Source organism: Providencia sp. PROV130, assembly GCF_028482225.1.
Taxonomy (GTDB): Bacteria; Pseudomonadota; Gammaproteobacteria; order Enterobacterales; family Enterobacteriaceae; genus Providencia; species Providencia rettgeri.
Map to the genome: position 1 here is coordinate 1 of NZ_JAMPQC010000036.1, position 57,671 is coordinate 57,671.

Consider the following 57,671-nt stretch of genomic DNA (forward strand, 5'->3'; position numbering starts at 1 on the left):
GCTCTTTCTGAATAAGAAAGAACCACTTAGTAAAAAAGGGCGTCTAATAGACGTCCTTTTTATACATTGCAAAATTCAGACGTTGCAAAATTAAGAACCTATCTCATCAATCATTTCGATAATTATTGGTGAGATAGGCTCTGAAACAACGAATTGATAACTGTGCGGACTCCTTTGCGCAGTTATATGAGATTTATTAAGGTTTTGCTCAGAAGATATGGTATATTTTACCGCTGCCACAAAAAGAATGTCATTTTCTTATTTGTGTAGTCAAAAAATTTACTGAGCATGCTGAAATTCCTGCAAAATGGAATAGCACTTGTGAAATGGGTAGCACTTGTAAAGTGATAGTACTGACGTACAAGTAGTACTTGCGAAATAAAATGTTACTGCAATTTGTTATATTTGCAGAACGAATAACGCTAATTACCTCCATTAACAAGGCTAATTACTTTTAGATCGCAGGTAATGTTATTGATATCCCTATTCAATTTTGCAGGCTTAGTTTGTAGTAATTGAGGGATATGTTGGCATATTCTATTGGTTTGGCTTGATTGTTTTACCTTTGTAAACAAGCAGGCTATGTACATACTTCATGGTAACAGGTTGAATTATGAGTGCGAATAGCGAAGCTCAAGGAAGTGGACGCAGTGCAGACATCTTCAAGTGGGTCATTGTCTGTGCCTTATTAATAATTGCTATTGTTGGTAATTATTACTTCCGTCAATATAATCTCGCGCTGCGTGCATTTGCAGTTGTGGCTGTTGTCGCTATTGCAGGTGCTGTCGCTTTATGGACTACAAAAGGTAAAGCAACACTGGCGTTTGCACGCGAAGCTCGCGTCGAGATGAGAAAAGTCATTTGGCCTACTCGCCAGGAAACATTACAAACTACTTTAATTGTTGCTGCAGTAACGGCTGTAATGTCTTTAATACTGTGGGGACTAGATGGTATCCTGGTGCGTTTAGTTTCATTTATTACAAGCCTGAGGTTATTCTAAATGTCCGATTCACCTAAAAAGCGCTGGTATGTCATTCAGGCATTCTCTGGTTTTGAAGGTCGCGTAGCACAATCTTTACGTGAACATATCAAATTACATGCTATGGAAGATTCTTTTGGCGAAGTTATGGTTCCAACAGAAGAAGTTGTTGAAATCCGTAGCGGTCAGCGCCGTAAGAGTGAACGTAAATTCTTCCCAGGCTATGTCTTGGTCCAAATGGTCATGAACGATGACTCTTGGCACTTAGTGCGTAGTGTACCGCGTGTAATGGGGTTCATTGGCGGAACGTCAGATCGTCCAGCGCCAATTAGCGATAAAGAAGTTGACGCTATCATGAACCGCTTACAACAAGTTGGTGATAAACCACGTCCGAAAACACTGTTTGAACCAGGTGAAATGGTTCGTGTTAGCGAAGGTCCATTTGCTGACTTTAACGGTGTTGTTGAAGAAATTGATTATGAAAAGAGCCGCTTAAAAGTCTCTGTTTCTATCTTCGGTCGTGCAACTCCAGTCGAATTGGATTTTGGTCAGGTAGAAAAAGCCTAATCTAAGCGACAAAACTGACTTGCAAAAGGCGTGAAATTTGACTACAATTTCGCGCCTTTTGTTTTTATGTTCGGCGTAAATTAATGTGCGGGACATGTTTAATGTAACGGGGAGCCTTGCAAACTGTAAGGCGCTATCACCCATCTAGAGGAAATATCATGGCTAAGAAAGTTCAAGCCTACGTTAAGCTGCAAGTTGCAGCTGGTATGGCGAACCCAAGTCCACCAGTTGGTCCAGCTCTGGGTCAACAAGGTGTTAACATCATGGAATTCTGTAAAGCGTTCAACGCAAAAACAGACAGCCTGGAAAAAGGTTTACCAATTCCTGTTGTTATTACTGTTTATGCAGACCGTTCTTTCACTTTCGTTACCAAAACTCCACCTGCAGCAGTTCTGCTGAAAAAAGCAGCTGGCGTTAAGTCTGGTTCAGGCAAGCCTAACAAAGAGAAAGTTGGTAAAGTGACCTCTGCTCAGATTCGCGAAATCGCTGAAACTAAAGCTGCGGACATGACTGGTGCTGATGTTGACGCAATGATGCGTTCAATTGAAGGTACTGCTCGTTCCATGGGCCTGGTAGTGGAGGACTAAGACAATGGCTAAACTGACTAAGCGCATGCGCAATATCCGTGAAAAAGTTGATGCAACTAAACAGTATGATATCAACGAAGCCGTTGCACTGCTGAAAGAATTAGCAACTGCTAAATTCGTAGAAAGCGTTGACGTAGCTATCAACCTGGGCATCGATGCTCGTAAATCTGACCAAAACGTTCGCGGTGCAACTGTACTGCCACACGGTACTGGCCGTTCAGTTCGCGTTGCTGTGTTCGCACAAGGCGCAAACGCTGAAGCTGCTAAAGCTGCAGGTGCTGAACTGGTAGGTATGGAAGATCTGGCTGATAAAATCAAAGCAGGTGAAATGGACTTTGACGTTGTTATTGCTTCTCCAGATGCAATGCGCGTTGTTGGCCAATTAGGTCAAGTTCTTGGCCCACGTGGTCTGATGCCAAACCCGAAAGTTGGCACTGTAACTCCAAACGTTGCTGAAGCAGTTAACAATGCTAAAGCAGGTCAGGTTCGTTACCGTAATGACAAAAACGGAATCATCCACACCACTATCGGTAAAGTTGATTTCGACACTAACAATCTGAAAGAAAACTTAGAAGCACTGCTGATCGCGCTGAAAAAAGCAAAACCAGCTTCTGCTAAAGGTGTTTTCATCAAGAAAGTTAGCCTGTCTACCACTATGGGTGCAGGTGTTGCTGTTGACCAATCTGGTCTGTCAGCGACAGTTTAATTGCTATAGCCCTGGCTAATTGGTAATTAGGCTTTACCTTTGCGTCAAATTTGTATAAAATTTGACGCCTTGAGTTTGTTGGGTATAGCGATATGCTCAACAAACCACAAATTTCGGTATGGAGTCTGGCCTTTCCAGACCCCGTCCAAGACCGCAGGTGTGGTTATATTAGCTACTTAATTTACCTGCGTAGACGGTGACAGAGATACCTAGAATTTTATTCTGGATTCTATTCTGCTCACCGTGTTTTAGCGCTCAAGTACATGTTGTACCTGAGTGATGTGAGTCCCGGGGTTTTCCCGGTTAATCCAGGAGCAAGAAGCTAATGGCACTAAATCTTCAAGACAAACAAGCGATTGTTGCTGAAGTCAGCGAAGTAGCCAAAGGCGCGCTTTCTGCAGTTGTTGCCGATTCACGCGGCGTAACTGTAGCAAAAATGACTGAACTGCGTAAAGCAGGTCGCGAAGCTGGCGTTTATATCCGTGTTGTTCGTAACACACTGATCCGCCGTGCTGTTGAAGGTACTTCTTATGACGTACTGAAAGACGTGTTTGTCGGTCCAACCTTAATTGCTTTCTCTAACGAACACCCGGGCGCTGGCGCTCGTCTGTTCAAAGAGTTCGCGAAAGCGAATCCAGCATTTGAGATTAAAGCTGCGGCCTTTGAAGGTGAGTTAATCCAAGCGAAAGATATCGATCGTCTGGCAACTCTCCCAACTTACGATGAAGCAATCGCACGCCTGATGGCAACCATGAAAGAAGCCGCTGCCGGCAAATTGGTTCGTACTCTGGCTGCTCTGCGCGATCAGAAAGAAGCTGCATAAGCCCTTTCCTTCGTTGCTTTTTAACGTATAAACTATTTCTGAATTTTAGGAACACTTGTTATGTCTATCACTAAAGACCAAATCCTTGATGCAGTTGCAGAAATGTCTGTAATGGACGTTGTTGAACTGATTACTATGATGGAAGAAAAATTCGGCGTTTCTGCTGCTGCAGCTGTTGCTGTTGCTGCGGGTCCTGCTGAAGCTGCTGAAGAAAAAACTGAATTCGACGTTGTTCTGTCTGCTATCGGCGGTAACAAAGTTGCAGTTATCAAAGCAGTTCGTGGCGCAACCGGTCTTGGCCTGAAAGAAGCTAAAGACATGGTAGAGTCAGCTCCAGCGACTATCAAAGAAGCTGCAAGCAAAGACGAAGCTGAAACTCTGAAGAAAGCTCTTGAAGAAGCAGGCGCTTCTGTTGAACTTAAATAAGTTCAATTTCAAGAACGCAGCCTGATCTAATTAGGCTGACGGCTGGTGATTTTTTAATCACCAGCCTTTTTGCGCTGTAAAGCGTGATGGGTGTTAACAGCTTTTCACGCAGTTTTAATGTTAACAACAACCCTCCAATACTTCTTTCTATTGACGACTTAATATACTGTATTGTTAGCTACGACCCACTCGGGTAGCTCGGTAGCCATGGCAACACAATGAAATGATTTAAGAGTAATAGCAATGAGTATTAAGGAAAGTATTCATTTTCCGTTTCTTATAAAAAACGCGTTGCGGTTCAGTCTCTTACACTAAGAGCTAACTACTTGGGTCACTGAACAACGAGCTGAGGAAACCAATGGTTTACTCCTATACCGAGAAAAAACGTATTCGTAAGGATTTTGGTAAACGTCCACAAGTTTTGGACATACCTTATCTCCTTTCTATCCAACTTGACTCGTTCCAGAAGTTTATCGAGCAAGATCCAGATGGCCAGAATGGGCTGGAAGCAGCTTTCCGTTCTGTGTTTCCAATTCAGAGCTACAGCGGTAATGCTGAATTACAATATGTCAGCTATCGTTTAGGCGAGCCTGTTTTTGATGTTAAAGAATGTCAAATCCGCGGTGTAACTTACTCTGCGCCTTTACGTGTGAAATTACGCCTCATCGTTTATGAGCGTGAAGCACCGGAAGGAACTGTTAAAGACATCAAAGAACAAGAAGTCTACATGGGTGAAATTCCACTCATGACTGAAAACGGAACTTTCGTTATCAACGGTACTGAGCGTGTTATCGTTTCTCAGTTACACCGTAGTCCAGGTGTATTCTTCGATAGCGATAAAGGTAAAACACACTCTTCAGGTAAAGTGCTCTATAACGCACGTATTATCCCTTACCGTGGTTCATGGCTTGATTTCGAATTTGACCCGAAAGATAACCTGTTTGTGCGTATTGACCGTCGCCGTAAATTACCTGCGACCATTATTCTGCGTGCAATGGATTACAATACCGAAGAAATTTTAAACCTGTTCTTCGAAAAAACAGTATTCCAAATCCGTGATAATAAACTGATGATGACGCTGGTTCCTGAGCGTCTACGTGGTGAAACTGCTTCTTTTGATATCGAAGCGAACGGTAAAGTCTATGTAGAGAAAGGCCGCCGTATCACTGCACGTCACATTCGTCAGTTAGAAAAAGAAGAAGTCAATAGCATCGAAGTTCCTGTTGAATATATCGCAGGTAAAGTTGTTGCTAGAGATTACATTGATGAAAGTACTGGTGAGCTGATTTGTGCAGCAAACATGGAACTTTCTTTAGACATGTTGGCACGTCTGAGCCAGTCTGGTCATAAAACAATTGAAACATTGTTTACCAATGACTTAGATCACGGTGCTTACATTTCTGAAACCGTTCGTGTCGACCCAACTAACGACCGTCTGAGTGCATTAGTAGAAATCTACCGCATGATGCGTCCTGGTGAACCACCGACCCGCGAAGCAGCTGAAAACCTGTTCGAGAACTTGTTCTTCTCTGAAGACCGTTACGACTTGTCTGCTGTAGGTCGTATGAAGTTCAACCGTTCACTGAACCGTGAAGAAATTGAAGGTTCAGGTATCTTGAGTGAAGAAGACATCATCGAGGTGATGCGTAAACTCATCGATATCCGTAACGGTAAAGGCGAAGTGGATGATATCGACCACTTAGGTAACCGTCGTATTCGTTCCGTTGGTGAAATGGCTGAGAACCAATTCCGTGTCGGTCTGGTTCGTGTTGAGCGTGCAGTGAAAGAGCGTCTTTCTCTGGGCGACCTCGATGCATTAATGCCACAAGATATGATCAACGCGAAACCAATTTCAGCCGCAGTTAAAGAGTTCTTTGGTTCCAGCCAGTTGTCACAATTTATGGACCAGAACAACCCGCTGTCTGAAATTACGCACAAACGTCGTATCTCTGCGTTAGGCCCAGGTGGTCTGACTCGTGAGCGTGCGGGCTTCGAAGTACGTGACGTTCACCCAACTCACTACGGTCGTGTCTGTCCAATCGAAACACCTGAAGGTCCAAACATCGGTCTGATCAACTCATTATCTGTTTATGCACAGACCAATGAGTACGGTTTCTTAGAAACTCCATACCGTTTAGTACGTGATGGCTTAGTCACAGACGAAATCCATTATCTGTCTGCAATTGAAGAAGGTAACTTCATCATTGCTCAGGCGAACACCGTTTTAGGTGATGATGGTAGCTTTGTTGAAGAACTGATTACGTGCCGTAACAAAGGTGAGTCAAGCTTATTCAGCCGTGAACAGGTTGAATATATGGACGTTTCGACTCAACAGGTTGTTTCTGTTGGTGCGTCCCTGATCCCATTCCTTGAACACGATGACGCCAACCGTGCATTGATGGGTGCGAACATGCAACGTCAAGCGGTTCCTACTCTGCGTGCTGACAAACCATTAGTTGGTACGGGTATGGAACGTGCAGTAGCGGTTGACTCTGGTGTTACTGCTGTTGCAAGACGTGGTGGTTCGGTTCAGTACGTTGATGCTTCTCGTATCGTTATCAAAGTTAACGAAGATGAGATGTATCCAGGCGAAGCTGGAATCGATATTTATAACCTGACTAAATATACCCGTTCTAACCAGAACACCTGTATTAGCCAGATGCCTTGTGTATCTTTAGGTGAGCCAGTTGAACGTGGTGACGTGTTAGCGGATGGTCCTTCAACAGACCTCGGTGAATTAGCACTTGGTCAAAACATGCGCGTGGCATTCATGCCATGGAATGGTTATAACTTCGAAGACTCCATCTTAGTTTCTGAGCGTGTTGTTCAAGAAGACCGTTTCACAACTATTCACATTCAAGAGCTCTCTTGTGTGTCTCGTGACACTAAATTAGGGCCTGAAGAAATCACTGCAGATATTCCAAACGTCGGTGAAGCTGCACTTTCTAAACTGGATGAATCCGGTATCGTTTATATCGGTGCGGAAGTGAAAGGCGGTGACATTCTGGTTGGTAAAGTGACACCTAAAGGTGAAACTCAGCTGACGCCAGAAGAGAAACTGTTACGTGCTATCTTCGGTGAAAAAGCATCAGACGTTAAAGACTCTTCTTTACGTGTTCCTAATGGTGTATCTGGTACGGTTATTGACGTACAAGTATTTACCCGTGACGGCGTAGAGAAAGACAAACGTGCATTAGAGATCGAAGAAACTCAGTTACGTGATGCGAAGAAAGACTTAACAGAAGAGCTACGTATTTTCGAAGCAGGTCTGTTTGCTCGTATCCGTTCTGTACTGGTTAACGGCGGAATTGAAGCTGAAAAACTGGACAAACTGCCTCGCGACCGTTGGTTAGAGTTATCTTTAGCTGACGAAGAGAAGCAAAACCAGTTAGAGCAATTAGCTGAACAGTATGACGAACTGAAATCTGAGTTCGAGAAAAAACTCGATGCAAAACGTCGTAAAATTACTCAAGGTGATGACTTAGCACCGGGTGTACTGAAAATTGTTAAGGTTTATCTGGCTGTTAAACGTCAGATCCAACCGGGTGATAAAATGGCGGGTCGCCATGGTAACAAAGGTGTTATCTCAAAAATCAACCCAGTTGAAGACATGCCTTACGATGAAAACGGTAACCCAGTTGATATCGTTCTGAACCCGCTGGGCGTACCATCACGTATGAACATCGGTCAGATTTTGGAAACCCACTTAGGGATGGCAGCGAAAGGTATTGGTGAGAAAATCAATGCTATGCTTAAACAGCAAGAAGAAGTTGCCAAACTGCGTGAGTTTATCCAAAAAGCATACGATTTAGGTGATGATCCACGCCAGAAAGTTGACTTGAACACTTTCTCTGACGAAGAAGTTATGCGTTTGGCTGAGAACCTGAAAAAAGGTATGCCAATTGCAACACCAGTGTTTGATGGTGCGAAAGAGAAAGAAATCAAAGAACTGCTGAAATTGGGTGGTCTGCCAACTTCAGGTCAGATTACATTATTCGATGGTCGTACTGGCGAGCGTTTTGAGCGTCAAGTTACTGTTGGCTACATGTATATGCTGAAACTGAACCACTTGGTTGACGATAAGATGCACGCCCGTTCAACAGGTTCTTATAGCTTGGTTACTCAGCAACCGCTGGGTGGTAAAGCGCAGTTCGGTGGTCAGCGTTTCGGGGAGATGGAAGTGTGGGCACTGGAAGCATACGGTGCAGCCTATACTCTTCAAGAAATGCTTACAGTTAAATCGGATGACGTTAACGGCCGTACGAAGATGTATAAAAACATCGTCGATGGCAGCCATCAGATGGAACCTGGTATGCCGGAATCTTTCAACGTATTACTGAAAGAAATCCGCTCACTGGGTATCAACATCGAGCTGGAAGACGAGTAATTCGTTTTATGCCGGAAAGCTTGCTTTCCGGCACATGTAAGCACTGGGATTTGGGGAGAGTGTCTTTGAACACTCACCTGACAGGTCTAACTCCGACAGGAGCATTTTGTGAAAGACTTAATAAAGTTTCTGAAAGCGCAAACCAAGACCGAAGAGTTTGATGCTATCAAGATTGCTCTGGCATCACCTGATATGATCCGTTCATGGTCATTCGGTGAAGTTAAAAAGCCAGAAACCATTAACTACCGTACGTTCAAACCTGAGCGTGACGGTCTTTTCTGTGCGCGTATTTTCGGGCCAGTAAAAGACTACGAATGTCTGTGCGGTAAGTACAAACGTTTAAAACACCGTGGTGTGATTTGTGAGAAGTGTGGCGTTGAAGTTACACAGACCAAAGTCCGTCGTGAGCGCATGGGCCACATTGAACTTGCCTCTCCGACTGCACACATTTGGTTCTTAAAATCACTGCCATCCCGTATCGGTTTGCTGCTTGATATGCCACTGCGTGATATCGAACGCGTTCTGTACTTTGAATCATATGTAGTTGTTGAAGGCGGTATGACTAGCCTTGAGCGTGCACAGATTCTGACAGAAGAGCAATACTTAGATGCGCTGGAAGAGTTCGGTGACGAATTTGATGCGAAAATGGGTGCGGAAGCAATCCAAGGCCTGCTGAAAAACCTCGATCTTGAGAACGAGTGTGAAACGCTGCGCGAAGAGTTAAACGAAACTAACTCTGAAACTAAGCGTAAGAAGCTGACCAAGCGTATCAAACTGCTGGAAGCATTCATTCAATCTGGTAACAAACCAGAGTGGATGATCTTAAACGTATTACCTGTGTTACCACCGGATCTGCGTCCATTAGTTCCACTCGATGGTGGTCGTTTCGCAACATCAGATCTAAACGATCTGTATCGTCGCGTAATCAACCGTAATAACCGTCTGAAACGCCTTCTGGATCTGGCAGCGCCAGACATCATCGTACGTAACGAAAAACGTATGCTGCAAGAAGCGGTTGACGCCCTGTTAGATAACGGTCGTCGTGGTCGCGCAATCACAGGTTCTAACAAACGTCCTCTGAAATCTTTGGCAGATATGATCAAAGGTAAACAAGGTCGTTTCCGTCAGAACTTACTTGGTAAGCGTGTTGACTACTCAGGTCGTTCTGTTATCACGGTAGGTCCATACCTGCGTCTGCATCAGTGCGGTCTGCCTAAGAAAATGGCTCTTGAGTTATTCAAACCATTTATCTATGGCAAATTAGAATTACGTGGTCTGGCAACAACCATTAAAGCTGCGAAGAAAATGGTTGAGCGCGAAGAAGCGGTTGTTTGGGATATCTTGGATGAAGTTATCCGTGAACATCCAGTTATGCTGAACCGTGCACCAACACTTCACCGTCTGGGTATCCAAGCTTTCGAACCTATTCTTATCGAAGGTAAAGCTATCCAATTGCACCCACTCGTTTGTGCGGCATATAACGCCGACTTCGATGGAGACCAAATGGCGGTACACGTTCCTCTGACTCTGGAAGCTCAGTTAGAAGCACGTGCGTTGATGATGTCAACCAACAACATCCTGTCACCTGCAAGTGGTGAGCCTATCATCGTTCCTTCACAGGACGTTGTATTGGGTCTTTACTACATGACACGTGACTGCGTAAACGCGAAAGGCGAGGGCATGGTATTAGCCGGTCCTAAAGAAGCTGAGCGTGTTTACCGTTCAGGTCATGCGTCGCTGCATGCCCGCGTTAAAGTCCGTATCACTGAAGAAGTAAAAGATTCGGAAGGTAACATCACAATCAACACGGGCTTAGTTGACACCACTGTTGGTCGTGCAATTTTATGGATGATCGTACCGAAAGGTCTGCCTTATGAATTGGTTAACCAAGCGTTAGGTAAAAAAGCGATCTCTAAAATGCTGAACACCTGTTACCGTGTTCTGGGCCTGAAGCCTACTGTTATTTTTGCTGACCAAATCATGTATACCGGTTTTGCCTATGCGGCACGTTCTGGTGCATCAGTTGGTATCGATGATATGGTTATTCCAGAGAAAAAAGCTGGAATTATCGCCGAAGCAGAAGCTGAAGTTGCAGAAATTCAGGAACAGTTCCAGTCTGGTCTGGTTACAGCAGGCGAACGTTACAACAAAGTTATCGATATCTGGGCAGCGGCAAACGAACGTGTTGCTAAAGCGATGATGGAAAACTTGTCGACTGAAGCGGTTATTAACCGTGATGGCGTCGAAGAACAACAAGTTTCTTTCAACAGTATCTTTATGATGGCCGATTCCGGTGCTCGTGGTTCTGCAGCTCAGATTCGTCAGCTAGCCGGTATGCGTGGTCTGATGGCTAAGCCAGATGGCTCAATCATCGAAACACCAATCACGGCAAACTTCCGTGAAGGTCTGAACGTTCTCCAGTACTTTATTTCTACGCACGGTGCGCGTAAAGGTCTTGCCGATACCGCATTGAAAACAGCGAACTCCGGTTATCTGACACGTCGTTTAGTTGACGTTGCACAGGACTTGGTGGTAACTGAAGACGACTGTGGAACTCACGAAGGTATCCTGATGACTCCGGTTATCGAGGGTGGCGACGTTAAAGAACCACTGCGTGAGCGTGTACTGGGTCGTGTGACTGCAGAAGATATCCTGATCCCAGGTACTGCGGACATTCTAGTTCCACGTAATACATTACTGCACGAAAAACTGTGTGACCTGTTAGAAGCTAATTCAGTCGACAGCGTTAAAGTTCGTTCAGTTGTAAGTTGTGAAACTGACTTCGGTGTGTGTGCTCACTGTTATGGTCGTGACCTTGCTCGTGGTCATATCATCAACAAAGGTGAAGCTATCGGGGTTATCGCGGCACAGTCAATCGGTGAGCCGGGTACACAGTTAACGATGCGTACGTTCCACATCGGGGGTGCGGCATCTCGTGCGGCGGCAGAATCTAGTATTCAAGTCCGTAACACAGGTACTCTGAAGCTGGTTAACGCGAAATTCGTTACTAACACAGAAGGCAAACTGGTTATTACTTCACGTAATACAGAATTGCGTCTGATTGACGAATTCGGTCGTACGAAAGAAAGCTACAAAGTCCCTTACGGTGCGCACTTAACCAAAGGTGATGGCGAGGCTGTAACGGGCGGTGAAACTGTTGCGAACTGGGATCCACATACCATGCCAGTCGTCAGTGAAGTTTCTGGTTTCATCAGCTTCTCTGACATGCTTGATGGTCAAACAATGACGCGTCAGACTGATGAGTTAACTGGTCTGTCCTCAATCGTTGTTCTGGATACTGCGGAACGTACCAGTGGTGGTAAAGACCTGCGTCCTGCTCTACGTGTTATTGACGCAAATGGTAACGATGTTCTGATCCCTAACACAGACATGCCAACTCAGTACTTCTTACCGGGTAAAGCAATTGTTCAGTTAGACGATGGCGTTGCTATCAATGCGGGTGATACCTTAGCGCGTATTCCACAAGAATCTGTGGGTACGAAAGATATCACGGGTGGTCTACCACGCGTAGCTGACTTGTTTGAAGCTCGTCGTCCGAAAGAGCCTGCGATCTTGGCTGAAATCAGCGGTATTATCTCGTTTGGTAAAGAAACCAAAGGGAAACGTCGTCTGGTTATCACGCCATTAGATGGTAGCGATCCGTACGAAGAGATGATCCCTAAATGGCGTCAGCTCAACGTGTTCGAAGGTGAGATCGTTGAACGCGGTGACGTGGTTTCAGATGGTCCAGAATCTCCACATGATATTCTGCGTCTGCGTGGTGTCCATGCTGTTACGCGTTATATCACTAACGAGGTTCAGGAAGTTTACCGCTTACAAGGCGTTAAGATTAACGATAAACACATTGAAGTTATCGTTCGTCAGATGCTGCGTAAAGTCACTATCGCGGATGCAGGAAGTTCTGAATTCCTCGAAGGTGAACAAGTCGAGTACTCACGTGTTAAAGTTTCTAACCGTAAACTGGAACAAGAAGGCAAAATTCCAGCGAACTTTGCTCGCGACCTGTTGGGTATTACGAAGGCATCTCTGGCAACAGAATCCTTTATCTCAGCAGCATCGTTCCAAGAAACGACACGCGTACTGACTGAAGCAGCAGTTGCAGGTAAACGTGATGAACTGCGCGGTCTGAAAGAAAACGTAATTGTTGGACGTCTGATCCCAGCAGGTACTGGTTTTGCGTATCACCAAGACCGTATCCGTCGCCGTCATCTGAACGATGTTGTGGATGCACCACAAGTCAGTGCAGACGAAGCAACAGCGAACTTAGCTGAGCTGTTAAATGCAGGTTTTAGCAGCGACAACCAGAACTAGTTTCTGATTTCACTGCAAAATTCCTGACAGAAGCCAGTACCGAAAGGTACTGGCTTTTTTATATCTAATAAAATGATAAATTGATTTCTATGAAATAAATATATGGCTAAAAATAAAATAAATATATTTATATATTAATTATTGTTTAAATTAATTTTTATTTTTCTAATTTGAGTTTATCAATAAACCCTTTTGTTTCTTAAGCTTATCTGAATATGTAATACGTATTTCTATTTTTAAAATATATCGGTCAGTGAAAAAACGTAATAATAATTTGCCGGATTAAAAAGTAAACGGTAATAAAAAATAATAATATAAAAATCACTTTCAAATTATTTAATAGGAATAAATAAAAGGAATATACGATGGACAAAAAAAAGACAAATGAACAGGTTGATACAAATCAAGCCAATCTTTCGGCTTATCATGGGTTATTATCAAATTCATTAGGGGTAATGAATACATCTCAGATAGTCACTGGAAACGGGCAAATTGCGTTAGATTTAGTTGTTGTTATCGATACCAGTGGTTCAATGGCTGATGAAGCAGGGGATTTAAGTAAACAGATTGATGCGACGATTGAAGCGGCATCAGCGAAGTGTCCATCCCATCTTAGAGCGACATTTTTAGGTATAGAAGGGAATTGGGCAAACACAAGGTTTGACCAATCTGCCAGTGAATATTTAATTAAGATAGGTACGAACGAAAGGGATCTACAAGCTAGATTGCCGTTTAAAGAACCCGACGGGCGAGATCACGCTGGAAATAAAGAGGATTTATGTCGCGCGGTTATTGATATTAGTAAACACTTTGATTGGCGTGATGATGCCCGTAGAGCTATTTTTGTATTGGGTGATGAAGGAATGGAAGGTGGTGGGGGAATTCTCACTCGTGCTGCGATTGCTAAAAATAATGAAGCCATATCGGTGGCTCAAGAAAGAGGAATTAAAGTATATACCTACCAAGGTACACCAGATGATAGCCCAACCAATCTAGATCGTTTCCCAACTCTTGCTGATAGAGATAACGTGACGAGAGAGTACGAACGGCTAGCCAAAGAAACCGACGGGCGTGCGTATATTTACACCACAGGGATTGCAAATTTCTCCTTGGTTTTACAGGAAATATTGTGTGACAGCTTAACACCACCAGTAAAACCCGATAAAGGCTTATTAAATTGTGATGCGGTGTGTGACAACTTGCCATTAATTATTAATACAGTAAATACATTGTCCGATATCATCAATAAAACAATCAACTCTTGTTGCCCAATAGACTCAGATACGAAACATGATGATTCGTGCCAGTGTCAGCATTAATGTTATAAAAAATAAAAGCGGGAAAATATTCCCGCTTTGTAATTATTATTGATAAGTTTCGTAGTTAATAAAAAATACCAATAATTGCACAGTGCGCGACAAACCCGACCATCAATGGTACAGCGGTTCGTTTCACGACATCAAAAGGTTGCAGTTTTGCCCCACTCGATACGGCAATAATAACCCCCGCGACTGGTGACATACCTCGACCCATGTGTGAAGCTTGTTGCATTGGTAGGATCATGGCAATTGGGTTAACGCCCATGCTATGCGCAATTTGTGGAATTAACTCAACGAATGCAAGGAATGGTGCATTACCTGAACCCATAATAATGGCTGCAGCAAGGGTCACTAATGCAAATACAATCGCCATGGCAAATGGTGGCAAGCCGACGGACTCAGCGCCTAAAATCAGTTGGTCAATTGCTCCACTGACTTTAATACCATGAGCGAACACACCAGCAGCAACCAATAAGCCAACTACATTACTGAATGCATGACCCATACCATTTAAAAATGTTTGGAAGCCATTACAAACCGTTTTGAAATTACGTACGCGAAGTGTTTCAATCACCATACAAATTGCCATCGCAATCAGCACGATAGTCACAACATCTAAGTGAATACCGGAAAAGAACAGATTGGATGTTCCTACTGCCATAATAATGGGTAACATAGGAAGAAGTGCATAATATCCAGGAACGGATTTAGTCGTTTCTTCTTTTTCATGGGACTGAACAGCTTTACCAATTTCAGGCACGAAGCCTTGCTTACGGTCACAATGACGTTGCCAGAAAATATGGGTAATACCGACTACCAATACAGTGGCTAACGCGGCAGGGCCTTGATAGTAAAGTACATATTCAACAACAGACATATCGACAGCTTTTGCGCCACGGATAGCATCAATTGCCGTTGGAGTATAGGCCACACCAAGGGATGTAGCGATAACCCCAGCCGCAGAAGCAGGTGATAATCCCAAACCTATCATAATGGGGAACATGGTACCCATTAACAATACCGCTAAGCCCGTTGCTGATGGAATGGCTAATTGCAATATACTCGCCAACAAGAAAGAGAAAAATAGTAGTACATAAGGTGAACGCATATTTTTCAGTGGCTTGGTTGCAACACGTACTACCGCTTCATTGGCACCGATATGGTCCATATAGTGCGCAAAGCCCATCAATGCCATGATCATTAAACCGAGATCTGCTGCACGGCTACTGAATAAATCTCGCATGACTTCAAATGGATCGAGCCAAGTGATACCGGTGGTGGCGACATTTTTAGGGAGAATAGGCCCCCAGCCAAGGGCTAGGGTGAATATCATCAATACTAAGCCAGCAATTAATAATACTGGCTCAGCTTTGTATCCCTTCAAAATAAACCGCGCAACCAAAACAACGATAATCAGAACCGTTAGAATTGGGATCATGCTTTAGCTCCTGGTTTGAAGCGTTCTGCGGTGATTTGTACCACTTGTTTTAATACATCGCTGGCGGCATGTAGGGACTTAACAGGTAGATATTCATAGATTGAATGGAAGTTATGTGCACCTGTGAAGATGTTAGGGCAAGGTAACCCATTTTGTGATAATGCGGCTCCATCATAGCCACCACGCATAGGAATGACTTTTGGTGTAATACCACAAGCTTGGTAGGCGTCAACAGCAATATCAATAGGGTAACGGTTATCACCTTGTAGGCTGTTGTAAACGTTAGAATAGCGATCTGATAGCTTGCAAACAACACTTTCGCTACCCCAGAGACTTTCACAGCTTTCTGCTAATTGTTTTAAGAAAGCCATACGTTTGCGATAGCCATCTTCGGTAAAATCGCGAACGTCCATTTTTAACACGGTACGAGCGCTATTACCTGACATTTGTTTTACCCAATAATAGCCTTCGCGACCATCTGTATATTCAGGGGCTTCACCGCCCGGTAACATGGCAATAAATTTTTGCGCCATTAATAATGAATTAACGAGTTTGCCTTTTGCAGACATTGGATGAGCTGATTTACCCGTAAAGATGATTTCGGCATCACCCGCATTCCAGTTTTCATACACAAGTTCACCAATACCGCAGCAGTCTAAGGTGTAAGCAAAATCTGCTCCAAACTCTTTAACATCAAAGACTTTTGCGCCACGGAGGCCTTGTTCTTCGTCCGGAACAAAACCAATTTTAATGGTTCCGTGCTTGATTTCTGGGTTTTGCTTAAAGTATTGCAGCATATCCATGATAGAGGCAATTGCCGCTTTATCGTCAGCACCTAATAGGCTGGTTCCATCAGTGACAATAATGTCATCACCAATGTAATTCACCAATTCAGGGAATTCACTCTTGCGTAGATAAATATTAAGCTCTTTATTCATGCATAAATCTTCACCGGTGTATGGCAAGATTTGCGCTTTAGTATCATTAGTTTGTTCTGCACTAGTGTCTAAGTGGCCAAAGAAAGCGACGGTTGGGACATCATAATCAAGGTTGGAAGGTAACGTTGCAGTGACAATGGCAGTGTCACGCAGTTTAATATCTTCAACGCCCAGAGCTTCTAGCTCCTGAACCAGTTGTTTCGCAAGGACACGTTGCCCTTCTGAGGATGGCATAATCCCTGCCGCGCCCTTTTCCCTATCAGTGGTGGTGTTAATTTTGGTGTAAGAAATAAACCGCTCAACAATATTCATTCTGTTAATTCCCCAGCATCTTATAGAATGCGTTTTACATTAGTTATATCTGTGACTGTAATTTCATTTCACAGTATTATTCTTGTATCACAACTAAAGATATTCTGAATATCAGACCTGTTGAATTTTTCTAAGAAATGCTAGTGAGAATATAAAATTGATAATTAATAGTGGCATTATTCGTATAATGAATTAAAATGAGCGGCTTTATTCCTACCTTATTTTTCCTAATTTTACATTGTTAAATTATTGATATTGATACGTGATAATATTCTTTCACAATGTATATTTTATTTAACACCTAGTATTAAACTTGCTCTATCTTAAATTTAATTAATATATATTTTTGTTGGGTAATTAAAAGATAATTTATTCTAAAAATAAAAACAATTTTAATTTAACAACATTAATAGAAAAATAGATGGAATGAATGCTTAAAATCATATTTTGACATTTTATTTCTTTATCTTTCATTTAGATAATTGAATAAATTTTATAATGCCCCTTATATTGGTTGATTTTTATAGGGTAGTGATAAAAATTTTTTTTGTATCGTTTCACATTGCCTCTATCTACCCTTCTTTGAAAGCAAATGAAGATTTACTATCGACTGTTTAACTACCCCTTGCTATGTAATTTCAAAGCAAAATTCCACTTTTGTGTTCAGTATCTCTAAATTATTTATTTTGATTAAAAATCATTTGATTATATTTATTTTTTCTAAATTGTCATCATCTTTTTACAGCGAGGTAATCGACTTGTTTTCGATAAATTGCTTACTTTTTGTGATCTCTACTTGAATTTTGGAATTTTCGATCACTTACTTTTTGATCTTATGTAAAAGTATAAATAATATGTATTAACCAAAAACGAAAGAAAACGTAAACAAAAAGAGGATGAAGCAATGACTGTTTCGCGCAGAACCTTTATAAAAGGATTAGCAGCCAGCGGTGCAGCAATGTCGGTTTCTAGTCCCATTTTAGCCAGTGATGGAAAACCTTCAAATATTAAGCCTTATCGGCCCGATAACTCCCCTAACTTATTGATAGTATTCCCCGATGAGATGCGTACCCATGCGTTACAATTTATGGGAGAAGACCCGTCAATTACCCCTAATTTAAATAAGTTTGCCAAACAATCAAAAGTCATGACACAAATGGCATCCAATTACCCACTATGTTCTCCATTTCGTGGCATGTTTATGACTGGGCAATATCCTGTACGTAACGGTATTACAGGCAACGCACACGATTATGGTGGGAAGGTAGGGATTGATTTATCACCTTACGCTAATTGTTGGTCTGATGTTTTGAAATCATTGGATTACAGCACGGGTTATATTGGTAAATGGCATTTAGATGCGCCATATGCACCTTTCATTGAAAGCTATAACAATCCGATGGAAGGGCGTTATTGGAATGAATGGGCTGCACCAAACCGCCGCCATGGCTTTGATTTTTGGTACTCCTATGGCACATATGATTTGCATATGAAACCGATGTATTGGGCCAATAATACACCACGAGAAAAACCTATTTATATCGACCAATGGGGACCAGAGCACGAAGCGGATATGGCCATAAAATTCTTACAGAATAAAAATGGGCAATACCGTGATAATACTAAGCCATTTGCACTGGTTGTTTCAATGAACCCTCCGCATTCACCGTATGACCAAGTCCCACAAAAATATCTTGAGGTCTATAAAGGGAAAACCTCGCAAGAGTTAAATACTCGGCCAAACGTTAAATGGGATGTGGAATACCAAGAAGGTTATGGACCTCAATATTTTAAAGAATATCTGGCGATGGTAAACGGCGTCGATGAACAATTTGGTCGTATCGTTGATGAACTTGAAAAACAGGGACTTGCTGATAATACATTGGTCGTTTTCTTCTCTGATCATGGTAGTTGTCTTGGTGCAAATGGGCAGCCGACAAAAAATAACCCTTATGATGAATCAATGCGTGTTCCGATGATGTTTCGGTTACCGGGTAAAATTAAACCGGGGCAAGATGATGCATTAATGTCAGCACCGGATATCTACCCAACGATTCTCGGTTTATTAGGGTTAGAGCAATGGATTCCCGGCTCAGTTGAAGGGAGTAACTTAGCTGAACGTGTAATCACTGGTGAGGGCGATGTTGCCAATTCTCAACTTTACTTATTTATTCCGTATGGTGAACCTTCGTTTGGTAAACGCGGAGTGAGAACGAAAACGCATACGCTGGTTATTGATCGCCAAGATGGACAGCCACTGAAATATACGCTTTATGATAATGTGAATGACCCTTATCAAATGAAAAATGTGGCAGATGAAAACAAGCCAATTATTGATAAATTAATTAAAGATGAGCTCATACCGTGGTTAGAAAAAACCGGTGACTCTTGGAGACCAACAGAGTTTATTACGGCAACAACAAATAAATTAAATAAGAAAGTTTCAGCGTGTGAAGTTAAATAAATTATTTTTTGCCGCCTAATTAATTAGGCGGTAATAACTAAAAATAATGAAATTATTATTCTCTAATAAAACAGGGAATCACTATCCTCGTGCTTAAATAGCACACAGCTTTGGAATAAAGATAATGAAAAGATTAATTATTGCTAGTGCAGTGTTATTTGCAATTTCATCACAATCTGCTCTCGCAAATAACTATAAAACAACAATTGAATACCGTCATCAATATTTAGATGCATCAGGGAAAAGTGGAGATAGAATTAAAGCTTTCTTGGATACAGGAAAAAATATTGGATTTGAACTTGATGCACGTTATGGGAATAAAGATGGTGCCTATGATGCAATGAAAATTGATGGTTCAGAATTTTCAGCTTTTTATTATACAAAGTTGAACCCAAATTTAGTGGGACTTGTCGGTGCTTCTCTTGATTTTGATAAATTAGGTTTAGTTTATGTGCCTTATGTCCGTTTAAATTATACATTCGATAATGGTATTCGTTTGCAAGGCCGTTATAAATGGAAAGTATGGGATTATGGTCAAGCTGGGGAAAACGGCAGTAATTACCATTCTAAAATCCAGGAGTTTGATAGCTGGATAGGTTACAAATGGGGTAACTTAGATTTGCAATATCAATTAGATTTAATGTGGGAAATGGCTGACAACGCTCAACCTCTTTATAATGATAAGAAATTCGATTATCAACACAACGTTCGCCTTCGTTATGACATTAAAGCGGATGATGGTGCTTTATGGCGCCCATTTGTTGAAGTGGGTAATGTGAAAGAAAATAGGTTTTCAAGTGACCGCCAAACACGTTTCCGTGTAGGTATTCAATATACTTGGTAATATCGTTTTCTATTAAATACACCCACGAATTATCGTGGGTGAGGTTGTTGACAAAGCGGGATAAAAGCGTGGTTTTTCCCGCTTTGTGTTATCAGACGAAAATCAATAAATTGATTTTCCTAGTTTATTTTCAAAACCTATTAGACTTGCCGCCAAACACAATATGTTTGTCGGCAGTCTGACCCACGAATTATCGTGGGTTTTTTTATTGCCTATTTTTAAAGAGAAGGGAGGAAGAAACACGGAAAAAAAGCAAGAAAAATGGCCAATAAATTGGCCAAAAGAAAGTAATGAAATGACAACTTGAGCAATGGTAAATCGGGTTGTAATGAATTAAATGTTGAGTTGAATAACTTCACTTGCTGCTAATAAATAGGCTCCTGCCCCATAATCCATATTATGTTCATACTTGACATCTCGCGGATTGAACGCCGGAAGCTGCACCCAACCTAACATGCCGTTAGGGTGAATACAGTTTTGTAGTGCACGCCATGATTTTTCGAGTAAAGGCAGATAACGCGTTTCTTCCAGTAAACCTTGGTTTAACCCCCATGCTAAGCCATAGCAAAATAATGCGGTGGCGCTACTTTCGGGTGCGGGGAAGTTTTGCGGGTCAAGTAAACTGGTACGCCAGAAGCCATCTTCTTGCTGGTATTGAATGACAGTTTCCATTAGCTCCGTAAATAAATTTACATATTGCTGGCGGGCAGGGAAATCATTAGGTAAAGATTGTAAGATACGAGGGATAGATGCAATGACCCAACCAATGCCTCGACTCCAAAATACTTTCTCACCATTTTTTTCACGCAATTCACCACCTTTACCATCAGGAATATAACGATAATCGCGATAAATTAAGCCAGTTTCAGGATCACGCAAATGTTCTATCGCATCCCAATAAGCGGTATGCATGTAATCGAAATAACGAGCGTCATTCGTTTTAGTTGATAATGCGGCAAAAGCCGGGGGGGCCATGAAAAGTGCATCACACCACCACCAGTCCTCTCGACCTGGTTTTGGCTCTGCTAACATAAGGTTGAATGCGTTAATAGTGGGCTCAAGAACTTCTGGATGATCAAATTGTGAACTCACAGCTAAATAGGCTTGGGTGCAGACGTGGTCATCGGCAAAGCGTGGGTTAGGCCCTGTGCGAAATCCAGTATGTAATGTGTAATCCAATACACCAGCAAGATATTCGTTATCTTGTGTTGCCTGCCATGCAGCCGCAACACAAGACCACAGAACACCACGTTCCCAGTCCGTATCTTTGATAAAACGGGTTTTGCCACTACGACGAAGTACACTGCGTACTTGGTTTTTTGATTGATAACGATAAACCCGTTTCATATCATCTAAAACCGTATTACGTTGTAATGGTTTTGGTAATGATGATTGTTCCATTATTTTCTCCAGATGGATTAGCGAGCTAACCAGCCACCATCAACGGCAATGGTATAACCATTAATATAGTCGCTTGCTTTGGAGGCTAAAAAGATGGCTGGTCCTGCTAAATCCTCAGGTGTTCCCCAGCGACCCGCAGGAATGCGCTCTAAGATAGCCGCATTGCGGTCTGCATCAGCGCGTAGTGCTGCTGTGTTGTCTGTTGCCATGTAACCTGGGGCGATTGCATTCACATTAATGTTGTATTGGGAAAGCTCAGTAGCAAGAGCACGAGTGAGCCCCATGACAGCGGACTTACTTGCTGTGTAAGATGGAACCCGAATACCACCTTGGAATGAGAGCATTGATGCAATATTAATAATTTTCCCGCCATTACCTTGCTTCACAAATTGGCGTGCAACGCGTTGAGATAAAAAGAATAAGGTTTTTTGATTAATATTAATCACATCGTCCCAATCTTTTTCACTAAACTCTAATAAGTCTTCACGGCGAATAATGCCCGCATTATTGACAAGGATATCAACATGGCCCATGGCGGATACTGCATCATCAACCAAAGTTTGTAACCCATCTTGTTCCATTAAATTCATGATAATATAGTGAAATTTACGGCCTAAAGCTTCAACTTGAGCACGTGTTTCAGGGGCATCTTGAATACCAACCCCAACAATATCCGCGCCAGCTTGGGCTAAACCAATTGCCATCCCTTGACCTAAACCGGTATTACATCCAGTGACAATCGCAACTTTTCCTGTTAAATCAAATAAGTTCATCTGTGCCTCACTTACGATGTGACAGTACTGCCACATCGTTTTTTATTATGTTAAAAAGATAAAAAGGTTATTTCAGATCTTTCATCGCGACATGGTCCATATCGTGGAATACCTGGTTTTCCCCAACCATTCCCCATATAAATGTATAAGCCGCAGTTCCCACGCCTGAGTGAATAGACCAGCTTGGACTAATGACGGCTTGTTCATTACGAACAACAATATGGCGGGTTTCCGAAGGCTCGCCCATATAATGGAAAACAACGTTGTCTTCTTGCATATTGAAATACAGATACACTTCCATACGGCGCTCATGGGTATGGCATGGCATGGTATTCCATAAGCTACCGGGTTCGAGTACTGTCATGCCCATTGATAATTGGCAGGTTGGTAAAATAGATGGGTGTAAGAATTTATAAATGGTTCGAACGTTACAATTTTCAACATTACCCAATTTTTCTGGTGAAGCTTGTTCGATAGTAATTTTGCGTGTTGGATAGGTATGGTGTGCAGGAGCACTGTTGATGTAAAAACGTGCAGGGGTAATGGCATCGTTACTGATAAACTCGACAGATTTAGCACCCATACCAATATAAATAGCTTCTTTTGGTGCGATATCATAGGTTTCGCCATCAACGATAACTTGACCTGTGCCCCCAATATTAATTGCACCCAGTTCACGACGCTCAAGAAAGAACTCAACGCCTAATGCTTTTCCTGCCATAAGAGTGAGTGGCTTTTGTGTTGGAACAATGCCACCCACAATAATGCGATCGATATGGCTATAAGTGAGATTCATTTCCCCTTCACGGAACAAGTTCTCGATCAGGAACTGTTTGCGTAAGCCTTCAGTATCAAGTGTTTTTGCATGCTCGCTGTGAATTGGTTGACGAATTTCCATTATAAATACCTCATGATTTACTGATAGGTAACCAACCTTAATGGTCGGTATCCCCGAATACAGAGTGAACGTGTTCACCTCTGATGAATGTGTCTGTTAGATAAAAATTATTATCAACAACGGCAAAACTAGCTTGAGCCCCAACTCGGATGTAGCCAAATTGGTCATCAATTCCAAGGTATTGAGCGGGGACCGATGTGGCCATTTGTACGGCTTCCCACTCAGGAACATGAGCGAGTTGCACCATATTGCGCAATGCGTTATCAAGGCTACATGTACTGCCCGCAAGAGAGCCATCGGCTGTGCGAGCTTGCCCTTGCGTGACTTTTACCGTTTGTGCACCAAGGGCATAATCACCATCTGGTAGGCCGCCAGCTCGCATACAATCTGTGATTAAAGCGAGCCGCTGATAACCTTTCATTCGATACGCTAGCTGCATCATGACGGGATGAACATGAATGCCATCGGCAATCAGTTCCGCAAGAACATCGTGGTACAACACTGCGCCACAGCAACCAGGTTCTCTATGGTGTAAACCGGTCATCCCGTTATAAAGATGCACACCACAATCTGCTCCTTGGGAAAATGCAAGACTGGTTTGCATGAAATCGGCGGCGGTATGTGCAACACTGGTTTTAATACCGTGTTGTACTAACCAATCAATAGCCTCAATGGCGCCTTCAGCTTCAGGTGCAACTGCAACACGCAAAAGTGTGTGATTAGCACATTGCATAAGGTCTTCTAATTCATGAATGGTCGGCGATTTTAAGTACTTAACAGGATGTGAGCCTCGATGACGTTCAGTGAAGTAAGGGCCTTCTAAAAAACTGCCGACTAATTGGGCTCCTGATGTTTGCGGCTTGGTGATAAATTCACACACTTGGGTTAGTGCGAGTTTAATATCATTCATTGGTGCGGTGACGGTGGTTCCCACCCAAGCCGCAACGCCGGTTTTGACTAATGCATCAGCAATGGTTTGCAACCCTTGTTGGCTTGCATCCATGACGTCTGCACCAGCACGCCCATGAATATGGATATCAACAAACCCCGGTAGTAAGGAGCGGTCTTCAAGACGGATAACAGGGCAGTGTTCGGGAGCAGTATCCGTAATTTCCTGTATAACACCGTTGCACACTCGAACATACTGCTGATAGCGAATTCCTTCAGGAGTAAAGGTGCGATCCGCTAAAATGGCATATTGCTGTTTCATAGGCCATCTTCTTCAAATTCTGGCTCTGATATCATAGCCAGCTGCTGACGTAGGTCTTGGATACTGCTAGTACCAATATCCTGTAAGATAGAAAGAAGTTCTTTCGCATCAACGCCTTCACGTTCCAATGCCGCATTGACGATCATCGGCAAATTAACTCCAGCTAAAACTTCAACGGATTTATCTTCCATCATAATTGCCATAGCGCGGTTACAAGGGGTTCCACCAGGAAGGTCGGTAAGAAAAAGTACTTGTTCACAATTCATGGCATCCATTGCTGCTCGCATTTGTTGTTCCAATTCGTCGGGAGAAAGGGTTTCAACAAAATCAATAAACACCATATTTTCCTGTTCACCTGCGATGGCTTTGACGGCGGAAGCCATACCGCTCGCAAAATTAATGTGCCCAGAAACAATCAAACCAATCATTTATAACTCCTTGCTGGTGGGTAACTTAACTACCCACCTAAAAACAATTTAATACGATTTTGTTACATCACACCAAGTACATGGCCAATAACACCGAAGGCTAAGACAGAGAAGATAAGTACTGGTGGTTTTGCCCAAAAGCCTGTCCCTTTCACCATTTTGAACATCAAAAAGACAAGGCACAGAGGGAGTAAGTTAGGCATGATTTTGTCAAACAAGGCGGTTTGTAGTTCGACCACTTTGCCACCCACCTCGACAGCAGCAGTGGTTTGTACTTTTATGAAGGTGGCGGAAAGCGCCCCGATGACAAAAATCCCCATGATGTTGGCGGCTTTAGCGAGTTTTTCTGTTGCATCGCTCATGTTAACCATCGCTGCAGTACCTGCACGATATCCCATGAACATCAAACCGAAATAGACAAAAAAGTGAACAATTTGGTACAAAAAGAAGAAAACGAATGGGCCGGCAATTGAGCCTTCCATTGCGATAGATGCACCTAATGCTAAAGTCAGTGGCATTAGTGTCATATGGTCGATAGCATCGCCAATTCCACCTGTTGGGCCCATGCCTGCCACTTTCATGACGTTGACCGTAGAAGGCTTCTCTTTGTTTTCTTCCATGGCAACGGCAGTACCAAGTAAGAAAGTAAATAATTTTGGACTCGCATTGAAAAACTGTAAGTGATTTTTCAGTGCGGTTGCATAATCGCGTTTGTTATTACCATGAATTTTGCGTAGGGCTGGGATGATGGAGAATGCAAAGCCACCTCCTTGCATACGTTCAAAGTTAAAGTTACCTTCCATAAAGAGCCCACGAAAAGCACAGCGCCATAGATCGCCTTTCGTGATGACTTTGCGGACAGTGGTATCTTGATATTCATCAACGCCATCAACGTAGGATTCCACAGGTAAGTTTTTTGTTTCTACTGTTGTTTTGTTATCAGATACCATCTTCAAAATCCTCATTTTGTTGTGAGTTATTCTTGTTGTTGTTACCGCTGAAGAAGTAATACAGAGCCGCCGCAGATGCGCCGAGTATTGCTACTGCCATAATTGGTAGTTTGAGATAAGTGGTCATAACGAAACCAACAAAGAACACACCCGCCACTTCTTTTGACCACATAATTTTTAACAACATCGCGAAGCCAATTGCTGGAACCATTTTCGCCCCAATACCTAAGCCTTCGAGTAGCACTTTTGGTGTGTTTTCATCAATCCACTGTGCTGCGTGTTCACCGAAGTAAACCGTTACAAAGGCGACGATAGCGTAGAGTAAAGAACGAACGGTAATTGTGGCGACTAATAACCGGGAGATCCCTGCTGCATCAGCTTTTTCAGCGTAGCGGTCAGCTTTACCCATGGTGAACGCGGTAATAGCAAAAAAGCCGATAATGATCATTTGCATGAGAACGGCAATTGGCATACCAATTCCCATCGCTACCGCTGGTGATTGATTTGTCATAATAGCGAATGCAACGGCGGCGATAGTGCCTAAAGTAACATCAGGTGGCTGAGCTCCTGCATTTGGAACAAGCCCAAGCCAAGCTAATTCTAATGTTGCACCCGCAATTAAACCGACTTGCATATCACCCATAATCAGGCCGACAACAGGCCCTGTGATCAGTGGGCGGTGGATATTGAGTGCAACGTCATACTTATCTATACCGCAAAAGAAGGCCCATAAAGCCACAAGAGAAGCTTCATAAATCATAATAGTTTTCCTTAAACGCCTTAGTGTTAAGTTGTTATCTCAATCTGCTTATGCTGATGCGAGAGTAAGAACATTAACGGGGGTTTGATCGGGAGTATTTTGAATCGTGCAAGCGACTCCTTTGTCGACAAGCCGACGAAATGCTTCTAAGTCGCGCTCATCCACAGATACTGTTTTAGTAATTTGGCGTTTTCCTTCATGGAAGTGCATATTGCCAACATTACAGTGCGTGATAGGAACGCCGCCTTCGACAAGGCGGGCAACATCTGTTGGGTTATTGCAAAGAATAAAGATTTTTTGACGTGGAGACGCTTTGTGAATGACATCGATAGTTTTTTCGATAGAGAAAAATCGGACGGCATATTCTCCACCCGCGGAGGCTTTCATTCCTGCTTGCATAAAAGCAGCATTAGGGCCATCCGCAGCATCATCATTAGCGACAAGAATTAAATTTGCTTCAGTGTGTTTACCCCAAGTGATTCGAATTTGCCCATGTAATAAACGCTCATCGATTCGGGTCCAGACAATATTTGGTGCGTGCATATAATTGCTCTCTTATTATTAGCTATATTTATCATTAAGAAGGCATGAAGCCATCTTCTTGATATGAGAACGGGTAAATAGTGACACCTTGAACAACTCGATTAATTTCTCCGGTTGGAGATGGGTTATCCGGTGTATTCCCCAGTGCAATGGAACTATGGAATGCAAAGGCCTGCGCTAACATTAAATAAGGGAAAAATAGGGCTGAGTCTGAGCATTGCTCCATTTTTTTAATATAAACAAAACTTTCCTCTATTTGTGTGTCATCGGAAGAGGAGGTGACCGCGATCACTTTTGCTGACGCATTATCGTGAATTACCTCTCTTAATAAGTCAGTTTCATACTGTCTAGTGTATTTATCGTTTGACAGAAACAGCACGATTAACGTTTCCTTATTGACGATAGATTTCGGTCCATGGCGAAAGCCTAACGGTGTGTCGAAGTTAGCAACGACCTTACCAGCTGTTAATTCCAACATTTTTAGAGCCGCTTCTTGTGCGAGACCTTGTAGGCCACCACTACCTAAATAAATGACTCGTTTAAATTTACCCGCGTATTCTTCCCGGATACGATGGTTAAATTGAGTAAAAATGTCGTGATAATCGTAGAAATAAGGTTTAATTTCGTTTAAATAGAAGGATTCTGTTAAGAAAATACACAGTGCAGCCATCATCATGGATGAAAAGCTTGAAGTCATGGCTAATGAACGGTCATTTGACTCTTCAGGCATTAAAATGGCTAATGCATTGGTATTATTTTGGCAATAACGATATAGCTGTCCTTGCTCGTTACAGGTTAAAACTAAGTGGTAACATTGAGTGAGGCATTTTTCTGCCACATCGAGGGCGGCAACACTTTCGGGGCTATTGCCTGAACGAGCAAAAGAAATTAATAACGTTGGTACGTCTTCCGCTAAATATTCTTTTGGATCAGCGACTAAATCCGTGGTGGCAATGGCATCCACGCGGCGTTTTAAATGACCGGTGAGAACGGGAGCAAGAGCGCGGCCGGCGAAAGCCGATGTTCCAGCACCTGTCATGATAATGCGTGCGTCCGATGCCTGAAGTACTTTAGCTAAAAATGTATCAATTTCAGTACGTTGCTCTTGTATTAGCTGGTTTGTTTTTTCCCAGCATTCAGGTTGTTGCTCAATTTCTTTTGCTGTCCAGAATGCGTTTAGCTTTTCGAGTTCGGGTGTTTGATAGCTTAAATATTCCATGTCAAACCTCAGTGACTAAATTTACATGCATCGGCATATACCGAAAGTACGTCGCGAATTTTTGCAAAAATAAAGGATTTCGCTGTGCCATCGAGCATGCCTTCTCTTAATTGTTGAAATTGATGCGGCATGTATTGGCTTAAAAGTGGTAACGGGATTGGTTTTGAAGATAAGTTAGCCATCAGTATTTCTATGGCTTGGTTAATTTCTTTATCAGGCCAGTAATAACGAATACGGTCACTAAAGCTATAAACGCGAGCAAAAGCTTGCTGCTGGGCATCGCCATGGTAGTATTTTTGCCAAAATTCGGGCTCACGACACATCAATTGTTCCATTTTCTCTTTTAAGTGAGAACACTGTTCTGCCGGGAACATTTCATTCTCAATTTCACACAGAGAATAGAGGGCTTCTCGCATAGCAAATGTTAAAGCTGGGCCAACTTTTAAAATGGCAAAGTGGTCTTGAACGAGCTGCTTATAAGCATCAGGTGTTTGGTAATCGGTTGAGTGTGCTTCAAAAACGAGATGAGGGTAATCATCAACTACTTGACTTAATGCTTGTGCTTTTTCGGGTTGATAATCAATAACACCAGTATGGTCAAATTCCACACCAGGTTGAACGACGAGGCCAATAACACGTGCCCAACAGTCACCGGCACCTGCTTTTTCGAACGCTTTCGCATGGCAGTCTAAGGTTTTTCTCGCGGCTTGTGGATCTGTGACTTCAACACCTTCAAGCGCTTCAGTTGCTCCACCTGGTACGGGGACTTCAGTACCAATAACATACACGATATCGCTGTAACCAAATTTTTCTTTGGCGGTTTTTTCTGCAACAACAGCGAGTCGGGCGGCACGTTGTGCAACGATTTCATCCGTGAGTGGAACGGGGTCATCTGCGCAGGACATACTACAGTCAAGGTGGATTTTTTTGAACCCTGCGGCAACGTAATGTTCAATTAGAACATCGGCATTATCCATGGCATTAGCGGCATTAAGCTCTTGCCAACGATTCGGACCTAAATGGTCACCACCAAGAATTAACTTATTCAGAGGGAAATTGATTTTTTCTGCTTTTTCAATTACATAATTGAAAAAATCAGCCGGAGTCATACCCGTATAGCCACCAAATTGATCAACTTGATTTGATGTGGCTTCAATTAAAAGAAAGGAATCATCATCCAGCGCTTGGTGCAATGAAGCTTCAATAACAAATGGGTGGGCTGAGCAAACAGAATAAATGCCATTCTGTTTACCAAGTTTATTTTGCTGAACAATCTTTTCTAAAGGATGCATTAATACTAACTCCACAATCAACACGGTTGTATTGTTAATGGAGTTAGCGAATTATTGCTCTTTATCGACGATGATTACTTCAATTTTATGGTTTTTCAACTCTTGGACATATTCATCAGGGATCCCAGAGTCTGTCACCAAAACATCAATATCAGCGAATTCACGGATCATATGACAACTGCGCTTACCAAATTTCGTAGAATCAGCAACCGCAATAACTGTTTCCGAGATTTCACACATTAACCTGTTAAGACTAGCTTCCTGTTCATTGTGTGTCGTGATACCAACGCGTAAATCGAACCCATCAACCCCAAGAAAAACCTTGTCAAAACGATAATTTCTGAGGCTATTTTCTGCTTGTGAGCCAGAAAACGATAAAGCATTTTTGCGCAATGCGCCGCCAGTCATTAGTACATCAATGCCTGCGGCTGTTGCTAACTCCATTGCGACATCTAAACCGTTAGTCATGACAACGACGTTATCCCGCGACTTTAAGTGTGTCGCAATTTCTCGTGTCGTTGTCCCCGAGTCTAAAATGATCGTGTCGCCATCATTAATGAGCGCGGCGGCTGCTTTCCCTATTAATGTTTTTGTGCCCGCATTCTGCCCACGCTTTTCGTGAATGCTTAGTTCAGCAATAAACCCAGTATTTGGAATTGCTGCCCCATGGGAGCGGACCACATAACCATTTTTTTCAAGAAAGCTTAAATCGCTACGGATGGTGACACTTGAAACTTTAAATATTTCGGCTAAATCTTCGACTCGTGCTTTACCTTGTTGGTTAATCATGTCGAGGATTTCCATGCGTCTTTCAACAGCCGCTTTCACTTTCATCTCCTTACGAAATCAAATGATTTTCTTTCATTTGATTTCGAATTAAGTTTACTACGCTAAAAAATACCGACAACGAAAAAAAACAAAACTTTTGATCTCTTTCACAAAGTTTCGATTTGTGTGTTGTTTGCTTACGGATATTTTCAAATTTTAAATATCATATCTTCGAATAAGAAAGTATCCAATCAATAAAGTCGTAATAACTGTACTTTTACTAAGCAAACTCCGTGTTTTACATAAATATTAGCAATTTTTGCAAAAAGTTAGCTAAATATAAGCTCAAAAATTGGCATAAAGTGTGATGGCGGTATTTGAAGTTCGAAAGGAATAGAAATTTCTTTAAAACAAAAAACATAAATTAGTGGCATGTTGTGCGTTATTTATACTCTTTTCAATGTTTTTAACTCAAATTGAACTCTTTCAAATTCTTTCATTTTCTTATTTTGTGATTTCAATCTCTTTTGATTTTTCGTGTTTTGCGTAATGCTATAAAAATAACCTGACTATTTCGGATTAATTTAAATGCCTGCAAACCAACCCTCTTACTTTCATATGATGGCGAAACCCACCAGTTATCGCTGCAATATTAAATGTGAATACTGTTTTTATCTTGAAAAAGAAAATGTGTTTCACGAGCAACCTGCGCAAGATAAACATGACGTTATGCCTGATAACGTGCTACGTCGTTATATCAAAGACTATATCCAGTCCCATGCTGGTGAGCAGGTAGATTTTTCATGGCAAGGTGGGGAGCCAACACTTGCAGGACTCGAATTTTTTGAGCGAGTTGTTAAGTACCAAAAGCAATATGCTCAAGGAAAAACGATCACGAATAGTGTGCAAACGAACGCCATTGCGATTAATCGACAATGGGCGCAGTTTTTTGCAGACCACGGTTTTTTAATTGGTGTATCAATTGATGGCTTAGAAGCTGTTCATGATAAATACCGAATTTCCGTTAATGGCAACCCAACTTTTGAGCGTGTGAAGAAAGCCATTCAGCTCTTGATTGAATACGGTGTTGAATTTAATACCCTAACCGTAGTTAATGACCAAAATTGGCGAAAAGGAAAAGAAACGTACCGAGCCTTGAAAGCATTGGGGTCCACTTTTTTTCAGTTTATCCCCATTGTTGAGGTTGATAGGCGCTTTCCTCAGACCCAAGGTGGTCATTATGCTCCTGGACCAAATGCGGTGATGGCACCATTTTCAGTACCCGCGGAGGGGTATGGGCAATTTATGGCTGATGTTTTTGATGAATGGATCCACCAAGGAGACATTGGCAAAATTTACATACGTCTATTTGATAGCTTATTAGGTACTTGGATGGGCTATCCCGCATCAACCTGTGTGCAATCTAAAACGTGTGGGCAAGCACTGATTATTGAATCTAATGGGGATGTCTATTCCTGTGACCACTATGTGTACCCTGCAAATCGGTTGGGTAACGTACAACAACACTCCCTTTCCCGTATTGTTTCTTCTAAGCAGCAAGTCCGTTTTGGGCAAAATAAATATGACAAGCTAACTAATCTTTGCCAGCGCTGTGAGGTTCAAAGCCTTTGTTATGGTGGTTGCCCTAAGCACCGGATCACGGCGATAGAAGGTGAAAAATATCGCCATAACTATTTATGTCGTTCATATAAAAAGATTTTTCATCATACCGCTTTAGGTATGCAGTTAATGCGTCAAGCGATATCGGGTGGTGCTTTAGCCAGTGATGCACTTGGCGCAATACAGCGTGCTTACAAGCAATAATCATATTATCTGGAGATATTTTTGTGAGATTACCTTCTATGAAGAAAAGCCTATTAGCTGGGCTGATAGCCGCAAGCAGCTTAGTGCCTCCCATTGCAGCGAATGCAGGAGGCACACCGGAAAAGCCGAATGTTTTACTGATTGTTATGGATGACTTAGGAACAGGGCAGCTCGATTTTGTGCTTGATAGCATTGATGTCACAGAACTTGCACAGCGCCCATCACCACAACGTTATCAAGGTGATATTAATAAGATGGTGGAAGCAGCAAGAGCAGCAATGCCAAATGTTTCGGATATGGCTGCCGGTGGAATAAAGATGACTAATGCATTTGTTGCTCATCCTGTTTGTGGTCCATCACGAGCTGGCATTTTTACAGGGCGCTCTCCCGCAAGCTTTGGCACTTACAGTAATGACGATGCGATGTTAGGTATCCCACAAGATATCAAACTATTACCTGCATTATTTCAAGAAAACGGCTATGCCACTGCCAGTATTGGGAAATGGCATAATGCCAAGGTATTGAAAAAGCCTAAAATTGCAGCAGAAAAGCAAACTCGTGATTATCACGATAATATGATTTCGACACCGGAGCCGGGTTTCGCCCCCCATGAAAGAGGCTTCGATTATGCATATAGTTTCTATGCATCAGGGGCGGCACTTTGGAACTCCCCGGCTATGTGGCGAAATGGTGAAAACGTACCCGCCCCCGGCTACACCACGCACTTGTTAACGGATGAAGCCATTAAATTCATTGATGGCCATAAGGACAAACCTTTTTTTATCAACCTTTCATATAGTGTGCCGCACATTCCGTTAGAAGAAGCTTCTCCAGCGAAATATATGGATAAATTCAATACGGGTAATGTTGAAGCCGACAAATATTTTGCTGCGCTAAATGCAGCCGATGAGGGAATTGGTAAAATTATCAATACACTAAAGGAAAATGGTGAATTAGATAATACGCTAATTTTCTTTATTTCTGACAATGGTGCGGTACATGAGTCGCCAATGCCAATGAATGCGATGGATAAAGGTTTTAAAGGGCAAATGTTTAATGGTGGTGTACGCGTTCCATTTGTTGCTTATTGGCCAGGGCATATTCCTGCGGGTAAACACAGTGATGCGATGGTTTCAGCGATTGATATCTTACCAACCGCATTACAAAGCGCAGGGATCACCATACCCGATAGTATGAAGGTTGAAGGCAAAAATATTATGCCACTCTTGACGGGGAAAACAGAAAAGTCGCCACATAATTATTTGTATTGGACAGGGCCAGGGACGAAACATTACAGCGAAGAAAACCAAGATTTTTGGCATGGTTACCATGAATGGATCACTTATCAACGCAAAGAAATTCCAAACAACCCTAATTTAGAAAAACTATCGAAAGGTTCATGGGCTATCCGTGATGGAGAATGGGCACTTTATTTTTATGATGATGGTTCTAACCAGCTCCAATTATTCAATGATAAACAAAACCCAGCCGAATCGAATAATTTAGCGGCTCAATATCCAGAAAAAGTGAAAGAGTTAAAAACAGCTTATTATCAATGGATTAAAGATAAACCAAAACCTGTTGTATGGGGACAAGATCGCTACCAAGTCCTGATTGAATCAGCAAGATAAATACAAATTTTGTTTTATTCTGCGCGCAAGGATGCGCCTGTCTGCACCATAGAGAAATACGTATGACAATACCGACTGAACGCCCAAAACTGCCTTATGAGCATCCAGATATAAAAATTTATCAGAAATTATTCAAAGAGAATATCATTCGAAGATTAATTAGAAAGTCAGCTTATCAATGTAACGATAATCACATCACCGAAGTCTTTCAAGATGAAAGCCAATCACTTTCAGTTCTTTGCGAATTATTAGTCCGCTATACCGCAGAAGCCTTTGTTCATTATCAAGCTTGGGGCTACTCTCATGCCTATTACCCTGGCAGCCCTGGCCAACAGACTGTGCGAACAGATGCGCTAGAAGGCGTTAGCCGGGTACTGCCTTTGTTCGCTGCATGGTTAGTCCATAGCCGAAAAACCGCATTAAATGGGTTAAATTTAGCGTCGATTGACCTTCCTGAGATTATTAAAAATGCATTTTTGCATGGCACTGACCCCAATCATAAAGGCTATTGGGGAAGGCTTGACAATTATGACCAAAAAATTTGTGAATCGGCAGATTTAGCACTGACGCTTTGGTTAAGTCGTGAGTGGGTATGGGAAAAGTTGGATAGTTCTGTTCAACAACGTATTATTACATGGTTCGAACAGGTTAATCACTGTGATATCGTTGATAACAACTGGCATCTTTTTCCGCTTACCGTGCAGTTTGTGATCCGAGCACTCACCGGCCGAGATACTATTGCAATGTGGCGGTATGAAAGAGTGAAACAATTTTACGTGGGTGATGGTTGGTTTCGAGATGGTGCAAAGGGTAACTTTGATTACTACAATGCATGGGGTTTTTACTATTCACTATATTGGCTTAATCAAATTTGCCCTCATTTCGATGATGAGTTCATTCGTAGTTCCTTAAATCAGTTTAACCATCATTATCGTTATCTTATGACCCCACAAGGCATTCCATTTTTTGGCCGCAGTGCATGTTATCGCCTCGCGGTGTCCACGCCTTTATTAGCCGGCGTTGATTTAGGTGGAGATGCCGTGAGTGTGGGGGAGGCTAAAAATGCACTAGAAAGTACTTTGCGTTATTTTATTGGCCATGGTGCTTTAAAAGCAGGAGCGCCAACTCAAGGTTTATTTAGTTATGATGCGCGGCTAGTCGATAACTACAGTGGTCCTGCGAGTAGTTTTTGGTCATTACGTGCTGTAATTATTGCTTTGTATTGTGGTAACCGAATCCAACTTTGGGACAGCCCTTGTAGTCCGTTGCCAATTGAGCGTTCAGACTTTCATTTCGAAATACCGTCAATTTCGGCAACGGTTATTGGTGTGAAAGAAACACAAGAGGTTACCGTGATATTTCGTGAAGATTACCTCAAACAGCAATCCCCGTTGACGCGTCGCTTAGAGAAACAATTACGCTCTCAGAAAGTGATTGAAATGCTTCTAGGTCAATCAAGGCGCCCTAAAAACAACCTGTTACGTAAGGGGGTGACTAGCTATAGCTCTAAAATGACTCACTACTTCTAGACTTTCTTTCATTTGCTTTCAGTGCGAAAGGAATGGAAATGTGATTTAGATCTTTTACCTTTCTGTTTCTTTCGTTTAATATGATTCGAAATCAATCGAAAGGTAAGAGGCGATTATGTACTTGGTATCTACCCGTAATATGTTGAACAAAGCTCAACTGGGAGGCTATGCAGTTCCCGCATTTAATATTCATAATTTAGAAACTATTCAAGTTGTCATGGAAACTGCCGCAGAAATGGCATCCCCCGTTATTTTAGCTGGCACACCGAGTACCTTTTCTTATGCAGGAAGTGACTATTTGATAGCAATCTGCCAGCAGGCCGCTGAGCGTTATAAAGTCCCAGTGGCTTTGCATCTCGACCATCATGAAGATATTCCAGATATTTTCCAGAAAGTCTCCGCGGGTGTGCGCTCTGCGATGATTGATGCTTCTCATTTTCCGTTTGAAGAAAATATTCAAATTGTTAAACGGGTTGTTGATTTTTGCCATCAATGGGACTGCACGGTTGAGGCTGAACTAGGGCGTTTAGGTGGGCAAGAAGATGACTTAGTTGTCGATGCTGCAGATGCACTTTTCACCGACCCTGATGCTGCCGTAACTTTTATTCAAAGAACCAGTATTGATTCCTTAGCTGTTGCCATCGGAACCGCTCACGGCATGTACAAAAGTGAGCCTCATTTGGATTTTGTTAGGCTAGATGCCATCCGTAAGAAAACAGATTTACCGTTAGTTCTGCATGGTGCTTCGGGGATCCCTGATGCGGATGTTAGGCACTGTATTGACCTTGGAATTTGTAAAGTCAATGTCGCAACAGAACTCAAAATTGCGTTTTCTGATGCCATTAAGCAGTACTTCATTGAAAACCCAGAGGCTACGGACCCACGCCATTACTTGGTTCCCGGAAAGGCGGCGATGAAAGCGGTGGTGATGGATAAAATTCGTGTTTGCAAAAGTGATGGAACACTTTAACAAGTAAAAATTATCTGGATTTGCTGAGTATATAACCCAAATTTATTGCGGATGATTCGTAATAACTTTCTTTGAAAATAAAAGGAATGTCATGAAACAAGTTGCTGTTTTGCTCGCGGATGGCTTTGAGGAAGGGGAAGCGGTCGTTTTCATTGATATCATGCGTCGGCTAGATATTCATGTTGATGTGCTGTCCTGCATGGATTCGCTTATTTTAAATACGTATTTTGGTACTAAAATTAGTGCAGATTATCTGTTAGTCGATAAGTTATCCCATACTTATGATGCCATCATGATGCCAGGGGGTCCAAAAGGAACTGACCGCTTGTATGCGAATGAAAAAGTAGTTGATTTTCTTCGTCGGCATATACATGAGGATAAGTATATTTGTGCGCTATGTTCTTCAGGCGCGAAGGTGTTAGCGGCTCATGGGTTACTGGAAGGACGGCATTATAGTACAGGAGATAAGCTGGCTGAAAAATTTGATGATGGTATCTATGTCGACCAAGATGTTGCTGTTGATGGAAAATTTATTAGTGCAAAAGGACTTGGTGTAAGCTTTGAATTTGCATTTACCGTCGCAAAACATTTACTGGCTGACAATATTGATAAAGTGGATTGGCAAGCTAAACATATATATTTTAAACATTGGCCGCTTTCCTATCTATAATTTTTATTGGTAACTACGTACTTTTATATCGGCAATAAAGGTAATAAATAAAGCGGGAATAATATTTTCCCCGCTTTATTTTTATCAACTAGTCGAATGAAAATAAAAATAGAGACTTAATAGCGTATGAAGCCATTTTTTATCATGATAAGAATAAATGATAATTTATAAATATCATAACAATTAGATTTAAATTAGAAATTTTCCGCTATAAACATTAAGCTGGTCAGATATATAATCACTGGTAAGGAATGAAAATGCGGAATATTGCTATTACAAAAAATAATATTATTTCTGGCTTTCAATGGTTCTTTTTTATCTTTTGTAATACGGTTGTTATTCCCCCGACGTTACAGTCTGCTTTTCATTTGTCACCACAAACCACGTTTGTTATTACTCAGTATGCTTTTTTATTAACAGCTTTAGCTTGCTTGTTGCAAGCATTTATAGGCCATAAACGCTCTGTGATGGAGGGGCCAACAGGGTTGTGGTGGGCAACAATTTTAACCGTAACTTTGTCAGAATCTATACAAGGAACTCCTCTTGAGACGATTGGATGGAGTTTGGCCATGGGGATTTTTCTGTCTGGGATTATTACTATTCTTATTGGCCTAAGTGGTCTTGGTGGTTGGTTAGCGGGTTTGTTCAAACCAGGTGTGCTGGTGGTCTTTATGTTTTTACTTGGCGCGCAGCTGGTCACTATTTTTTTAAAAGGGATGTTAGGGCTACCCTTTGGTGTTGGCAGTGAAAATATTACAGTTAATTATCCTGTATTCTTTTTGGCGCTCGCAGTACTGGTATTTGTTATAGGGATTATTGTGTATTTACCTGTGAATATTAGTAAATATGCTTTATTGATTGGAACAATCATAGGGTGGGTTGCTTATAGTGGGTTATTTGGTAGCACGATATCATCTGTTTCATCAGGGGAGTGGGTACTATTTCCATTAGGCCGTTCCGATGAAATTAATATAAGTATTGTGATAACAGCAATTTTGGCTGGGATATTAAACACATCAAATACGTTTGGAGCAATGCGCGGAACGGATGTGTTTTACCCCGATTCATTACCCGTTAAGTCCTTATATCGGCGTAGTTTTATGATGTCAGGAGCTGTAACAATATTAGCAGCGCCGATAGGCGTAGTGCCTTTTTCACCGTTTGTTTTATCAATTGGTCTAATTACTCAAACAAAAGACAGTTCACGTATCTCTTTTACTATCGGCAGCCTTATTTTCTTATGTGTGGGGGGCGTTGCAGTATTGACGCAATTTTTCCGCTCTTTGCCGTTAGCCATTGGTAGCGCGGTTATGTTAGCGACTTATTTGCCGCTGCTATTTTCTTCATTTTCATTTCTTGCGGATATGAAACTGAATACACGTAATATTTATCGCCTCGCATTACCTATTTTTATTGGCATCTTTTTGATGTCAGCACCTGCTGCGGTACTAAATTCGTTACCAACAATGTTTAGTTCTTTACTGGGTAATGGGTTACTTATAGGCATTATATTGGCTCTTATTTTAGAAAATACGATCAAGTGGGATAAAATCGCCTAAATAATAAAAGAGCACTAAGCTGTTGTGCAGCTAATGCTCTTTTTCAGTAAAATTCTAGCGGCCTAAATAACCATCCCAATCTTTCCAAACGGGCTGTAAACCAGCTTGTACGAGTGCATTCGCTACTTGTGCGGCACTGCGGTTATCATTTGGGGAAAATTGTTCTAGCTCTTCTTTGGTATCGGCATAGCCACCTGGTTGGGTTTTCGAGCCGGCACTGACGTTGTTAATTGCCAATGGCACCACGTTATCACGGAAGTAAGGTGATTCACGAGTTGAGAGTGAAAGCTCGACATTCGGTGCCAGTAAGCGAAAAGCACAAATTAATTGCACTAATTCGGCTTCATTCATCAGTGATGCCGGTTCAACACCACCCGCACAAGGGCGTAAGCGAGGAAAAGAGATAGAATAACGACTTTGCCAGTAATGTTGCTGTAAGTACAACAAATGTTCTGCAACCATATAGCAATCGGTACGCCAACTGTTTGATAAACCAATTAACGCACCAAGGCCGATTTTATCTATGCCCGCTTCCCCTAAGCGTTCTGGAGTAGCTAAGCGCCAGTGAAAATCCTGCTTTTTGCCTTTGAGGTGATGGAGTTGATACGTGGGCTCATGGTAGGTTTCTTGATAAACCATCACACCGTCTAATCCCAAAGTTTTCAATTCCTTATACTCATCTGTGCTTAATGGTTGCACTTCCATCATTAAGGAACTGAAATAAGGACGAATGATGGGGAATGTGTGACGAAAATAGTCCATACCCACTTTACTCTGGTGCTCCCCGGTGACCAGTAATAAGCTATCGAAACCAATTTTGCGAATGGTTTCGCACTCATTGATGATTTCAGCGTCATTTAGCGTTTTACGTTTAATTTTATTACTCATCGAAAAACCGCAATAAGTACAATCGTTTGCGCATAGGTTCGATAAATAAAGTGGCACATAAAACCCAACGGCATGGCCAAAGCGTTGTCGGGTGAGTTTCTGAGCTTTTTGTGCTATCAGCTCAATATAGGGACGGGCAGCAGGGGAAAGCAGCGCCATAAAATCATCGAGTGTGAGTATATCCACCGCCAAAGCATGTTCTACATCGGCAGGTGTTTTACTGTTTATCCGCAGTGTCGTATCGTCCCAATCCAGTGCTTGTAAGCGTTCTTGGAAACTTGGGATCATGATAAGGCCCCTAAGAAACTGGTCAATGGGCTGGACGCTTGCGCCTGTTGCTTCGGTGCAGCTAAACCACTTTGATAAGCTAACTCAGCCGCTTCGACCGCGAGTTTAAACGCTTTTGCCATTAAAACGGGTTGCTTGGCAACGGCAATCGCCGTATTCACCAATACAGCATCCGCCCCCATCTCGATAGCTTCTGCGGCGTGGCTTGGTGCACCAATCCCGGCATCTACAACGACAGGCACAGAAGCTTGTTCAATAATGATACGGAGCATTTCTTTCGTTGCTAAGCCTTTGTTTGTGCCAATCGGTGCGCCTAATGGCATCACAGCGGCACAGCCAACTTCTTCTAAACGACGGCATAACACCGGGTCTGCGCTGCAATAAGGTAATACAACAAATCCCTCTTGAACGAGCTGCTCTGCGGCGAGTAATGTCTCGATGGGATCCGGTAGTAAATAACGCATATCCGGATGGATTTCGAGTTTGACCCAGTTAGTACCAAGGGCTTCACGAGCTAGGCGTGCAGCAAATATCGCTTCTTGGGCATTTTTTGCCCCTGAGGTATTTGGTAATAATTTCACGCCCAATTGCTGTAGAGGTTGTAAAATACCATCATCTTGCCCTCGTAAATCAATACGTTTCATTGCCATTGTCACCAATTGACTGCCGGATGCCGCAATGGCGTCTTGCATGAGGTTGGCACTGGCAAATTTACCTGTTCCAGTAAACAGGCGTGAGTGAAAAGTAAAATCTGCGATTTTTAACATCATTAGCCCCCAGCGATAGCTTGAAACAACAAGATATTATCTTGGTCATTAATGAGATATGAATTCCACTGACTCTTCGGAATGATCACTTGATTGATAGCAAGTGCAGTTCCCACCATTGGGCGATCGAGAGTGGAAAATAATTGATTAACCGTCAGTGGGGCATCGAATTCCATAGGTTGGTCATTAATTATGATATGCATGTTTCTTCCCGACAGATTGGACATTGCAGTGACGGCATTAATTGCAATGTATTCCATTGTTGCTGTTTTCCATCGAATAAACGCAATTTACCGCTCAATGAAGAGGGAAGGCCGACAAGTAATTTAATGGCTTCCAGTGCTTGCAACGTGCCGATAATCCCAACCACTGGCCCTAATACCCCAGCAGTGCGGCAGTTGCGTTCGGGTTCATCTTGGTCTGGGTATAAACAGGCATAGCAACCGGTACTAAATGGCGGCTCAAGTACCATTAATTGGCCACCAAACCCAACAGCACTGCCGCTGACTAAGGTTGTATTGGTCATGACACAGGCGGCATTAACTGCATGACGAGTGGCCATGTTATCGCAGCAATCAAGCACTAAGTCGACTTGTTCCGCTAATGGAATTAAAGTATCAACATCCAACTTTTGTGCGATAACATGGGTTCTTACCAACGGATTGAGTTGATGTAGCCTATCTGCGGCAAGCTGGGCTTTTGACTGGCCAATATCATCGGTATCGTAAAGTACCTGCCGTTGTAAGTTAGAAACGTGTAAGTCATCGTGGTCAGCTAGCCACAATTCGCCGACACCAGCGCCCGTTAAATAAAGGGATGCGGGAGAGCCTAAGCCCCCTAAACCGACAATTAGGGCTTTGCTATTTTTCAGTTTTTGTTGCCCCTCAGGACTGATGTCTTCAAGTAATAGCTGGCGGCTGTAACGCATGAATTCTTGGTCACTTAACATGATTGAATTCCTTAAATCATCATTAGCCCTGTTTTTATGACGATAAACTAGGGCTAATTTTGTGATTAAAAATCGACTAATTGGCGTGATCCCGCTCAATTAAATTCAGCAAAGTTTCTGTTGCGGCGCGCCAATCATCGGCTTTAGTAATCGCACTGACTAGCGCGACACTCCCCACTCCAGTTGCTAGCACGTCAGGCACTTTATCAATGGAAATCCCACCAATGGCTACCGTTGGGTAATCAGGTGTTGCTTCCACCATGGCTTTAAGTGTTTCTAAACCCTGAGGCGAAGAAGGCATCTCTTTGGTTTGTGTTGGAAAGATATGCCCCATGGCAATGTAGGAAGGGCGAACCGATTTTGCGATAGCCAATTCATGCTCATCGTGCGTTGATATTCCTAAATGTAAGCCTGCTTGGTGGATTGCTAATAAATCGGTAGTTTCCAAATCTTCTTGGCCTAAATGTACGCCATAAGCACCAAACTCGACCGCTAACCGCCAGTAATCATTAATGAATAAGCGTGCGTTATGTTTTTCCCCGAGCGCAATAGCTTGTTGAATCTCATCACGAACATCTGCGTCAGATTTGTCTTTGATACGCAATTGAATTGTGGAAACACCTGCATTAAGCAAACGTTCAATCCATTCAACGGAATCCACAACGGGATAAAGCCCAAGGCGTTGTGCAGTCTCAGGAAAAGGGCTATTTGGGAGAGTTATAGCATTAGGCAATTTTGGCATTTTCATCCACCTCAGCATTCACAATTTCAGCACCGTGATAGAGTTCGCTGCCATGGGCACGGAAGGCTTCTGACATCTGTTCCATACCCGCTTCTTTTTCATTTGCTTCTTTTTGGGCCGCGTAGTCACGAACCTCTTGGGATATTTTCATTGAACAGAATTTAGGCCCACACATAGAACAGAAATGAGCAATTTTCCCAGAGGCTTGTGGTAAGGTTTCATCGTGATATTTGCGAGCAGTTTCAGGATCTAACGCCAAGTTAAATTGGTCTTCCCAGCGGAATTCAAAACGGGCTTTGGACATGGCGTTATCACGGATCTGTGCACCTGGGTGGCCTTTAGCAAGGTCAGCGGCATGGGCTGCAATCTTATAAGTGATTAGCCCTTGTTTAACATCTTCTTTGTTCGGTAATCCTAAGTGCTCTTTAGGGGTGACATAACATAACATCGCACAGCCAAACCAACCGATCATGGCGGCACCAATACCAGAGGTAAAGTGGTCATAACCCGGAGCAATATCTGTTGTTAGAGGCCCTAACGTATAGAATGGCGCTTCGTGGCAGTGCTCTAACTCTTCGGTCATATTGCGGCGGATCATTTGCATTGGTACGTGGCCGGGACCTTCAATCATGACTTGAACATCATATTCCCACGCAATTTTTGTGAGCTCACCAAGGGTATGGAGCTCGGCAAATTGAGCTTGGTCGTTGGCGTCTTGAATTGAACCGGGGCGTAGTCCATCCCCTAACGACAAGGAAACGTCGTAAGCGGCACAAATTTCACAGATTTCACGGAAGTGCTCATACAGGAAATTTTCTTGGTGATGAGACAAGCACCATTTTGCCATGATAGAGCCACCGCGAGAGACGATCCCTGTTAGGCGTTTAGCGGTCATTGGCACATAGCGTAGCAATACGCCGGCATGGATAGTGAAGTAATCGACACCTTGTTCTGCTTGCTCTAATAATGTGTCACGGAACATTTCCCACGTGAGATTTTCGGCGACGCCGTTCACTTTTTCGAGAGCTTGGTAAATCGGAACTGTACCAATAGGCACGGGGCTATTACGTAAAATCCATTCGCGGGTTTCGTGGATATAACGGCCAGTGGATAAATCCATGACGGTATCTGCCCCCCAGCGTGTTGACCAAATCAGTTTTTCTACTTCTTCTTCAATGGATGAGGTGACCGATGAATTACCAATATTGGCATTAACCTTAACCAAGAAATTACGACCAATAATCATTGGTTCTGATTCGGGGTGGTTGATATTGGCTGGGATAATAGCGCGACCCGCCGCCACTTCTTGGCGAACAAATTCAGGGGTAATATTCTCTGGCAAATTTGCGCCAAAGCCTTGGCCTGGATGTTGTTGCAATAAAACTTCGCCACGAATACGTTCACGTCCCATATTTTCGCGGATTGCAATAAACTCCATTTCAGGGGTAATGATACCTTTGCGTGCGTAATGTAATTGGGTAACACACTTGTTAGTTTGGGCTTTTAACGGGTGAGGACGGTTGTTAAAGCGCAGATGGTCGAGTCCTGCATCTGCAAGGCGTTGTTGAGTAAAATCGGAACTTAAATTTTCGACAGGTACGGTATCAGCACGTTCACTTATCCATGGCGCCCGAATTTTTTTAAGGCCTTTATGGACATTTAATTCAGAAACTGGGTCGCCGTAAGGGCCTGAAGTGTCGTAGATAGGAACGGGTTCGTTGTCTTCAAATTGCGGGTTGTCTTTGTCGCCACCAATAAGGGTTTGTGAAAGCTGAATTTCTCGCATAGGAACCTGAATATCATCCCTAGAGCCTTGCAAATAAATCCGCTGTGAATTGGGAAATGAGACTCCTGAAAGGGTATTAATGTAGTTCTCTGCGGCGTCTCTTTGGGCTTTGCGTGTGCGAGCCGGTGCTGCTTGCGGCGATAAGTCTGCGGTAGGAATAACGTTTTGTTGTGTATTATTGGACATAGCAATTTCCTGACATTGTCACGGCTATCACAGATTAGTGTGTAGCGGGTTTATCGAAAGAAAGTTGCTTGTCAGGAGTTCGGAGGAGTAATAAAAAAGACATTGCGTTTAATTTTTAGCCAAATGAGAGATGGCAAAAAGACGCTGAGTGATTACTCTTGTTCCCTTCGCGGGTATTAACCCGATCAGGTTCCGCGGATCCCGAATTAACGGTCTCAGCCCGATGCTATGCATACTAGGCACTCCGACAAGAGATTTCAGTATAAGCTTTCCTCGTCATTCTTCAAGCGATAAGTGCGTTGGCTGGACTCGGCTCCCCAAGTCACATACTTGTGTATGCTCCTTGGGATAATTCTATTCATCTCCTTCCTCTAGTACGAATAATTTAGAGGAACCTTTTAAAGGCAAGTTAGTTAAAACCTAAAAAATTGAAATCAAGGCTGAGATAAAAATAAGGTTTATAAATTCCACTGATATTGCGGCCAGTGATTTTCATTGGCGGCTTGAAGAAGGCGTGGGTCGCCGTTGACGATAAAGGTTTCGTCGGCAAATTGGCACATTGGGAGATCGTTGGCGGAGTCGGAGTAGAAATACACGTAGGCGTCAGTGATTGGCTGGTGGCGGATCCAAGCTAATAGGCGTTTGACTTTACCTTCTTTAAAGGTTGGGATACCGTCAATTTCGGTCGTATAGCAGCCATTTTGTTGTTTAATATCGATCCCCATGGCGACGTCTGCACCAAGTTTTTCGGCGACCTTTTTCACAATAAATGAAACAGTTGCAGAGATCACAATAATTGGGATCCTTTTAGCTCGATAATTTGCGATCGTTCTAATCGCTTCAGGGTAGATCCGCGGTAAAATCACGCTTTGTACAAAATCATCCAACCAGATATCCACTTGCTCAGTTTTTACATTGGCGAGGGTTTGCAGGTTAAAACGTAAGTAAGTCGGCATATCTAATGTGCCTGCATTATATTGCGCCATCATGGCTTTATCCGCCTCCACAAATTGCGGATCGCTGATAATTTGCTTGTCCCACAGATATTGTGTCCACAATACGCTGCTATCACCTTGAATTAACGTATCATCTAAGTCAAAAATGGCCAGTTTGTTTTGCATTATATTCCTATCTGATTATTAACTAAGTGTGCGAATTTCATTTTTATTAAACATAAGTTCAAGACGAGTGCCTGGCTCAAATAAGCGTTCTGATGAGCGATTGAGTAAATCAACTGTCATGTGACCAGCAGGTGTATCGACGCTATAACGAATGATATTTCCCAATAATTGATGGTCAACAATAATAGCATCAACAGGGTGAGAAATATGGCTACCATATTGGCGACCCGCTTCTTTGACATATATAGACTCAGGGCGGATAGCAAGTGTACCTTGTAAATCAAGACCTAACATCGAATTGGCTTTTTCGGAGTCAACAAGGTTGTAATGCCCCATAAACCGAGCGACAAATTCTGTTGCTGGTTGGGTATAAATATTCTCTGCCGTGCCACTTTGCACAATCTGGCCTTTATTCATAAGAAAAATACGGTCAGACATAATCATAGCCTCATCTTGATCATGAGTAACAAAAATTGTCGTTAAACCCAATTCGCGTTGAATCTGGCGAATTTGCTGGCGTAAGTGCTTGCGAATACGAGCATCAAGAGCGGAAAGTGGCTCATCAAGTAACAAAATTTGCGGTTTCATGACTAATGCCCTTGCGAGTGCTACTCGTTGACGCTGTCCACCTGATAGCTGATGGGGAAATTGTTGTTCTTTTCCTTGTAACTCAACTAATTCGATCACTTCAGCGACTGCTTTAGACCTTGCTTGGCTATCAATTTTACGCATTTTTAAACCAAACGCGATATTGTCAACCACAGTCATATTGGGAAATAACGCATAACTTTGGAACACCATACCCACCCCGCGTTGCTGCGCAGCTTGGTGGGTTACATTCTGGCGATTAATATAAAGTTCACCATCATTAAGTTGTTCAAGTCCTGCGATACAGCGTAATAAAGTTGATTTTCCGCAACCACTTGGGCCCAGTAGGGTAATAAATTCGCCTTTTTCGATAGTAAACTGAATATCAGCAAATACCTGATTAGTACCAAAAGATTTAGCTAAGTTTTCCGCAATAACATAACTCATCATTCATCTCCTGAACGATTTAATCGCATTGCTAACCATGTCAGCAATAAGGTAAACAGAAAATATGACATCACCAGAGCAGAAGTGAAATGTCCGCTGGTTTGTCGCATATTGAAAAGATAGATTTGCAAGGTTTCATAACGTGTTCCCACTAGAATATTGGCAAACACAAATTCACCCATTAAAAATGAAAATGAAATTAATAATGAGACCAACATACCTTTGCGAATATTTGGTAACACAATCATCATAAAAGCTTGGAAAGTACTGGCGCCGAGTAAATGTGCAGCGTCCATTAAGTCATGTAAATTAATACCTTGAAAGCTATTCGCAAGAGCACGATACATAAAAGGTAACGTGATGGTGAAATAAGTACCAATCAGGATCCAAGGAGTGCCAACTAACATGAATGGTTCATCGGCAAATATTTGCAGCAAGCCCACCGACGAGACGACAGGCGGAATCGCAAAGGGTAAAATAATCAGTAAATCCATCACCCCTTTGAGTTTAGGGAACCGATAAAATACCGCAAATGTCATCGGCAAAATAATTAATGTGCTAACCAGCAACGTACCAAAGCAAATTATTAATGAACGACCAAATGCCATGAGAAAACGCGAGTCTTGCCACAATTGTAGATACCATTTGATGGACAAGGCATCGGGTAGCACAGTGGCTCCCCAAGAGCTGGCGATGGAATACAAAAATGTGGCAATAATAGGTAGCGCTAATAGGCTAGCAACACTGATTAATACTAACTTATGGAGCCATAATCCAGAGGGTTTATTGTTATTGGTTATCACTTGGCTAATCACATTATTATTTTGCATGGTAGCTCCGCTTGATTAACCAATGATGGATAGCAGTAATAAAAGCTAAGATAGCGATAAGTAGCATTGATAATGCAGCAGCCATATTCGGTTCGAGAAACAAATCGCCGGAAACTAAACTGGCAATTCGGATAGTCACAAGGTTGTAATTACCACTCGTTAAGGCATAAGTACTGGCGTATGCGCCCATGGCATTAGCAATTAGGATAATAAAAGTGCCAAGTAAAGCAGGAGAAAGCACTGGAATTGCGACTTTTAACCAATAGGTTAGCTTACTTGCTCCCATCGTTTTCGCTGCGTCTTCCCACTCCGGTTTTAGTGCATCAAAGGCGGGGTATAGCAACAAAACACCTAATGGGATCTGAAAATACACATACAACAGCATTAACCCGCTGGCACTGTATATATTAAAATCTTCGATAATTCCCCACGCCTTGAGTTGTAAGGTAATTGCGCCATTGAAGCCCAAAATAATAATGAATGCAAAAGCAAGGGGGACACCACTGAAATTACTGGCCATGGTGGTGAAGGAGATCATTATCCGGCGAATTTTCCCTTGCATTTTATAAATGGAAAATGCCGTGATACTGGAAATGAATAAGCCAATTACACTGCAAATAACGGAAAGCCATAGGGTATTTTCAAACGCTTGTAAGTAAAAATCATTATTGAATACTTCAAGGTAGTTACCTAATGACCATGCTTCTTCGTAGATAAAGCTATTAATTAGCACCCAAACCATTGGGGCGATTTGGAATAGACTAAACAGCACAAAGAATGGCAGCAGTAGCAGTGCAGCGCGCCAATGAAAACGAGCAAAGCGTTTTTTTAACATGGCAATTTTTCCCTGTTGTTGGTATGCCTGTTCACAGGGGGCAGGAATATCAGCCATTACAAATCTCCTTGTAACAGCGCATCACAAACTGGTTTATCGAGAGAGTGGGTTCCAAGTAAACGACAAATGGTTCCACAAATCTCAGTTTGCTCAATATTGCAGGGTTGATGAGAAAATTGCGAACCGACAACAAACAATGGAACTAAACACTCTTCAGGGAGTGTCCCTCCGTGGCTGCGATCATTATTCATACCGTGATCACTCGTGATCAGAATTTGATAACCTTGCTCAACCCATGTAGGAATATAATTCGACAGGATAATATCTGCATGGCGTGCTGCATTACGGTATTGTGGGGAATCAAAGCCAAACTTATGCCCTGTATCATCTATATTCATAGGGTGAATCAATAAGAAATCAGGATCAAATTGACTACGTAAATATTCCGCATCAACAAATAAATGGTCATCAGGGTAATGATCTGCTTGATAAAAGCAGCCATGTTGGATGGTTAGCGACTCATCATGGGTAAAACGGTCTCTTGTTGCTACGAAAGGTGCTCGGTTATACAGTTCACTCACCCAATAATAAGCAGCGGCGGCAGTTGTTTTACCTGCAAGGCGAGCAAGAGAGAATATGCTGTCAAAATGGGATAACCGGACAATTTGGTTATTTACAATACCGCTTTTGACAGGTGGAACTCCCGTTAGTATACATTCATATAGAGGGCGAGACATCGAAGGAAGCTCGCACTCTAATCGGTAAAGTGTTGCACTGTCGGCTTTGATTAAACCGTTGAGATAGCCCATACAATGATGGGCTACTGAATAACTTAAACCGTCAAGGACAACAAGTATGACTTTCTCAGACATCAATTTTTTCCTAAAATCAATACGTTAAATTACTGCTGGTGGATCAAAACTTGTTGTTGCCACATTTTAGGGAGATTACGAGACGATTTTTCCCAACCTTCTGCATTCTTAATGGGTTGAACATTTTTATATTGTTCTTCGGGTAGTAATTTGGATTTAATATCATCAGGTAAGGTTAAATATTGTGCACGAATTGGCCGAGCGTAGCCTTCTGCAAGGTTTAATTGGCCTTTGTCACTGAAAATAAATTCACGAGCTAGTTTTGCTGCATTTGGGTTTTTGGCAAATTTATTGATGATAGTAGTGTAACCTGAAATGACAGAACCGTCAGATGGGATCACAACCGTAAAGCGATCACGGTTGATCTGATCGCGGTAATTCAGTGCGTTGAAGTCCCATAAGATACCAACTTCGACTTCACCTTTCTCGATATTTGCGACAGTTGGATCATTAACGGATAGGCGTTTTTGTTTGGCGAGTTCAGCAAAAAGCTCAATGGCAGGTTTTAGGTTATTTTCATCACCACCACGGGCAAATGCGGCGGCTAGTACAGCATTATTAGCTTGTGCAGCGATACCAACATCCCCAACGGTGACTTTATATTTCCCTTTTAGTAAATCATCCCAGCTTTTCGGTGCATCTTTCACTAAGTCATTATTAATCATGAAAGCAATAGACCCCGTATAGGCTAAAGCCCAATGACCGTCTTTGTCTTTTGCCCAATCAGGAATTTGTGACCACGTTGTTGGTTTATAAGGTTGAGTCACTCCCTTTTGCACGGCAACAGGCCCAAAAGAAGCACCGACATCACCAATATCTGCCGTCGCATTATTTTTTTCTGCGGCAAATTTGGCAATTTCTTGAGCGGAGCTCATATCAGTATCTTGATGCTTCAACCCATATTGTGTCGCTAAGTCTTGCCAAGTTCCTTTCCAGTTAGCCCAAGTGTCAGGCATTCCAACGCTGTAAACTTGCCCTTCTTTTTTCGCTGCATCGATTAACTCTGCTAAATTAGCATCAGCAGCTAATGTCACACTGGATGCGGTCAATGATAGTAAAATCGCAGGAACGATAGTTTTCATTATTTTCTCACTTTTGCAGAACGGTGAACCGTATTGGTTACTTAGCATCCTAATTTTAATAAGTGACAGTTAGTTGATCCTTTTATGACAGTTTTTAGACATTTTATGGAATGGAACGTCTAAAAAGTGTCAAAATTGACAAAGAAAAATAATGAAACAAACGTTTGAATGACATTGTGTCAAAGCAGTGTATTGTGTCATTAATAGATTGATTTTATCGACAATAAAAACTAACAAAAGATGTGGAAAATGAATAAGTTAAAATTATCAGGAACAGAAAGTGGTTGGTGGTTTATCTGTTTTTCCGGGCGTTTGTGGTTACCTCATGGGGATATTCCACGAGGTATGGCAAAGGACTATTTGTTAGAAGGAAAAACAGCAACGCCAATCGGTGAGTGGCAAGGGGAAATCGTCTGGTTGATCGCCGAAAAAATGCCATCAAATATGGCATCTCCTCGTCTCGTTGCTGCGCAAGATGAAGGTTTATTTCGTCTTGCTGGGCGAGGCGTGCAATTGGCGGAATTCTATCGCTCTCATCGTTATTGTGGCTATTGTGGTACGGCAATGCGCCATAGTGAAACAGAATGGGCGTGTTTGTGTGACCATTGCCATGAGCGTTATTATCCGCAGATTGCCCCTTGCATTATCGTGGGAATTCGTCGTGATGACCATATTCTATTAGCTCAGCACCGGCGCCATTCACAAAATCCATTATTTACCGTATTAGCGGGCTTTGTTGAAGTCGGTGAAACATTAGAAGAAGCTGTTATGCGCGAAGTCATGGAAGAAAGCCATATAAAAGTGAAAAATATTCGTTACGTATCTTCACAACCATGGCCTTTTCCTCATTCCTTAATGATGGGATTTCTTGCGGATTATGAGAGTGGCGATATTAAAGTAGACCCTAAGGAACTGGTGAGCGCAAATTGGTATCATTACAATGAATTACCCTTGATCCCACCGGCGGACACAATCGCTAGACGTTTGATTGAAGATACGGTCGCATTGTGTCGTCAGAGTGAATATGAAACGGGCAAATAGCGCAGCGCTGATATTGTTACCATTAACATGATACAATAATGAACTTCGCTCTTAGCCATTTGCGGCGGCCACTTATAATAATGGAGTAAATAATGACTGAGTTAAAAAATGACCGCTATCTACGTGCTTTGCTACGTCAGCCTGTAGATGTGACCCCTGTATGGATGATGCGTCAAGCAGGGCGTTACCTGCCTGAATATAAAGCAACACGCGCTGAAGCTGGTGATTTTATTGCTCTGTGCAAAAACACCGAATTGGCTTGTGAAGTGACATTACAGCCATTACGTCGTTTTCCATTAGACGCTGCAATTTTATTTTCTGATATTCTCACTATCCCTGATGCAATGGGGCTTGGGTTATATTTCGAAACGGGTGAAGGCCCACGTTTCCATAAACCGATTATGAGCGCGGCAGATGTAAAAAATATCCCTATTCCTGATCCTGAAATGGAACTTGGTTATGTGATGGATGCTGTCCGTGCTATTCGTAAAGCTCTTGAAGGTAATGTGCCACTAATTGGTTTCTCTGGTAGCCCGTGGACACTAGCGACTTATATGGTGGAAGGCGGTAGTAGCAAAGCATTCACTAAAATCAAAAAGATGATGTACGAAGACCCGAACACATTACATTTGTTATTGGATAAACTGGCAGACAGTGTCATTTTATACTTGAATGCTCAAATTCGCGCAGGTGCACAGTCCGTGATGATTTTTGACACATGGGGTGGGGTCTTAACTAAGCGTGATTATTTACAGTTTTCATTGAATTATATGCATAAAATTATTGATGGCTTAATTCGTGAAAATGATGGTCACCGTGTTCCTGTCACCTTATTCACTAAAGGTGGCGGCCAGTGGTTAGAGGAAATGGCCGCAACGGGTTGCGATGCATTAGGCCTTGATTGGACGACTGAAATTGCAGATGCTCGTCGTCGTGTCGGTGATAAAGTTGCTTTACAAGGCAATATGGACCCATCCATGTTATATGCGCCACCGGCTCGTATTGAAGAAGAAGTGCAAAATATTCTATCAGGCTTCGGCCAAGGTGAAGGGCACGTATTTAATTTAGGTCATGGTATCCATCAGGATGTTCCACCTGAGCATGCAGGTGCATTTGTCGATGCTGTTCACCGTTTATCTCGCCAATATCATCAATAATTATCGTTTATTGATCTTCTTGATTTGTGGTGTATTTATAGAATCTTGTAAGTACACCATTATCATCTATGATTAAGAATAATTAAATCTCATAAGCAATGGATGCATGATGGTTTTAGATACTCAATTGTTACGAAAAGAACAAACTAGCCAGGCTTCAAAAATCATTTTGCAGGATGAATTTGCACCACTCAAACTGATTGGTGGAGCCGATGTAGGCTTTGAACAGCAAGGTACTATTACGCGTGCGGTGGTAGCTGTACTATCTTGGCCACAGTTAGAACTTGTTGAGTATCAAATAGCTCGAATACCGACTCAATTGCCTTATATACCGGGGTTACTTTCTTTTCGTGAAGTCCCTGGGTTAATGGCGGCGTGGGAAAAAATACAAAACAAACCTGAATTAGTGCTTGTGGATGGGCAAGGGATTGCACATCCGCGGCGGTTTGGTGTTGCCTGCCATTTTGGGTTACAAGCGAATATAGCCACAATTGGTGTTGCAAAAAGCCGTCTATGTGGTGATGCGGTTGAGTTAAGTGAAGAGCCTGAAAGTGTTCAGCCGTTAATGGCAGGTGAAAATCAACTCGGTTGGGTGTTGCGGAGTAAAAAACGCTGCAAACCATTATATGTTTCGCCGGGCCATAAAGTAGGTTTTTCGTCTTCCCTAGCGTGGGTTAAGCAGTGTCTAAGAGGCTATCGGTTGCCAGAACCGACGCGTTTTGCTGACGGAATTGCATCAAATCGAACGTTTTTTAAGCGAATGAATGAGAAAATCAGCTAATTATCAGCAAAATATGTGGCATTGACAGATTTTCAGGTAAACTGCGAAGTATTAAGATTGATGAGTCAGAAATTATGTTAAGAAATCCCATTCATTTGAGGTTGGAAAAATTAGAAAGCTGGCAACATACTACTTTCATGGCGAGCCTATGTGAAAGAATGTATCCGAACTTTCAAATGTTTTGTCAGCAAACTGAATTTGCCGATGCAAAAGTTTATCGTTCCATCCTTGATTTAGTTTGGGAAACTTTGGTCATTAAAGATAGCAAAGTCAATTTCGACAATCAGTTAGAAAAATTAGAAGAAATTATCCCATCAGCAGATGATTTCGATATGTATGGTGTGTATCCAGCTATTGACGCCTGTATTGCATTAGGTGAAATTATTCATTCGAAATTGAGCGGTGAAACCCTCGAACACGCAATATTGGTTAGCGAAGCATCCATTCGTACAGTTGCCATGCTCGAAATGACTCAAGCAGGGCGGGAAATGACAGAAGAAGAACTCAAAGAAATCCCGGCCGTTGAAGAAGAATGGGATATCCAGTGGGACATTTTCCGCTTACTGGCAGCTTGTGAAGAGCGCGACTTAGAGTTAATTAAAGGATTAAAATCTGACCTCCGCGAAGCGGGGGTGAGCAATATAGGTATTACTTTAAGCTGATTTTCGCATTTTCATTATCGAAAACGTGACTTGACGCAGTAATGCTGAGTACTAAGACTTCACATTTGCCCCTACTCTGGTCTACATTTAGGGGCGAGAAGAAGTGGCTATCGGGGGCGTGTATCAGGGGCTGTCAATTTGGCATATCCGACGCACTCGATGCTTTGCAAACGATAAACACACTGTGTAAGGATAATTTATGAACAAGACTGAATTAGTTGATGCTATCGCAGAATCAGCGGACCTGACCAAAGTTCAGGCAAAAGCGGCATTAGAATCTACTCTGAATGCTATTTCTGAAACGCTGAAAAAAGGCGAACAAGTCCAACTGGTCGGTTTCGGTACTTTTAAAGTTAGCCATCGTGCTGCGCGTACTGGTCGTAACCCACAAACTAAAGCAGAAATCCAGATTCCTGCTACAACTGTACCTGCTTTCTCTGCCGGTAAAGCACTGAAAGAAGCTGTAAAATAAGAACATTGTACAGCCGAATCACCAGAGGGGGTAAAAAACTACCCCTTTTGTTTATTCAAAAAGGGTTGCTGGTGTTGGGAACTATCTCAATGCTAAGCGCCTGTTCTTCTAATGCACCAAAGCTCCCTGAGTTTAGTGCAAGTGGTTTTATTGCCGATGATGGCGTCATTCGTATGTGGCGGCTAAATAATGCAAAAAGCCAACCTCTGGTCTTAATGGTGGTTTATAGCCCCTATAAAGGTACAGACACTTCCGTTAATTTCTTCGAGTATCGCTCTGGTAACCTCTGGCAAATTCGTAGCCAAATCTTGAATCAAAAAAATGGCGATATCACCGAACAATTACGCTTCGATAGAAATAATGACGTTATTTTTATGCAGCGTGCTCAAGATGGCCATAAAACATCACTTTCGGCTGATGAAATCACGCGTTGGCGCTTTGAAGCGGAACGCGTACTTGAGACAAACACCGCACTGATTGTCGGCGGCGTCAAACTCTATCAAGGTCGCTGGCAACAAGGAAAAGTGACCACATGTGAAGGTGATGTGCGTGAAGTGGCTTTCGAACCCTATGCTGAAAATTGGTTGCAAAACCGTGCAAAAGTGTGGCATTCCCAGCTAAATTTAGCGTGGTTGGAGTCTTCAGAGGGAAACCAGCTTTTGATGGTGGCGGATACTGATTTTTGCCGCTGGCAGCCTTCTAAAGATTCTTTGTAATATCACCGTTCGTCGTCTTTCAATCCATAGCTTTGTTGGATACTCTCAGCTACTTAGGTCACATACTTATGTATGCTCCCTAAGATATCTTCGTTTGCCGCCTAGCTCTGAATTGAAATACTTAGAGCCGATACTTTTACTCGTCTACTCGTCGTTTTTCGAGCCTCAGCTATATTGCTACGTTCGCTCACTCTAGTTACATACTTATGTATGTTCCTAGAGATTCTCTCTCTTGCCGCTTTGCTGTGATTCGAAATACTTAGAGCCATTGTCTGTGTGAATGGTCAAAGGCAAAAACAAGTTCAAAAAATAGAAAATAAAAAAGCTGATAAAAGTTTCCTCTTATCAGCTCAGGGAATGGTTTAGTACTTTGTATTATTTTATACGAGCGATAGCGCGGTAGCCGATGTCGTTGCGGTAGAAGCTATCATTCCAGTGAATGGTTTTGGCGACGTCATAAGCTTTGTTTTGTGCTTTAGCAATATCATTACCCAATGCCGTTACGCATAGGACGCGACCACCGGCAGTCACGACTTCTCCATCTTTCATGCGAGTACCAGCATGGAAAACTTTACTATCCGTGGATTCAGTGGTTGGTAAACCTGAAATTACATCGCCATTGTGGTAATCACCTGGGTAACCACCTGCAGCAATTACTACCCCTAAAGCAGGGCGCTCATCCCATAATGAATCTTTACCCGCTAACTCACCTTTCGCACCCGCTAGGCACAGAGCAACTAAATCCGACTGTAAGCGCATCATAATAGGTTGAGTTTCAGGATCGCCAAAACGGCAGTTGAACTCGATAACTTTTGGGTTACCTGCTTTATCAATCATCAAACCTGCATATAAGAAGCCTTGATAGCGGTTTCCTTCTTGGTCCATACCTTTAACTGTAGGGTAAATGACTTGTTCCATCACGCGCTGGTGTATTTCATCTGTCACAACAGGAGCTGGGGAGTAAGCGCCCATTCCACCTGTATTTAGGCCGGTATCACCATCCCCAACACGTTTGTGATCTTGGCTAGTCGCCATTGGGATGACATTTTCACCATCTACCATAACGATGAAACTCGCTTCTTCACCATCAAGAAACTCTTCGATCACGATACGGTGGCCTGCATCACCAAAGGCATTCCCTGCTAACATGTCATGAACAGCTTCTTTCGCTTCTTGCAGAGTCATTGCAACAATAACCCCTTTACCTGCTGCCAGCCCATCTGCTTTGATCACGATTGGCGCACCGACTTTATCTAAGTAAGCTAAAGCAGGTTCAATTTCAGTAAAATTTTCATAAGCCGCAGTAGGAATATGATGACGAGCTAAAAAATCTTTGGTAAATGCTTTTGAACCCTCAAGCTGTGCAGCACCTTGGGTTGGGCCAAAAATAGTTAAGCCAGCAGCTTTAAATGCATCGACGACACCAATAACCAATGGTGCTTCAGGGCCGACAATAGTTAAACCAATTTGCTTATCTTTGGCGAATTGAAGTAATCCATTGATATCAGTTGCCGAAATATTGACATTTTCAAGGGTTGGCTCTAATGCTGTGCCTGCATTGCCTGGGGCAACATACACTTTGTCTGCTAAAGGAGATTGAGCCGCTTTCCAAGCTAAGGCATGTTCACGGCCGCCGCCACCAATAATCAAAATATTCATTACTAGACTCCTAATAAATTAGTGACGGAAATGACGCATATTAGTGAAAATCATGGCAATACCATGTTCATTTGCAGCCGCAATGACTTCATCATCACGGATAGAACCACCTGGTTGGATAACACAGGTTACTCCAACAGCAGCTGCGGCATCAATACCATCGCGGAATGGGAAAAAGGCATCTGAAGCCATTGCACAGCCAGCGACTTCTAAACCTTCATCAGCGGCTTTAATACCTGCAATTTTTGCAGAGTAGACACGGCTCATTTGCCCTGCACCAATTCCAACGGTCATGTCATTTTTGGCATAAACAATCGCATTCGATTTCACAAATTTCGCGACTTTCCAGCAGAACATGGCATCTTTTAATTCACGCTCTGTAGGTTGGCGGTTTGTGACTACACGTAGCGCTTCCTTTTCAACCATACCTAAGTCACGGTCTTGTACCAATAAACCACCATTCACACGTTTAAAGTCTAAGCCTGCAACTGGTTTGCTCCATTCGCCACATTCAAGTACGCGAACGTTTTGTTTAGTCTCAAGAATAGGTAATGCATCTTTAGCAACAGAAGGCGCAATAATGACTTCCACAAACTGGCGATTGATAATGGCTTGAGCAGTTTCTTTATCTAATTGACGATTGAAAGCGATAATGCCGCCAAAAGCAGAAGTTGGATCAGTTTTGAATGCGTTATCATAAGCAGCATGGATAGAATCACCGATAGCGACACCACAAGGGTTTGCATGTTTAACAATGACACAAGCAGGTTCTTCGAATGATTTAACGCATTCAAGAGCCGCATCGGTATCAGCGATATTGTTATAAGACAGGGCCTTACCTTGGATTTGCTGAGCAGTTGCAATAGATGCTTCTTTTGGGTTTTCTTCTATATAAAAAGCGGCATCTTGATGGCTGTTTTCTCCATAACGCATATCTTGTTTCTTAATAAAATTTAAATTCAAGGTGCGAGGGAAGCGGCCAGAAGGCTGGGTCGTATCACCATAATAAGGGGCAACTAATTCACCAAAGTAATTCGCAATCATGCTGTCATAAGCTGCAGTGTGTTCAAAAGCTTTAATTGCGAGGTCAAACCGCGTAGACCAATTGAGCGAGTTTTCGTGGTTATCCATTTCATCAATAATGATTTGATAGTCATTACTATTTACTACAATTGCTACGTCTTTATGATTTTTAGCCGCGGAGCGCACCATGGTTGGGCCGCCGATATCAATATTCTCTACAGCATCTTCAAGG

At 42.4% G+C, this 57,671-nt stretch carries 50 protein-coding genes and 1 riboswitch (1 of these 51 running past the window's edge); of the genes, 23 read left to right on the plus strand and 27 right to left on the minus strand.

The features are described from left to right. Positions 1 to 613 precede the first annotated feature (613 nt). The 9 genes from secE (at position 614) to PSF28_RS20955 (ending at position 14,126) form a co-directional block, all read left to right on the plus strand. Positions 614 to 1,000: a preprotein translocase subunit SecE gene (gene secE, locus PSF28_RS20915; RefSeq protein ID WP_004265885.1), complete on the plus strand. Its 387-nt coding sequence runs from the start codon at positions 614 to 616 to the stop codon at positions 998 to 1,000. Further along, entirely contained in the window at positions 1,001 to 1,546 is a 546-nt protein-coding gene (nusG, locus tag PSF28_RS20920) for a transcription termination/antitermination protein NusG (RefSeq protein ID WP_004264378.1), read from the plus strand. It begins immediately after the preceding gene. Positions 1,547 to 1,704: 158 nt separating this feature from the next. Continuing rightward, positions 1,705 to 2,133, plus strand: coding sequence for a 50S ribosomal protein L11 (rplK, locus tag PSF28_RS20925; RefSeq protein ID WP_164456258.1), 429 nt, complete (start codon positions 1,705 to 1,707; stop codon positions 2,131 to 2,133). 4 nt (positions 2,134 to 2,137) lie between these two features. After that, the gene (rplA, locus tag PSF28_RS20930) at positions 2,138 to 2,839 is read left to right on the plus strand and encodes a 50S ribosomal protein L1 (protein WP_210839814.1); all 702 of its coding nucleotides are present in this window, start codon (positions 2,138 to 2,140) and stop codon (positions 2,837 to 2,839) included. A 325-nt stretch (positions 2,840 to 3,164) separates the two neighbouring features. Beyond that, a complete protein-coding gene (gene rplJ / locus PSF28_RS20935; RefSeq protein ID WP_102140205.1) occupies positions 3,165 to 3,662 on the plus strand; it encodes a 50S ribosomal protein L10 in 498 nt (165 codons plus the stop codon). A 60-nt stretch (positions 3,663 to 3,722) separates the two neighbouring features. Next, complete coding sequence (gene rplL / locus PSF28_RS20940; protein WP_102140204.1) at positions 3,723 to 4,088, plus strand: 50S ribosomal protein L7/L12; 366 nt, start codon at positions 3,723 to 3,725, stop codon at positions 4,086 to 4,088. A gap of 358 nt (positions 4,089 to 4,446) precedes the next feature. After that, on the plus strand, positions 4,447 to 8,475 hold the full coding sequence (rpoB, locus tag PSF28_RS20945; RefSeq protein WP_210839816.1) for a DNA-directed RNA polymerase subunit beta: 4,029 nt from the start codon (positions 4,447 to 4,449) through the stop codon (positions 8,473 to 8,475). Positions 8,476 to 8,583: 108 nt separating this feature from the next. Beyond that, positions 8,584 to 12,807 carry a DNA-directed RNA polymerase subunit beta' gene (gene rpoC / locus PSF28_RS20950; RefSeq protein WP_004265876.1) on the plus strand — a complete coding sequence of 1,408 codons (4,224 nt, stop codon included), beginning with the start codon at positions 8,584 to 8,586 and terminating at the stop codon, positions 12,805 to 12,807. 365 nt (positions 12,808 to 13,172) lie between these two features. Beyond that, positions 13,173 to 14,126: a VWA domain-containing protein gene (locus PSF28_RS20955; protein ID WP_210840412.1), complete on the plus strand. Its 954-nt coding sequence runs from the start codon at positions 13,173 to 13,175 to the stop codon at positions 14,124 to 14,126. 64 nt (positions 14,127 to 14,190) lie between these two features. Here the strand turns inward: PSF28_RS20955 and dcuC are convergent, their stop codons facing one another. Then, positions 14,191 to 15,564: a C4-dicarboxylate transporter DcuC gene (dcuC, locus tag PSF28_RS20960; protein ID WP_115166430.1), complete on the minus strand. Its 1,374-nt coding sequence runs from the start codon at positions 15,562 to 15,564 to the stop codon at positions 14,191 to 14,193. Next, positions 15,561 to 16,814, minus strand: a complete 1,254-nt coding sequence (gene pepT / locus PSF28_RS20965) for a peptidase T (protein WP_004264401.1) — start codon at positions 16,812 to 16,814, stop codon at positions 15,561 to 15,563. The genes dcuC and pepT overlap by 4 nt, the downstream gene beginning before the upstream one ends. Before the next feature lie 904 nt (positions 16,815 to 17,718). On the opposite strand from pepT, the gene PSF28_RS20970 reads away from it, so the two are divergent. Together PSF28_RS20970 and PSF28_RS20975 are read left to right on the plus strand one after the other, a co-directional pair. Next, positions 17,719 to 19,278, plus strand: coding sequence for a sulfatase-like hydrolase/transferase (locus PSF28_RS20970; RefSeq protein ID WP_210836583.1), 1,560 nt, complete (start codon positions 17,719 to 17,721; stop codon positions 19,276 to 19,278). A 124-nt stretch (positions 19,279 to 19,402) separates the two neighbouring features. Beyond that, the gene (locus tag PSF28_RS20975) at positions 19,403 to 20,122 is read left to right on the plus strand and encodes an oligogalacturonate-specific porin KdgM family protein (RefSeq protein ID WP_115166432.1); all 720 of its coding nucleotides are present in this window, start codon (positions 19,403 to 19,405) and stop codon (positions 20,120 to 20,122) included. Positions 20,123 to 20,455: 333 nt separating this feature from the next. On the opposite strand, the gene PSF28_RS20980 is transcribed toward PSF28_RS20975, so the two are convergent. The 11 genes from PSF28_RS20980 to agaR form a co-directional block, all read right to left on the minus strand. Next, positions 20,456 to 21,523, minus strand: a complete 1,068-nt coding sequence (locus PSF28_RS20980; RefSeq protein ID WP_210836581.1) for a glycoside hydrolase family 88/105 protein — start codon at positions 21,521 to 21,523, stop codon at positions 20,456 to 20,458. A gap of 17 nt (positions 21,524 to 21,540) precedes the next feature. Then, positions 21,541 to 22,296: a 2-dehydro-3-deoxy-D-gluconate 5-dehydrogenase KduD gene (kduD, locus tag PSF28_RS20985; protein WP_206086819.1), complete on the minus strand. Its 756-nt coding sequence runs from the start codon at positions 22,294 to 22,296 to the stop codon at positions 21,541 to 21,543. A gap of 67 nt (positions 22,297 to 22,363) precedes the next feature. Continuing rightward, positions 22,364 to 23,194 carry a 5-dehydro-4-deoxy-D-glucuronate isomerase gene (gene kduI, locus PSF28_RS20990; RefSeq protein WP_272666537.1) on the minus strand — a complete coding sequence of 277 codons (831 nt, stop codon included), beginning with the start codon at positions 23,192 to 23,194 and terminating at the stop codon, positions 22,364 to 22,366. A 37-nt stretch (positions 23,195 to 23,231) separates the two neighbouring features. Continuing rightward, positions 23,232 to 24,404 (minus strand): N-acetylglucosamine-6-phosphate deacetylase, encoded by a 1,173-nt coding sequence (gene nagA / locus PSF28_RS20995; RefSeq protein WP_210836576.1) that lies wholly within the window; start codon positions 24,402 to 24,404, stop codon positions 23,232 to 23,234. Further along, a complete protein-coding gene (gene agaF, locus PSF28_RS21000; protein WP_115166437.1) occupies positions 24,401 to 24,832 on the minus strand; it encodes a PTS galactosamine/N-acetylgalactosamine transporter subunit IIA in 432 nt (143 codons plus the stop codon). Before agaF ends, nagA begins: the two co-directional genes overlap by 4 nt. A gap of 62 nt (positions 24,833 to 24,894) precedes the next feature. Then, positions 24,895 to 25,782: a PTS system mannose/fructose/sorbose family transporter subunit IID gene (locus PSF28_RS21005; RefSeq protein ID WP_117163054.1), complete on the minus strand. Its 888-nt coding sequence runs from the start codon at positions 25,780 to 25,782 to the stop codon at positions 24,895 to 24,897. Next, positions 25,772 to 26,542, minus strand: coding sequence for a PTS N-acetylgalactosamine transporter subunit IIC (gene agaW / locus PSF28_RS21010; RefSeq protein ID WP_004264436.1), 771 nt, complete (start codon positions 26,540 to 26,542; stop codon positions 25,772 to 25,774). The genes PSF28_RS21005 and agaW overlap by 11 nt, the downstream gene beginning before the upstream one ends. 48 nt (positions 26,543 to 26,590) lie before the next feature. Further along, positions 26,591 to 27,085 carry a PTS N-acetylgalactosamine transporter subunit IIB gene (gene agaV, locus PSF28_RS21015; protein WP_115166439.1) on the minus strand — a complete coding sequence of 165 codons (495 nt, stop codon included), beginning with the start codon at positions 27,083 to 27,085 and terminating at the stop codon, positions 26,591 to 26,593. Positions 27,086 to 27,119: 34 nt separating this feature from the next. Further along, positions 27,120 to 28,304 (minus strand): SIS domain-containing protein, encoded by a 1,185-nt coding sequence (locus PSF28_RS21020; RefSeq protein WP_210836573.1) that lies wholly within the window; start codon positions 28,302 to 28,304, stop codon positions 27,120 to 27,122. An 8-nt stretch (positions 28,305 to 28,312) separates the two neighbouring features. Next, a complete protein-coding gene (kbaZ, locus tag PSF28_RS21025; RefSeq protein ID WP_272685603.1) occupies positions 28,313 to 29,596 on the minus strand; it encodes a tagatose-bisphosphate aldolase subunit KbaZ in 1,284 nt (427 codons plus the stop codon). Between the two features lie 51 nt (positions 29,597 to 29,647). Then, complete coding sequence (agaR, locus tag PSF28_RS21030) at positions 29,648 to 30,424, minus strand: transcriptional repressor AgaR (protein ID WP_210836571.1); 777 nt, start codon at positions 30,422 to 30,424, stop codon at positions 29,648 to 29,650. Positions 30,425 to 30,952: 528 nt separating this feature from the next. On the opposite strand from agaR, the gene PSF28_RS21035 reads away from it, so the two are divergent. The 6 genes from PSF28_RS21035 (at position 30,953) to PSF28_RS21060 (ending at position 38,547) form a co-directional block, all read left to right on the plus strand. Beyond that, a complete protein-coding gene (locus tag PSF28_RS21035; RefSeq protein WP_210836570.1) occupies positions 30,953 to 32,188 on the plus strand; it encodes an anaerobic sulfatase maturase in 1,236 nt (411 codons plus the stop codon). 23 nt (positions 32,189 to 32,211) lie between these two features. Then, the gene (locus PSF28_RS21040) at positions 32,212 to 33,819 is read left to right on the plus strand and encodes a sulfatase family protein (protein ID WP_272685604.1); all 1,608 of its coding nucleotides are present in this window, start codon (positions 32,212 to 32,214) and stop codon (positions 33,817 to 33,819) included. A gap of 62 nt (positions 33,820 to 33,881) precedes the next feature. After that, positions 33,882 to 35,348, plus strand: coding sequence for a DUF2264 domain-containing protein (locus PSF28_RS21045; RefSeq protein WP_272685605.1), 1,467 nt, complete (start codon positions 33,882 to 33,884; stop codon positions 35,346 to 35,348). A gap of 115 nt (positions 35,349 to 35,463) precedes the next feature. Continuing rightward, positions 35,464 to 36,318 carry a tagatose bisphosphate family class II aldolase gene (locus PSF28_RS21050; protein ID WP_210836566.1) on the plus strand — a complete coding sequence of 285 codons (855 nt, stop codon included), beginning with the start codon at positions 35,464 to 35,466 and terminating at the stop codon, positions 36,316 to 36,318. Between the two features lie 91 nt (positions 36,319 to 36,409). Further along, on the plus strand, positions 36,410 to 36,988 hold the full coding sequence (locus PSF28_RS21055) for a DJ-1/PfpI family protein (protein ID WP_210836565.1): 579 nt from the start codon (positions 36,410 to 36,412) through the stop codon (positions 36,986 to 36,988). 257 nt (positions 36,989 to 37,245) lie between these two features. Further along, positions 37,246 to 38,547: a uracil/xanthine transporter gene (locus tag PSF28_RS21060; protein WP_272685606.1), complete on the plus strand. Its 1,302-nt coding sequence runs from the start codon at positions 37,246 to 37,248 to the stop codon at positions 38,545 to 38,547. Between the two features lie 54 nt (positions 38,548 to 38,601). On the opposite strand, the gene thiH is transcribed toward PSF28_RS21060, so the two are convergent. The 12 genes from thiH to PSF28_RS21120 all read right to left on the minus strand — a co-directional run bounded on the left by thiH (position 38,602) and on the right by PSF28_RS21120 (position 49,928). Further along, on the minus strand, positions 38,602 to 39,723 hold the full coding sequence (gene thiH / locus PSF28_RS21065; protein ID WP_210836563.1) for a 2-iminoacetate synthase ThiH: 1,122 nt from the start codon (positions 39,721 to 39,723) through the stop codon (positions 38,602 to 38,604). Next, positions 39,720 to 40,490, minus strand: a complete 771-nt coding sequence (locus PSF28_RS21070; RefSeq protein WP_272685615.1) for a thiazole synthase — start codon at positions 40,488 to 40,490, stop codon at positions 39,720 to 39,722. Before PSF28_RS21070 ends, thiH begins: the two co-directional genes overlap by 4 nt. A gap of 2 nt (positions 40,491 to 40,492) precedes the next feature. Further along, complete coding sequence (gene thiS / locus PSF28_RS21075) at positions 40,493 to 40,693, minus strand: sulfur carrier protein ThiS (RefSeq protein WP_210836562.1); 201 nt, start codon at positions 40,691 to 40,693, stop codon at positions 40,493 to 40,495. Continuing rightward, the gene (locus PSF28_RS21080) at positions 40,681 to 41,439 is read right to left on the minus strand and encodes a HesA/MoeB/ThiF family protein (RefSeq protein ID WP_272685607.1); all 759 of its coding nucleotides are present in this window, start codon (positions 41,437 to 41,439) and stop codon (positions 40,681 to 40,683) included. The genes thiS and PSF28_RS21080 overlap by 13 nt, the downstream gene beginning before the upstream one ends. Before the next feature lie 76 nt (positions 41,440 to 41,515). Continuing rightward, positions 41,516 to 42,181, minus strand: coding sequence for a thiamine phosphate synthase (gene thiE / locus PSF28_RS21085; RefSeq protein ID WP_272685608.1), 666 nt, complete (start codon positions 42,179 to 42,181; stop codon positions 41,516 to 41,518). Next, the gene (gene thiC, locus PSF28_RS21090; RefSeq protein ID WP_272685609.1) at positions 42,165 to 44,153 is read right to left on the minus strand and encodes a phosphomethylpyrimidine synthase ThiC; all 1,989 of its coding nucleotides are present in this window, start codon (positions 44,151 to 44,153) and stop codon (positions 42,165 to 42,167) included. The genes thiE and thiC overlap by 17 nt, the downstream gene beginning before the upstream one ends. A 145-nt stretch (positions 44,154 to 44,298) precedes the next feature. Next, positions 44,299 to 44,410: riboswitch (TPP riboswitch) on the minus strand. Between the two features lie 201 nt (positions 44,411 to 44,611). Next, entirely contained in the window at positions 44,612 to 45,274 is a 663-nt protein-coding gene (locus tag PSF28_RS21095) for an HAD family hydrolase (protein WP_272685610.1), read from the minus strand. Positions 45,275 to 45,292: 18 nt separating this feature from the next. Beyond that, a complete protein-coding gene (locus tag PSF28_RS21100) occupies positions 45,293 to 46,309 on the minus strand; it encodes an ABC transporter ATP-binding protein (RefSeq protein WP_272685616.1) in 1,017 nt (338 codons plus the stop codon). Continuing rightward, entirely contained in the window at positions 46,309 to 47,139 is an 831-nt protein-coding gene (locus tag PSF28_RS21105; RefSeq protein WP_210836555.1) for an ABC transporter permease, read from the minus strand. Before PSF28_RS21105 ends, PSF28_RS21100 begins: the two co-directional genes overlap by 1 nt. Next, a complete protein-coding gene (locus tag PSF28_RS21110; RefSeq protein ID WP_272685611.1) occupies positions 47,129 to 48,031 on the minus strand; it encodes an ABC transporter permease in 903 nt (300 codons plus the stop codon). Before PSF28_RS21110 ends, PSF28_RS21105 begins: the two co-directional genes overlap by 11 nt. Continuing rightward, complete coding sequence (locus PSF28_RS21115) at positions 48,031 to 48,846, minus strand: alkaline phosphatase family protein (protein ID WP_109913186.1); 816 nt, start codon at positions 48,844 to 48,846, stop codon at positions 48,031 to 48,033. The genes PSF28_RS21110 and PSF28_RS21115 overlap by 1 nt, the downstream gene beginning before the upstream one ends. 29 nt (positions 48,847 to 48,875) lie before the next feature. Further along, entirely contained in the window at positions 48,876 to 49,928 is a 1,053-nt protein-coding gene (locus tag PSF28_RS21120) for an ABC transporter substrate-binding protein (RefSeq protein ID WP_210836551.1), read from the minus strand. A 249-nt stretch (positions 49,929 to 50,177) separates the two neighbouring features. Here PSF28_RS21120 and nudC point away from each other — a divergent pair, with 249 nt between their 5' ends. The 6 genes from nudC (at position 50,178) to PSF28_RS21150 (ending at position 54,757) form a co-directional block, all read left to right on the plus strand. Next, positions 50,178 to 50,969, plus strand: a complete 792-nt coding sequence (nudC, locus tag PSF28_RS21125; protein WP_210836550.1) for an NAD(+) diphosphatase — start codon at positions 50,178 to 50,180, stop codon at positions 50,967 to 50,969. A 92-nt stretch (positions 50,970 to 51,061) separates the two neighbouring features. After that, entirely contained in the window at positions 51,062 to 52,126 is a 1,065-nt protein-coding gene (hemE, locus tag PSF28_RS21130) for a uroporphyrinogen decarboxylase (RefSeq protein WP_210836549.1), read from the plus strand. Positions 52,127 to 52,235: 109 nt separating this feature from the next. After that, positions 52,236 to 52,907 (plus strand): deoxyribonuclease V, encoded by a 672-nt coding sequence (gene nfi / locus PSF28_RS21135; RefSeq protein ID WP_210836587.1) that lies wholly within the window; start codon positions 52,236 to 52,238, stop codon positions 52,905 to 52,907. Between the two features lie 74 nt (positions 52,908 to 52,981). Continuing rightward, positions 52,982 to 53,569: a YjaG family protein gene (locus tag PSF28_RS21140; protein WP_109913182.1), complete on the plus strand. Its 588-nt coding sequence runs from the start codon at positions 52,982 to 52,984 to the stop codon at positions 53,567 to 53,569. Positions 53,570 to 53,768: 199 nt separating this feature from the next. Beyond that, entirely contained in the window at positions 53,769 to 54,041 is a 273-nt protein-coding gene (locus tag PSF28_RS21145; protein WP_004264522.1) for an HU family DNA-binding protein, read from the plus strand. A 71-nt stretch (positions 54,042 to 54,112) separates the two neighbouring features. Continuing rightward, the gene (locus tag PSF28_RS21150; RefSeq protein WP_272685612.1) at positions 54,113 to 54,757 is read left to right on the plus strand and encodes a DUF1481 domain-containing protein; all 645 of its coding nucleotides are present in this window, start codon (positions 54,113 to 54,115) and stop codon (positions 54,755 to 54,757) included. A 375-nt stretch (positions 54,758 to 55,132) separates the two neighbouring features. On the opposite strand, the gene purD is transcribed toward PSF28_RS21150, so the two are convergent. Together purD and purH are read right to left on the minus strand one after the other, a co-directional pair. Further along, positions 55,133 to 56,416, minus strand: coding sequence for a phosphoribosylamine--glycine ligase (gene purD / locus PSF28_RS21155; RefSeq protein ID WP_272685613.1), 1,284 nt, complete (start codon positions 56,414 to 56,416; stop codon positions 55,133 to 55,135). An 18-nt stretch (positions 56,417 to 56,434) separates the two neighbouring features. After that, positions 56,435 to 57,671, minus strand: partial view of a bifunctional phosphoribosylaminoimidazolecarboxamide formyltransferase/IMP cyclohydrolase gene (purH, locus tag PSF28_RS21160; protein WP_272685614.1) — the 3' portion only. It continues 353 nt past the right edge of the window; the window shows 1,237 of its 1,590 coding nt (coding positions 354-1,590); its start codon lies off the right edge, out of view; it ends in the stop codon at positions 56,435 to 56,437.

Excerpts from the sequence above, each read along its gene's own strand:
- PSF28_RS20975 (WP_115166432.1), top strand. The coding sequence starts at position 19,403 with ATGAAAAGATTAATTATTGCTAGTGCAGTGTTATTTGCAATTTCATCA.
- agaF (WP_115166437.1), bottom strand. The coding sequence starts at position 24,832 with ATGATTGGTTTGATTGTTTCTGGGCACATTAATTTTGCGAGCGGTATG.
- PSF28_RS21100 (WP_272685616.1), bottom strand. The coding sequence starts at position 46,309 with ATGAGTTATGTTATTGCGGAAAACTTAGCTAAATCTTTTGGTACTAAT.
- PSF28_RS20955 (WP_210840412.1), top strand. The coding sequence starts at position 13,173 with ATGGACAAAAAAAAGACAAATGAACAGGTTGATACAAATCAAGCCAAT.
- thiE (WP_272685608.1), bottom strand. The coding sequence starts at position 42,181 with ATGCCAAAATTGCCTAATGCTATAACTCTCCCAAATAGCCCTTTTCCT.
- kduI (WP_272666537.1), bottom strand. The coding sequence starts at position 23,194 with ATGGAAATTCGTCAACCAATTCACAGCGAGCATGCAAAAACACTTGAT.
- PSF28_RS21115 (WP_109913186.1), bottom strand. The coding sequence starts at position 48,846 with ATGTCTGAGAAAGTCATACTTGTTGTCCTTGACGGTTTAAGTTATTCA.
- PSF28_RS21035 (WP_210836570.1), top strand. The coding sequence starts at position 30,953 with ATGCCTGCAAACCAACCCTCTTACTTTCATATGATGGCGAAACCCACC.
- PSF28_RS20980 (WP_210836581.1), bottom strand. The coding sequence starts at position 21,523 with ATGGAACAATCATCATTACCAAAACCATTACAACGTAATACGGTTTTA.
- purD (WP_272685613.1), bottom strand. The coding sequence starts at position 56,416 with ATGAATATTTTGATTATTGGTGGCGGCGGCCGTGAACATGCCTTAGCT.
- pepT (WP_004264401.1), bottom strand. The coding sequence starts at position 16,814 with ATGAATATTGTTGAGCGGTTTATTTCTTACACCAAAATTAACACCACC.
- PSF28_RS21070 (WP_272685615.1), bottom strand. The coding sequence starts at position 40,490 with ATGTTAAAAATCGCAGATTTTACTTTTCACTCACGCCTGTTTACTGGA.
- rplJ (WP_102140205.1), top strand. The coding sequence starts at position 3,165 with ATGGCACTAAATCTTCAAGACAAACAAGCGATTGTTGCTGAAGTCAGC.
- hemE (WP_210836549.1), top strand. The coding sequence starts at position 51,062 with ATGACTGAGTTAAAAAATGACCGCTATCTACGTGCTTTGCTACGTCAG.
- rplL (WP_102140204.1), top strand. The coding sequence starts at position 3,723 with ATGTCTATCACTAAAGACCAAATCCTTGATGCAGTTGCAGAAATGTCT.
- PSF28_RS21020 (WP_210836573.1), bottom strand. The coding sequence starts at position 28,304 with ATGGAATATTTAAGCTATCAAACACCCGAACTCGAAAAGCTAAACGCA.
- rplA (WP_210839814.1), top strand. The coding sequence starts at position 2,138 with ATGGCTAAACTGACTAAGCGCATGCGCAATATCCGTGAAAAAGTTGAT.
- thiS (WP_210836562.1), bottom strand. The coding sequence starts at position 40,693 with ATGCATATCATAATTAATGACCAACCTATGGAATTCGATGCCCCACTG.
- PSF28_RS21110 (WP_272685611.1), bottom strand. The coding sequence starts at position 48,031 with ATGGCTGATATTCCTGCCCCCTGTGAACAGGCATACCAACAACAGGGA.
- nfi (WP_210836587.1), top strand. The coding sequence starts at position 52,236 with ATGGTTTTAGATACTCAATTGTTACGAAAAGAACAAACTAGCCAGGCT.
- kbaZ (WP_272685603.1), bottom strand. The coding sequence starts at position 29,596 with ATGCATCCTTTAGAAAAGATTGTTCAGCAAAATAAACTTGGTAAACAG.
- PSF28_RS21045 (WP_272685605.1), top strand. The coding sequence starts at position 33,882 with ATGACAATACCGACTGAACGCCCAAAACTGCCTTATGAGCATCCAGAT.
- kduD (WP_206086819.1), bottom strand. The coding sequence starts at position 22,296 with ATGAACTTATTTGATTTAACAGGAAAAGTTGCGATTGTCACTGGATGT.
- thiC (WP_272685609.1), bottom strand. The coding sequence starts at position 44,153 with ATGTCCAATAATACACAACAAAACGTTATTCCTACCGCAGACTTATCG.
- PSF28_RS21140 (WP_109913182.1), top strand. The coding sequence starts at position 52,982 with ATGTTAAGAAATCCCATTCATTTGAGGTTGGAAAAATTAGAAAGCTGG.
- rplK (WP_164456258.1), top strand. The coding sequence starts at position 1,705 with ATGGCTAAGAAAGTTCAAGCCTACGTTAAGCTGCAAGTTGCAGCTGGT.
- agaW (WP_004264436.1), bottom strand. The coding sequence starts at position 26,542 with ATGATTTATGAAGCTTCTCTTGTGGCTTTATGGGCCTTCTTTTGCGGT.
- rpoB (WP_210839816.1), top strand. The coding sequence starts at position 4,447 with ATGGTTTACTCCTATACCGAGAAAAAACGTATTCGTAAGGATTTTGGT.
- nagA (WP_210836576.1), bottom strand. The coding sequence starts at position 24,404 with ATGAAACAGCAATATGCCATTTTAGCGGATCGCACCTTTACTCCTGAA.
- PSF28_RS21050 (WP_210836566.1), top strand. The coding sequence starts at position 35,464 with ATGTACTTGGTATCTACCCGTAATATGTTGAACAAAGCTCAACTGGGA.
- PSF28_RS21055 (WP_210836565.1), top strand. The coding sequence starts at position 36,410 with ATGAAACAAGTTGCTGTTTTGCTCGCGGATGGCTTTGAGGAAGGGGAA.
- PSF28_RS20970 (WP_210836583.1), top strand. The coding sequence starts at position 17,719 with ATGACTGTTTCGCGCAGAACCTTTATAAAAGGATTAGCAGCCAGCGGT.
- PSF28_RS21095 (WP_272685610.1), bottom strand. The coding sequence starts at position 45,274 with ATGCAAAACAAACTGGCCATTTTTGACTTAGATGATACGTTAATTCAA.
- PSF28_RS21060 (WP_272685606.1), top strand. The coding sequence starts at position 37,246 with ATGCGGAATATTGCTATTACAAAAAATAATATTATTTCTGGCTTTCAA.
- PSF28_RS21105 (WP_210836555.1), bottom strand. The coding sequence starts at position 47,139 with ATGCAAAATAATAATGTGATTAGCCAAGTGATAACCAATAACAATAAA.
- PSF28_RS21080 (WP_272685607.1), bottom strand. The coding sequence starts at position 41,439 with ATGTTAAGTGACCAAGAATTCATGCGTTACAGCCGCCAGCTATTACTT.
- secE (WP_004265885.1), top strand. The coding sequence starts at position 614 with ATGAGTGCGAATAGCGAAGCTCAAGGAAGTGGACGCAGTGCAGACATC.
- agaV (WP_115166439.1), bottom strand. The coding sequence starts at position 27,085 with ATGCACGCACCAAATATTGTCTGGACCCGAATCGATGAGCGTTTATTA.
- dcuC (WP_115166430.1), bottom strand. The coding sequence starts at position 15,564 with ATGATCCCAATTCTAACGGTTCTGATTATCGTTGTTTTGGTTGCGCGG.
- PSF28_RS21145 (WP_004264522.1), top strand. The coding sequence starts at position 53,769 with ATGAACAAGACTGAATTAGTTGATGCTATCGCAGAATCAGCGGACCTG.
- thiH (WP_210836563.1), bottom strand. The coding sequence starts at position 39,723 with ATGATCCCAAGTTTCCAAGAACGCTTACAAGCACTGGATTGGGACGAT.
- nusG (WP_004264378.1), top strand. The coding sequence starts at position 1,001 with ATGTCCGATTCACCTAAAAAGCGCTGGTATGTCATTCAGGCATTCTCT.
- PSF28_RS21120 (WP_210836551.1), bottom strand. The coding sequence starts at position 49,928 with ATGAAAACTATCGTTCCTGCGATTTTACTATCATTGACCGCATCCAGT.
- PSF28_RS21005 (WP_117163054.1), bottom strand. The coding sequence starts at position 25,782 with ATGGTATCTGATAACAAAACAACAGTAGAAACAAAAAACTTACCTGTG.
- nudC (WP_210836550.1), top strand. The coding sequence starts at position 50,178 with ATGAATAAGTTAAAATTATCAGGAACAGAAAGTGGTTGGTGGTTTATC.